Raw genomic sequence first — 57055 nt, 5'->3', positions numbered from 1 at the left:
TTCCCGTCGAGAACGGCGGCGCGGTGCCACGGTCGCCGCGGGGAGCCCGCCGCGGCCACGGCCGTGTTGTCAGTCCGTTCGCCTACCCTTCCAGCCACCGCACACCGACTGGAAGGATCAAGAGAGTTGAACGGCCTGTCCGCGTTCCCGCTGCCCTTCGAAGCATCCCGTTCCATAGCGTTGGCGAAGCCCCGGACGCTGCGGGAACTTGAGATGATGGAGTGCAGCGCCCATATCCGGGCGAAGCCGGGGTGGTTCGAGAAGATGAACGATGCCGACATCGTCGCCAGGTGGACGCAAGAAGCGATCGCCCAGGGCCTCACCGAGGCGCAGGTGAGTTACGTGCTCGCCGAACTCGCGCATTACGCCGCACTGCGGGACCCACGAACCGGTGTCGAGGTGTCCGCCGTCGACGGGGTGTGGCAGTCGGACACACTGATCGACGACACGCTCCGGTCCCGGCTGCGTGAGGCGGTCCGGGTTCTGGAAGAGGTTCCCGAGGACGAGCGGGACTGGCATCCCGGATCCGACGGCCAAGTGCTGGATCTGGTGCATCCCTCACTGTTCTGCCTGGTGAGGGAGGCGAGCGGGGCGCCCGAGCAGGCGTGGCGGAACCCGACGGACCACTCCTCACGGCATGAGTTCTCGGAGAAGTTCCAGTGGCTGCCCACGGATGTCGACGTCAGTGACGACGGTGATGTCACCTTCCGTTCGTACGTCAACAACGTCCACCCCGAGACCCACCGCGAACTGGCCTCCGTGCTGCCGGACTTGTTCGCGCGTCTGCGTCCGCTGCTGGAGAACGTGCTCACCGATCTGCGCCATCCTCGGCCGCCGCGGATCGAGGCCGATCCCTTCGGGTGGTACGACGACTCGGAGCCGGAGTATCCGGAGAAGTCCTCCTACAGCGATGACGAGGCCCACGCGGAAGCCGTCCGCGTATGGGACAAGGCCCAGGACGAATGGTGGGACAACCGCGTTCCGGACATCCCGGACGCCCCGGCCTTCGCCGCGCCCGAACTGCCCGACGAATCCGCCCGGGTCGACCTGCGAGGCCGCGGTCTTCAGGTCATCGTCAAGCTCGCCACCCTTCAACTCACCCCGGACAAGCCGGAGTACGCCGGTGGTTCCTGGCATGTCGAGGGGATGATGAACGAGCGGATCGTCTCGACCGGCATCTACTACTGGGACAGCGAGAACATCACCGAGAGCAGGCTGAGCTTCCGGGCGGCGGTCGACGACCCGTCCTACGAACAGAACGACGACGACGGTGTGCGTGACGTCTACGGCCTGGAGGACGAGGACGCGCTGAACCAGGTGCTGGGATCGGCATCGACCCCGGCGGGCCGCTGCCTGGCGTTCCCGAACATCCTGCAGCACCGCGTCGGTTCGTTCCGCCTCCAGGACCCGACCCGCCCTGGATACCGCAAGATCCTCGCGTTCTTCCTGGTCGACCCGGAACAGAAGATCTGCTCGACATCCGATGTGCCGCCGCAACAGCCCTGGGCCGACACCTCGACCATGACGCTCGAGCAGGCCAGGAACTACCGCGAACAGCTCATGCGGGAACGCAAGTTCTTCGTCGACGAACACAACGAGCAGCTCTACGAACGGGAATTCTCCCTCTGCGAGCACTGAACCCGCGGCGCCTTCGGCTCCAGCCCCCAGGCCGTGGCGCGGCTCGCGGCCGCCACGCGGTTGGGGGCGTCGAGCTTGGTGAGGATGTGCTCGACATGCGTGGCGACGGTGCGCGTGCTCACGAAGAGGCGTTCGGCGATCTCCCGGTTGGTGAGTCCGGTGGTCAGCTCGGCCAGGACGTCCAGTTCACGCGGCGAGAGACCGGCCGGGGGCACCACGCGGCGGCACTCGGCGAGTGTCGCCGCGCCCCGGCGGGCGAGCCGCAGTTCGAGCAGCCGTGGCCCGTGCGGCACGAGGATCGTGGCGGGCAGGGTCCGCCGCACGGACGCGCGCCGTACGACATCGCCCAGCGGCGCCACGTCACCGAGCCAGGCCGGGACCCGACCGCCGAGGGGCAGCGGGGCCGCCCGCGGCGGGTCCGGCACGGCCAGCGTCCACACTTCGGCCGGGGCGTCCGCCGCCGGGCCTATGGGGCCTGGCGGTACGAGGACATCCACGGCCGCCGCCAGGCAGTCGTCGAGCAGGGCCAGGACATGGTCGGTGGGCCGGAGCTGTCGCCGCCGCCCCTTCATGCTGAGGTTCAGCACCCCCACGTAGCGGCCGTCCGGGGAGAACAGGCACTGGGTCACACCGTCCTCGAACCCGGACGGTTCGATGACATCGCGGATGACGGTGGAGGCGCACCGCAGGCCCTCCGGCACGTCATGCAGCCACAGCAGCCCACCGGGGCGGCGCACCAGAGCGAACAGCGGATCCTCGTGCAGCCCGTTGCTCAGGTACTCCCGCGCCCGCTCCGGGTAGCTGTTCGCCAGGCTGACATGGCGGCGCCGTACGGGATCCCAGCGGGCCAGGCACGCGTGGTCGCAGTCGACCACCTCGGACAGCGCCGAGAGCACCGCGTGGGCGCTCCCGGCCTCGTACGTGCCCCGTACCGCGGCATCGCGCACCCGCAGCGCCGCCTCCAGGACCGTCTCCATCGAAGCCACTGCCTCCATCCGCGTAGCATCGACGGCCGCGCGACCTCCGTCAACGCCTGTTCAGCCGGTGCGGAGGTCGTGCACGATCTCACCGCCGAGCACCGTCAGCGTCACCGGCAGCTTCGGGATGTCATGCGGATCGGCGCTCAGCAGGTCGCCGCCCAGCACGCACAGGTCGGCGACCTTCCCGGCCTCCAGCGTGCCCTTCCAGCCGTCCGCGAAGTCCTGCCACGCGCCGCCCGCCGTGTAGGTGCGTACGGCCTCGGCGAGGGTGATGCGCTGATCGGGACCGCTGACCCGGCCCTTGGCCTTCGACTCGCGCAGCAGCATGGTGGCGATGCCCTGCCGCCAGTCGGGGAGCGTGACCGGTGCGTCGGAACTGCTCGCCACGGTGACCCCCGCGTCGATGGCGTCGCGGTAGGGCCACTCGTACGCGGCCCGCTCCGGGCCGACGAGTTCCTCCTCCAGGTCGGCGATCGTCCACTTGATGGTGGGGTTCATGTTGGCCCCGAACCCGTGCTCGGCCAACCGCTTCATGCTGCGGGCGGTGAGGAAGTCGCCGTGGATGACGTAGTGCCGGGCGTCGGGACGAGGATGCGCCTCGGCGGCGGCCTCGAAGGCGTCGACGACGGTGTCGATGCCCCGGTCCCCGGTCACATGGACACCGACCTGGTAACCGGCCGCGTGCGCGTGCCGCACCATCTCGCGGACCTCGGCGACCCGCTCGTCGTCGGTCTCACCGGCCACGCACAGCGCGCCGCAGCCGCCGCCGAGATACGCCTCGTGCATCCACGCCGTCTTGTTCGGCGGGATGCCGTCGGCGAAGATCTTCACGCCGATGACGTTGAGCCGACGCGGGTCCTCGCTCGCCGACACGTCCATCCCGTCCAGGGCGCGGGCGAAGTCCGCCCCGGTGCCGGACATGCCGACCGGCAGGAGCAACACACTGACACGGGCGGTGAGTTCGCCGTCGGCCAGCAGCCGCCGGTAGACATCGAGGGTCTCCCCGGCCAGTGCACCGCCCATGATCTGCTCACCGCCGGGGCCGAGGCCCGGCTCGGTGTAACTGGTGATGCCGAGCGCGCGCAGGTGCGCCAGCGTCGAGCGGATCGCCGTGGTCCGGCTCTCCCGGGTGAGCGGGGGCAGCACCCGCTGGACACTCACCTGGGCGCCTTCCCGCAGCAGCCCGGTGGGTTCTCCGGACGCGTCCGTGACGATGACCCCGCCAGGAGGCGCCGAGGTCGCCCGGTCCACCCCCGCGCGCCGGAGCGCGGCGGAGTTCACCCAGCAGGCGTGCCCGGAGAAGTCCTGCAACAGGACCGGGTGGTGCGGGCTGACCGCGTCGAGGTCGTGGCGGGTCGGCAGCCGCGAGGGGTCGGCCACACACTCGGCGAGATAGCCGGGGTCCCAGCCGATGCCCGTGATCCACTGACCGGGCGGGGTGCGCTCGGCGGCCCGCCGAACCGCTTCGGTGATGTCCGCGATCGACTCCACGGCGGGGTGGCCGAGGTCGAGCGAGAGCGGGGGCGAGGCGACACCGAAGGCACAGCCGTGGAGGTGGGAGTCGTTGATGCCGGGCAGCAGCGTGCCGCCCTTCAGGTCGACGACGCGGGTGTCCGGGCCCGTCAGGGCGTCGATCTCGTCGCGACTCCCGACAGCGGTGATGGTGTCCCCGGTGACGGCGAGGGCGGAGGCGATGGCGAAGTCGGCGTTCACGGTCAGCACGGAGCCGTTGACGAAGACCAGGTCGGCGAAGGCGGGCAAGGCAACTCCCGGGCAGGACGCGGGTGGACGGCGGGACACCCCGGGGCGCACTCGGGGTGGGAGCGACTCTGCGATGTCACCCCGGTGCCGCGCATCGGTCATTCGACCGATGTGCCGGTACGACGGACAGGGCTGATCCTGAAGCGCGCGGGGCTGGTCCTGACGCGCGCAGAACGCGGCTCGCCCCTGCCGGTGGGCATCCCGCACGTGCCGATCGCCGGGTGGTCCGTCAACGCGGACGGCCGCCGTACAGATGTGCCCGCGGGCAGCTCCGTACGGCGGCCGTCTCTACGGACTAGGCCTGCGGCTTGGGGAGTTGACATCCCTTGCGGTTCAGGTCGAGCTGGCTGCCGTCGACGACGCACGGCACGATCCCGTACGTCTCCTGCGCGTAGTGTGTGCCCTGGCGGACGGTGATACGTCCCTTGCGGTCGACCTCGCAGGGGTTGTTGAGCGTGCACTGCTCGCCGTCGTCGTTACCGGTGTTGTTGACGGCGATCACACGTCCGGTGTGGTCGTCGATCACCGGGGAGCCGGAGGTGCCGCCGATGGTGTGGCAGGAGGGTGTGTAGCGCACCGAGTCCTTCCAGGTCCACCAGTACTCCTTGAGCTGGTCCACGAACCCGTCGACGGAGCACTTGTACTGCTCCTTCCAGTACCCGGACACCACAGTGATCTTGGTGTTCTTGCGCGGGTGGCGCGGGTCGAGCAGCAGGGGCCGTACGTGGTACTTGCTCTCGATCTCGGCGTAGGTGGTGGTCGTCCGGTACAGCGAGACATCGGTGTCGGTCATCGTCGCGTACGAGATCTGGTCGGCCTGGAGCGTGCCGAGCACCCCGGCGTCCGCGTCGAGGAGCTTGAACGTACGCGTGGACGGCTGGTCCACGATGACCTCGCCGGCCTTCGGGAAGCCGCTCTCGATGCAGTGCCCGTTGGACATGACGAGCGCGGGGTCGTCGGGCCGCGACTGCGGGGTGCGCACGACAGAGCCGGAACAGTTGCTGAGCGCGACGGTACCGGCGAACGTGACGGGCGCGTCGTTCGGTCTCGCGCGGGTACCGGCGTCGCCGCCCGCGGTCTGCGCGACGGCGGGTGCCGCGCCCGCGCCCGCCAGGGCGAGCGCGAACACCGCGCCGGTGAGCGCCTTGCCGATCCTCGGAGAACGACGTGTCGTGCGTGTCATCGGTGCTGCGGGTGACATTGGGTGAAGCCCCCTTGCCGACGCCGGATGTGACGTCTGTAGCCGATGTTGCCGTGCGCATTCTTCGGTGCGGACGCGCGGCGGGACAAGGGGTTGGATCAAGTTCGTTTCCCAAGTCGACCCCGGCAAGGGGAGGTTGACACTGGTTCGGTCAGCAACTGATCGGCGAGGAGCCGACGGCCACGTCGTCGAACCACAGCGTGTCGTCACCGCCGCCGTAGCTCTCCCAGCCGAGGCGCAGGCCGGTGGGGCGCGGTGCGGTGGTGCGGGACAGCCACTGCTGGTCGATGTCCGGGGTGGGGACGCCGTCCGCGTGCAGGCCGGGCACCTGCTGGTCGCCCAGCCAGGTGTCGAGGTTGCCGTTCGATGTGTCGATCATGAATCGCAGGCACTGCCAACTGCCGGTCGGCAGCGGCTTGCTCTGCGCGACACCGGCCGGGCTCTGCGCGGGCAGGGTGGCGTCGTCGATCTCGCGGTTCCACTGCAGGGCGCTGTTCTGGCCGCCGATGCGCAGGGCCTTGCCGCCCTGGGAGCTGTCGGGCAGGGAGACGAAGGCGACATGCCCGGCGGGGAGCGCGGTGGTGTGCCGTACCCACAGACGGATGTACAGGGGACCCACCGACGACAGGTTCGCTGTCGCGGCGACGAAGGCGTGGTTGCAGTAACCCGCCTTGCCGTCCACCCGCATCGACTTGCCGCCGCTGTGCGCGACGGAGGTGTCGACCGTGACCGTGCCGGTGCCCTGGCAGTCAGGTGCCGCGAACTGCCAGGCGCCGGAGGGTGTGGAGCCGCTCTGGTCCTCGAACCCGGAGCAGAGCACGGCACCACCGCAGTCACCGCCGGGCGGCGGAGTCGTCGGCGGCGGGGTGGTCGGAGGTGTCGTGGGCGGGGTTCCCGGATCGGTCGGCGTCGTGGTGCCGTCGCAGGCCACGCCGTTGACCGCGAAGTCGGTGGGCGTGGGGTTGGCGGACTGATAGGTCCCCTGGACGCCGAAGTCGGCCGAACCGCCCGTCGCCAGGCCGCCGTTCCATCCGGCGTCCGTGACGGTGACGGCCTCGCCGCTCTGGGAGGCGGTGGCGTTCCAGGCCGAAGTCACCTGCTGGTCACCGCCGTACGTCCAGGTCAGACGCCAACTGGTGATCGCCGGGCCGAGGTTGGTGACCTTGATGGCGGCGGTGTAGCCGCCGGACCACTGGTTGACGGTGTAGTCGACCCGGCAGCCGGAGTCCGCGGCGCTGCTGGGGGGTGCCGCGATGACGGCGGACAGCAGCAGCCCGAGGGCCGAGAAGGCCGCAAGTGCCGCCCATGTCCAGGGCCGATGCCGTAATCGCGTGACGAGGGTGCGCGGGTGCATGGTTGCCTCCGGGACAGGGGTGGGTGGAGTACCGACCGCGAGTGTGGGAGCGCTCCCATATAGGAGAACTACTTTGACCGCGCACTGTCAATGCGGGGCGGGTGTCGGATCCGTACGGGTACGGGGCTTGGCCCGGACATGGACGCGTTCTCCCTGCGGCCCGAAGAGGTTGAGGATCTCCACGGGGGAGTCGCCCGCGGGGCCGAACCAGTGCGGGAGGCGGGTGTCGAACTCGGCGGCCTCGCCCGGTCCCATGATCAGGTCGTGGTCGGCCAGGATGAGCCGCAGACGTCCGGACAGGACGTACAGCCACTCGTATCCCTCGTGCGTGACCGGCTCGGGCCGGTTCTGGTCCGCGGGGATGATCGACTTCCAGGCTTGCAGGCCACCGGGCTGGGCCGACAGCGAGATCGTCGTGCGGCCCTTGTGGACGCGGGGTCTGAGGCGGATGCGCGGGTCGCCGACCTCGGGTGCCCCGACGAGTTCGTCCAGGGGGACCTGGTGGGCCTGCGCGATGGGCAGCAGCAGTTCCAGGCTCGGGCGGCGCTGGCCCGACTCCAGCCTCGACAGCGTGCTCTTGGAGATGCCCGTGGCCTCGGCCAACGCCGACAGGGTCACGCCGCGCTGGGCCCGGATGCGCCTGAGGCGGGGGCCGACCTGGGCCAGGGTCGCGGCGATCGGTGATTGCTCGTCCATACCCCTCATTTCACCTCGCGCGTCCCGGAAATGGCAACGGAAGTTGTCGATGTGTGGCCTGGCGCGGACTCTCGCGGCAGGAGGTTGTACCCATGATCAATACGACGAGTGGCCAGAACAGCGACAGCAGCGGTGCGGCCCAGCGCGACGACTTCGGTGAGGTCTTCGACGTGGTGGTGGTCGGTGCCGGAGCGGCGGGGCTGAGCGCCGCCCTGCTCCTGGGCCGTGCCCGCCGCAAGGTGGCGGTGATCGACGCGGGTGAGCCACGCAACGCGCCCGCCGCGCACATGCACGGCTTCCTGTCCCGCGAGGGCCTGCCCCCGGCCGCCCTGCTCGACCTCGGGCGCGCCGAGATCGCGCGCTACGGCGTCCAGTTCATCGAGGGCCGGGTGGACCAGATCGACCACGGCTACTACGTCCGCATGGCGGGCGGGGTGGTCCTCAAGGCCCGCCGCGTCCTGGTCGCGACCGGCCTGCGCGACACGCTGCCCGGTATCCCCGGCGTGCGCGAGCGGTGGGGCAAGGACCTGCTGCACTGCCCGTACTGCCACGCCTACGAGGTCCGTGACCAGCCCCTGGCCGTCCTCGGCACCCACCCGGGTGCCGTGCATCAGGCCCTGCTGCTGCGGCAGTGGAGCGATGACGTCGTCTTCTTCCCGCACACCCTGGGCCTGACCGAGCAGGACCGGGAGAAGCTGGAGGCGCGCGGTGTGCGCCTGGCTGAGGGCGAGATCAGGCAACTCGTCGTCGACGGTGACCAGTTGCGAGGCATCGAACTGTGCGACGGCCGCGTCGTCCCCCGTGCCGCCGCTTTCGTCTTCCCCACCCCCGTCCCCCACGACGACCTGCTGACCCACCTGGGCTGCGACAAGGACGACAGCGGCTGGGTCACCACCGACCGCACCGGCCGCACCAGTGTCAGCGGCGTCTGGGCCGTGGGCAACGTCGTCGACCCGCGCGCTCAGGTCATCACCGCCGCCGGTACGGGATCCAGTGCCGCCTTCGCCCTCAACGCCGACCTGCTGGACGAGGACACCGACCGCGCGGTCGAACAACACCGCGCTGTGGTAAAGCAGTTGGGGGCCGAGCGGGCCGGGAGCGGGAAGCGGTGAGTGCCGACACCGCACCGACCGGACGGGCCGGAGGGCGGGGGCAGGTCGCTCGCGGGAGGTTGCCGCTCGGCGTCCACCTCCTCGCCTTCTGCCTGTTCGCGATGGGCAGTGCGGAGTTCCTGCTCGCCGGGGTGCTGCCCGCGATCGCGGACGACCTGCACCTCACCCTGTCCTCGGCCGGTGCCCTGATCTCGGCGTTCGCCCTCGGCGTCGTCATCGGCGGACCGCCCTTGGCCGTCCTGACGTTGCACTGGCCGCGCCGGACCACGCTCGTCGTCACCCAGGCCGTCTTCGCCGCGTCCGTAGCGGTCGGTCTCCTGACCGACAGCTACACCGTGTTGCTGGCCACCCGCTTCCTCTGTGGCCTCGCCTATGCGGGGTTCTGGGCGGTCGCGGCGGTCACCGCGATCAGCCTCGTCACCCCCGACCGCACCGCCCGCGCCTCCGGCGTCGTCGTCAGCGGGATCGGTCTCGCGATGATCGCGGGCGGACCGGCCGGTGCGCTGCTCAGCCACTTCACCGGTTGGCGGGGCGGGTTCTGGGGAGTCGTCGCGTTCACGGTCCTCGGGGCGGTCACCGTGCTGTTCGCGTTGCCGGTGACGCGCACGGACGGGGAGGCGAGCGTGCGACGTGAGGTACGCGCGATGAGGCGACCGCAGTTGTGGGTGGTCTACGCCGTCACCCTGCTCAGCACCGCCGCCTACATGATCTCGTTCAACTACCTCGCGGCGTTCCTGACCGATGTCACCGGCATCCTCGATGTCTGGGTACCGGCGATCCTGGCGCTGTTCGGTGTCGGCGCGTTCGTGGGCCTGTCCATCGGGGGCAGGATCGCCGACCGGCGGCCCACGCACGCGCTCCTGACCGGGGCGGTCGGAATCCTGGTCTGCTCCGTCCTGTTGGCCGCTCTCGCCCGGCACGCACTGGCCGTCGTCCCTCTCGTCCTGCTCCTCGGGATCGCCGGATTCGTCCTCAACCCGGCTGTTTACGGGCGTGTGTTCACGGTCGCGTCGGACGCCCCGACGCTCGCGGGGGCCACCACCGTCTCCGCGTTCCAGCTCGGCATCAGCATCGTCCCGGTCCTCGCGGGGGCCGCCCTCGACGCCGGTGCGGGTGTCACCTCGGTCTCCTGGATCGGTGCGGGGCTGGCGCTGGTGACCGTGCCGATGGTGCTTCTCGACCGCGGGATCACGCGCCGCCGCGGGGCTCCGATGGCGGGATAGAGCCCGGCCGGTCGGCCCGGTCGGCGAACAGGGAGCGTTGTCCTCACCAGGAGAACGCTCCCTGCCGCGCGCGGCCCGACCGACGAGCGGGCTACTGCCGGTCGATCGTCACCACCTCGTCCCGCACCGGTACGTGCGTCGACCGCTTGTCCGGTCCGCGCCCGGCGAATCGCATGGCGACGCACGCCCCCAGGTACAACAGCGCGACCACCAGCAGAAGCGCCTGATACCCCGTCACGAGTGCGAGGTACTCGAGTACGCCGCCGGTCAGCGAGCCCAGCAGATTGGCGCCGAACGCGGAGGTGGGGTCGGGGGCGAGCGCGAGGCGGTCCGAGAAGATGAGGTTGGCGAAGAAGATGGGGGCGAAGGCGAGAGCGATGGCGGCGGCGAGCCGTCCGGCGAAGGGCAGCGCGAGCACGGCGTGCGCCGGGACGAGCCAGGCCACCGCGAGAGAGCCGAAGAGCAGGAGTTGCAGCAGTGGTTGGCTGACCCGCCGCAGTCGGCGTCGGACCTCGACCGCGCCGAGCACGGCGAGCAGGACACCGATGAAGACCAGGGCGTTGACCAGCCAGGTCGTACCGAAGTAGAGCGCGAAGCCGATCACGTTCTTCGTCTCGAGCAACATGAAGGCGGCGCCCATCAGGAACATGTCGGTGTAGCGGACCGTGCCCCGGATCCGTACCCCGGTCAGGCGCACCGACAGCAGGGTGACCAGCAGGATCCCGCCCAGCACGCCCAGGTAGAGCGTGGGGATGCTCCGGTGCAGCAGATACGGGAACGGGTGGTCGTCGGTCGCGGCTGCCGGGACAGCGCCGCTGGGCTGCCAGACCTGCTTGCACGACTGGTCGGCGGGCGTCATACCGGCCACCAGCACGGCCGCGTTCTTGGCGAACGTCGTCATGCAGGGCGCGTGGCCGTAGATGTCGTCGAGGGATCCGGCGAAGCGGTCGATCAGCCAGCTCGTCCGGTAGTAGTTGTACATGGCGAAGGCACCGTGCGGCGCCAGATGATCGCGTGCGGCCTCGAACGACTGCTGGGTGAACAGATAGCTCTCCAGGCGCAGGTTGCTCGCCCCGGACACCAGCGTGAGCGAGTCGGGCAGGGCCAGGACGATGAGGTCGTACTTGTCCTTCGTCCGCTCCAGGTAGGCCCGGCCGTCGTTGATGTGGACGTGCACCCTGGGGTCGTCGTACGGCTTCGCGGGGTGGCGCTCCGCACCGATCTGCTGCAACCGGGGGTCGATCTCGACCGCGTCCACGCGCTCCGCTCCGTGCGCGAGCGCGACGGCGACGTCATTGCCGTTTCCTGCCCCGATGACCAGCACGCGCTTGTGCGGGTTGGCCGGCGTCCGGTCGTACGCCTGCCGGTAGAGGGAGTCCTTCTGCATCAGCGTCGACAGCGGCACGATGGTCTGGTGCGGGACGCCGTTGGCGGAGATGCGATACCCCGGGCCCGACGCCTTGGGCGCTACTTCGATCTTGTAGTACGGCGACCAGGAGATACCGGCGGTGGTCGTCTCCAGGAACAGCGCGGCGACCATCGCCGTGAGGGGGACGGCGTAGCGCATGGTGTTGCGTCGGCCGCCGAGGGCCAGCAGGGCCACGGCGGCGATGACGCCCCAGACGACCGAGGGGGTGCCGAGCCGGGACAGCAGGGCGAAGAACACCGAGCCGGTGACGCTGCCGAGCAGGTCGAAGCGGTAGGCGTCGAGCGGGGGAAGCTGCCGGAAGAGATCGGCGGTGATCTTGCCGATCGCGAGCATGATCACCGTGGTGAGCAGGAAGATGACCGGCAGGGTCACCCACTCGGGGAAGCCGGTGGTCTTCACGGAGGTGAAGTAGATGATCTGCTCACTGCTCTGACGCACCTGCACCGGACACACGCGGACCAGGATGATGAGAAGCGCGAGCGGAACCGGTGCCCACTGTTTGATCCACTGCCCCCGCGAGGCCGGGATCAGGAACCCGAGGCCGATGCCGAGAAACGACCCCAGCAGGATGAAGTTGGAAAAGTAGCTGAGGTGGACGACGTTGGCGCCTGCCCATCTGATCAGCGCCAGCTCGACGAAGAGCATCGTGGCACTGGCCAGCAGCAGCCACCAGCGGACCGACCGGGCATTATGTCGTACTTCAGACAGGTTCATGCGGCCACGGTGCCGCCTTCGGGACGACTTCGCTCCGGGGGTGAGTCTGGTTCGGAAGCCGACCACTCGCGCGGGCCAGAGCGGATCGGCCGAGTGGGGGTACGGCTCGGCGGCGGGTCGGCCGGGCGGCTGGGCGCGCGCGTCTTCGGCCGTACGGACCGTCGTTCGCGAGGTCGTCTGCGAAGGCGTCTACGGCGTCTACGCGATCGTCTACGTACGTGGCTCGCCCGCTTTGGCAGGAGATGCAAGGATGTGTCGCGCGTCCAGCAGAAGGAGGGCCCGTGATCACACGTCGCCAGTTCTCGGTGCTCGGTGCCGCCGCGGCATCGGTGGCCGTCGGGCCCTTGGCACAGGCAGCGCAAGCAGCGCAGGCGGCGCCGCGGGGGCGTTCGCCGGTGCGGCATGTGACGCTCGTCCACGGTGCCTACGCGGACGGCTCCTCCTGGTCGAAGGTGATTCCGTTGCTCCAGGCGGCAGGCCTGGAGGTGATCGCCGTGCAGAACCCGCTCACCTCGCTGCGGGACGACGTCGCGGCGACCGAGCGGGCGCTGGCGCGGCAGGACGGTCCGACTCTTCTGGTCGGTCACTCCTACGGCGGAACGGTGATCTCCCAGGCGGGGCTCGCGCCGAACGTCGCCGGGCTGGTCTACGTCGCCGCGCGGGCCCCGGACGCCGGTGAGGACTACCCCGCCGTCGCGGCCCGGTTCCCGGCCCCGCCGGTCGCTCGCGGGGTCGTCAAGTCCGACGGCTTTCAGTGGCTGACCCGACAGGCGTTCCTGCACGACTTCGCCCATGACCTGCCCGAAGCGGAGGCGCTGCGGCTCTACGCGGTCCAGGGGCCACTCTCGACCGCTCCGTCGACGACGACCGTGGCGGCGTGGCGGCAGAAGCCCAGTTGGTACGCCGTGTCGAAGAACGACCGCATCATCGACCCCGGCCTCCAGCGCTTCCTGGCCGCCCGGATGCGCGCCCACACCGTCGAGGTGGACGCCGGACATCTGTCACTGGTCTCGCACCCGAAGGACATCGCGGGACTGATCCTGGAGGCCGCCCGGGGGTGATGACTCATCCAGCCCCTGCGTCGTATCACCTTCGGACGGCCGGCGCTCCCTCCGGCAGGCCCCTCGACGCCGCCTCGATGGTCTCGTCCAAGATGTCCCGGGACAGGGACAGTTCGGCGATCAATCGATCGATGCGGGTCCGCTCCGCGACCAGTTCGTCGACCAGTTGCGGGGTGGCGATCTCGCTCAGGCCGCCGTCCGTGTCCCGCATGCAGGGGAGCAACTGCGCGATCTTCTTGCTGTGCAGACCCGCCGCGTACAGTGCCTGGACGCGGATGACGCGGTCGACGGCCCATTCGCCGAGGGGGACGCGCCTGTTCGGCGCGTTCCGTGGTCCGCACTGGACCCTGCTGACAGTGAGCGCCGACGCGCCACATGACCGGTACGGCACAGGTGTGTTCCTGATCCGCCCGGACGGTTACGTGGGTTGGGCGGGGGAGACCGAGGACGGACTGGCGGAGTACGCGAAGCGAGTGGGTGCCCAAGGCCCGCACCGCGTCCCGCGCTGACCTCGGCGCGAGCCAGGAACCCCGGCCGCTCCGTCAGGCGGGGCGTCGCAGCCAGGCACCGTATCCGCATCGCACGGTTACCGCGTCGAGACACGGTCTCGTTAGCCTCGGCGGTTGAAGATCACGGGGCGTACGGGGACGGACGTATGGGGGCGACGGGCGGGGTGCATGTGACGGGCGAGGCAGGGGAGTCGGTGAAGCGCTCGGGGTGGCGCGGAGTCGGGAAGCGGAAGCTGCTGGCAGGCGGTGCGGCGCTCGTGCTGCTCGCCGCGCTCGCCGGTACCTGGGCCACCCGGACCTGGCCCTTCACCGCCGACGAGAGCTACTGCTGGGGCGCCTGGCGGGAGAACAGCGGCCCCGAATTCCTCGGCGGCGCGGCCCTGGACGACGGCAACGGCCGACGCACCGGAACCGAGGAGGCCCCGACCCGGCAGCACCCCACCGGCACCTGCGCGGTCGCCATCGACACCTGGCACTCCTTCGGTGACGATGACAAGATCACCACTCGCGTCAAGGTCAATGTCGACTACGGGCCCGTCCCCAAACCCCTTTCGGAGCGCGCGACTTGGGTGGCCGATCACCTCGGGGGCGACGCGCTGCCGCTTCCCGACGGGCTGCCCGGCGTCGTGCACAGCCTCGGCGGGGCCATCGTGCTGCCGAAGCGGTGCGACGCCCCCGACGGGCGGCCGACCGTCGTCACCCTCACCTCCCATGCGACGGACACCTGGAGCAAGGGCACTTCGGCCGGGCGGGTGGGGCTGGGCGGCACCCGATCGGTCGCGGCACTGCTTGTCGCCGCCGCCAACCACGGGATGGAGGCGGCCGGTTGTGAGGCGGGTCGGCCGTACAAGCTCGTCTCGCCGATGCTGCAACTGCCCGAGAAGGCGGAGAACTTCGTCACCGACGACGTCTGCCGTATCCCCGGTCTCACCGTCGACAAGGCGGTCGGGGACGAAGTGGAGTACCAGGTCGGTGCGGTCGACCGTGACTTGCAGTCCTGTTCGCTGCGGCTCGAGCGGGGCGAGGGACGGGTCTACGACGGCTTGATGGTGGCGCAGCCACGCCTGGCGGACCTGCTCGACGGAGTGACCGGCGACCGGCCGCCCGCGCCGGGCTGGCGTGGCACGGGTGTGTTCAAGGACGACTACGGCATCGTCCGCGCGGACTGCGCGGGCCGTCCGGCGACCTTCGTCATGCTCTTCATGTCGAGCGAGCGGCAGAAGGCGTTCACCGACGCGGTCACCCAGCGCCTCGGCTGCGCCCCGCTGGCACCCCGGTACACCCCATCGTCATGACCGCCATGAGCAGCAACGAAGTCGGGGGAGACAACCCTGTGTCCGAAGCAGACGACCACCGCCCCGCCGAAGTCCCCGGACCGCCGCCCGCCCCGCGTGCCTGGTGGCATCCGAGCCGACTGCTGCGCGGCCGGGTACGGCCCGCCCTCGCCACGGCCGTCGTCGGCGCGCTGCTCGGCGTCGCCGGGACGGCCTGGCAGACCGGCACCGGACCGTTCCGGGCCGACCACAAGTGCTGGGGCGCGCTCGACACCAGCGACCTGAAGCGCTACTTCCGCGAACCGGACAAGGTCGTCGCCGAGGAGACCGCCGTCCAGTTCCGCGACCTGACCGGCTACTCCGGCGTGTGCCGGCTGAGCACCGGGCGCGGCGCGGTCACCGTGAACGTGCACCAACTCGACGTGCACTACGACGGCCTCGGCCGCTGGGGCTCCGAGTTCCTGGCGGCCCGGCTGGTCCCGATGGGCGGCGGGCTGCTCGGCATGGCCTCCGACACGCGCGCCTGGCTGGCCCTTCCGGAGGGCTGTGTCGGCAGGCCTTCGGAGATCGACGGTCCCACCGTGGTCGACATCGACGCCGGATGGACCGTGCAGGACAGCGAGGTCGACAAGAAGGAGCGGGCCGGGCTGACCCACATGGTGGTGAAGCTGGTCAACCGGATCATCGACCAGGAGGGGTGCAGCGGCACCGTCGTGGATCCCTCGGACCGGCTCCCGGCCGCCGACGACATCCGGGCCGAGGAGCGCCCCGACGCCGTATGCGGCATCAAGGGCCTGGCCATCCCGGCACGGCCCGAGGACGACACCGACGGCAGCGGCGGCAAGAAGGACGGCAAGCAGCGTACGGACTGGTCGCTCGTCCAGGTCACCCCGGACGGCGGCCCGGTACGCGCCTGCGACCACCTCCGGGTGGGCACTGAGGGGCTGCGTCTGATGACGGTCTCGGATCCCCGGCTCGCCGCGCTCTTCGAGCGCTCCAGCAGCGAGTACGGCACCCCGTTGAAGGGCGCCCGCGGCAGCAGAGGGTCGCTCTCCGCACGGAACGGTGTCTTCTGGGCCCGTTGCCAGACCGGGGACGTAGCCTTCGTGGCCCGTAACACCGAGTGGGACTCCAGCTCACTGCTGCACACGCTCTTCCCTCGCTACATCGAGGCGGAGGCCGCTCGCGCCGGGTGCGGCACGCTGAAGGTCACGACCGGGACGTCCGAAGGGAGTTAGCCCGCGGAGGCAGGTCGCGTGGCTGCCGTGGACTTCGAGCTGACCGGCACCGAGAATGACCGTCCGGCGAGGCGATGTCGCCTTCTGGTTCGACAGCGCCGCGAGTGAGCACGCGAGGAGACCGGCATGTCGTACCCGAAGCAGCTCTTCCACGGGGACAAGGGAGAGGTCAACGCCCGGCTGTGGAAGGGCGACTCCGCACCCGACCTGGAGATCGGCACCCGCTCGCGGGTGCACTACCTCGCCACGGGCGCGTCCACCGGCGGGCAGTACGGGCTCTACCGATGGGACATGGGTGCGGAGCCCGGCAGCGGGCCGGGCGCGCACTTCCACCGGACGATGTCGGAGTCGTTCTTCGTCCTGTCCGGCACGGTCGGCCTGTTCGACGGCGACAGTTGGGTCAACGCCGCGCCCGGCGACTTCCTGTTCGTCCCGCCGGGCGGGGTCCACGCCTTCGACAACCCGGAGGGGCCCGCCTCGATGCTCGTCCTGTTCGCCCCCGGGGCCCCGCGCGAGGCCTACTTCGAGGAACTCGCGGAGATCGTGGCGAGCGGACGCCAGCTCAGCGAGGAGGAGTGGACCGACCTGTACCACCGCCACGACCAGTACATGGTCTAGGGCCCAGGACACCGGCCACGGATATCGGTTGTCGCCCCTGTCGGGGTCCACTAGCGTGACTCCCATGGGAACTCTGTGATCATCCCCCGCCCGACCGCGTAGAGCCTCGCTCCGCCGTCGTGGCGTCTCGGTGTACTCGATTCCGTTCCGATCGGCACGTCCGAGAACAGGGGTTGTCGCATGCCCGCGCCCTCTTCCACTACCTCCCAACTCTCGCTGCACGGCGTCACCAAGCGCTATGACGAGCGCACCGTGCTCGACCAGTGCGCCTTCTCTCTCGCCCCCGGCGAGAAGGCAGGCGTCATCGGCGACAACGGGTCAGGCAAGTCAACGCTGTTGCGCCTGCTCGCCGGTGAAGAGCAGCCCGACAGCGGCGAGGTGACCATCACCGCCCCCGGCGGTATCGGCTACCTCGCCCAGACCCTCGCGCTGCCCTCCGACGCCGTCGTCCAGGACGCCGTCGACCTCGCCCTCGCCGAACTGCGCGCCCTCGAAGCGGACTTGCGCCGCACCGAGGCCGCTCTCGGGCAGGCCACCTCCGGCGCCGACCTCACGGCCACCCTCGCGACATACGCGCGGCTGACCGAACAGTACGAGGCGCGCGACGGATACCGCGCCGACACCCGCGTCGACGCCGCCCTCCATGGGCTCGGCCTGCCCTCGCTCGACCGGCGGCGACGCCTCGGCACGCTGTCCGGTGGCGAACGCTCACGGCTCGCACTCGCCGCCACGCTCGCCTCCCAGCCCGAACTCCTCCTGCTCGACGAACCCACCAACGACCTCGACGACCAGGCCGTGGGCTGGCTCGAAGACCATCTGCGCGCCCACCGCGGCACCGTCGTCGCCGTCACCCACGACCGTGTCTTCCTTGAACGTCTCACCACGACCGTCCTCGAGATCGACGCCGGACGTGTCTCCCGGCACGGCGACGGATACGCGGGCTATCTCGCCGCCAAGGCGGCCGAACGCCGCCGTCGCCGACTCCAGTACGACACATGGCGCGAGGAACTCGCGCGCAGCCGCCGTCTGGCGCGCTCCCACGCCGAGCGGCTGGACGCCATTCCGCGCAAGATGGAGAAGGCCGTCTTCGGTTCCGGGGCCTTCCGCGCGCGCGGACGCGTGCACGGCGCCATGAGCCGGATCCGCAACGCCAAGGAACGCGTCGAACGCCTCACCGCCCACCCGGTCGCCCCGCCGCCGGACCCGCTGAAGTTCACCGCGCGGATCACCACCGCGGGGGACAGCACGATGACCGGTCCGGCCGTCACGCTCGACGGCGTGGTCGTCGACGGGCGCCTGCGGTTGTCCGAACTGCGTATCGCGCCCTCCGAACGGCTGCTCGTCACCGGCCCCAACGGGGCAGGCAAGTCAACCCTGTTGCGGGTACTCACCGGTGAACTCCCGCCGGACTCGGGCACGGTGTGCGTCCCCGGACGCGTCGGACATCTGCGGCAGGAGGAGACCCCCTGGCCGCCCGGCCGCACGGTGCTCCAGGCCTACGCCCAAGGACGCCCCGGCGACCGCGACGAACACGCCGACCGGCTGCTGTCCCTCGGCCTGTTCGAGCCCGACGCCCTGCGCCTGCGGATCGGTGAACTCTCGTACGGGCAACGGCGGCGCATCGAGCTGGCCCGGCTGGTCACCGAACCGGTGGATCTGCTCCTGCTCGACGAGCCGACCAACCACCTCTCGCCCGCCCTCGTGGAGGAACTGGAGGAGGCCCTGACCGGCTACGAGGGCGCGCTGGTGCTCGTGACGCACGACCGCCGTATGCGGTCCGGGTTCACGGGGTCCCGTCTGGAACTGTGCGAGGGGGCTGTCGCCATGGACCGGTGAGCGGCCACGCCCCGCGGATCGGTGGCGACCGCACCCGATTCCCCCGTTCCCGAGGTTCCCCACGTTTCCCACGTTTGGCCGGTTGTGTCCGAAGAGACCGGGGCCAAGACTTGCCTTGGCCGGTTTCGTTCGCACGCGCGAGCGCCCGATGGTCCTGGGACGGAGTGGGAGGCGAGGGGCTTGGGCAGCGATCGCGCGCAGGACGCGGCGGAGCGGCTGATGCGCGCGGCGCAGTGCTTCTTCCCCGGCGAGCAGTCGCCCGACCGGCGGTCGCTGTACCGCGAGGGCGGGCGCGCGGCGGAGGAGTTCTACCGGGAGCGATGGCGGCACGACCGGGAGGTGCGCTCCACGCACGGGGTGAACTGCACCGGCTCGTGCTCCTGGCGGGTGTTCGTCAAGGACGGCCTGATCACCTGGGAGACCCAGGCCACCGACTACCCCTCGGTGGGGCCCGACTCCCCGGAGTACGAGCCGCGCGGCTGCCCGCGCGGCGCCTCGTTCTCCTGGTACACCTACTCGCCCACCCGCATCCGCTACCCGTACGTCCGCGGCCCGCTGCTGGAGTTGTGGCGGCGGGCCAAGGCCCGCACCACCGATCCCGTCGAGGCATGGGAGTGGCTCGTCGCCGACCCGGAGCGCACCGCCGCCTACAAGCGGGCCCGCGGCAAGGGCGGGTTCGTCCGCTGCGACTGGCGCGAGGCGGCCGAACTGGTCGCGGCGGCGCAGGTGCACACGGTCAAGCGGTACGGCCCGGACCGGATCGTGGGGTTCTCCCCGATCCCGGCTATGTCCATGACGTCGTACGCGGCCGGGACACGGTATCTGTCGATGATCGGCGGCACGATCTCCTCCTTCTACGACTGGTACGCCGACCTGCCCATGGCCGCGCCGCAGGTGTTCGGCGACCAGACGGACGTGCCGGAGTCCGGTGACTGGTGGAACGCGGGCTATCTGATCGTGTGGGGCACCAACCTGCCGGTCACCCGCACCCCGGACGCGCACTTCATGACCGAGGCCCGCTACCGCGGACAGAAGGTCGTGGTGGTGTCCCCGGACTACGGCGACCACACCAGGTTCGCCGACGACTGGCTGGCGGCGGCCCCCGGCACCGACGGGGCGCTGGCCATGGCGATGGGGCATGTGATCCTGACCGAGTTCTACCGCGACCGGCAGGTGCCGTACTTCACCGAGTACGCCAGGACGTACACCGATCTGCCGTTCCTGGTACGGCTGCGGACGCGCGCGGACGCGTACGTGCCCGACAAGTTCCTCACCGCCGCCGAGCTGCCCGAACCGCCCACGGAGGCAGCCGAGTTCAAGACGGTGCTGCTGGACGGGCGCACCGGGCGGCCGGTCGTGCCGAACGGTTCGCTGGGCTTTCGCTGGACCGACTCCGGGCAAGGCCGCTGGAACCTCCGGCTGGAGGGGGCCGACCCGCTGCTGACCCTGCACGGGCGGCCGGACGCCGAGGCGGTGGCCGTCGATCTGCCGCGGTTCGACACGGGAGCGGGGGAGTCCGGCGCCGTCCTGCGCCGCGGCGTCCCGGCGGTGCGCGTCGGCGGGCATCTGGTGACCACCGTGTTCGACCTCGTGCTCGCCCAGTACGGGGTGGCCCGCGAGGGCCTGCCCGGCCGGTGGCCGACCGGGTACGACGACCCCTCCGCCCCGTGCACCCCTGCCTGGCAGGAGGCGATCACCTCGGTGCCCGCCGGGGCAGCCGCGCGGGTGGCCCGGGAGTTCGCGCGCAACGCCGAACGCACCCAGGGCCGTTCGATGATCGCCATGGGCGCGGGCACCAACCACTGGTTCCACTCCGACCAGATCTACCGCTCGTTCCTCTCCCTGGTGATGCTCACCGGCAGCCAGGGGGTGAACGGCGGCGGCTGGGCGCACTACGTCGGGCAGGAGAAGATCCGGCCCCTGACCGGCTGGTTCCATCTCGCGTTCGGCCTGGACTGGCAGCGTCCCACCCGGCACATGGTGGGCACCCCGCTGTTCTGGCTGGCCACCGGCCAATGGCGCTACGAGGCGTTCGGCGCCGACACCCTGGCCAGTCCGCTCGGCGAGGGGCGACTGGCGGGGCGCACCCTCCCGGACTGCAACGCCCTTGCGGCCAGGCTGGGTTGGATGCCCTCGCACCCGGCATTCGATCGCAACCCGCTGCGGATCTGCGACGAGGCCGAGCAGGCGGGCAAGGAGGTGGGGGAGTACGTCGTCGAGGAACTGAAGGCGGGGCGGCTGCGGTTCGCCGCCGAGGACCCCGACGATCCGGCCAACTTCCCCCGGGTGCTGCTCATCTGGCGGGCGAACCTGTTCGCCTCGTCCATGAAGGGCCACGAGTACATGCTGCGGCATCTGCTGGGCACCGACGACGCGGTGACCGCGACCGAGACCCCGCCCCGGCTGCGCCCCACCGACGTGGTCTGGCGCGAGCCGGCCCCGGTGGGGAAGCTGGATCTGTCGGTGACGCTCGACTTCCGGATGACCAGCACCTGCCTGTTCTCCGACGTGGTGCTGCCCGCGGCGACCTGGTACGAGAAGTACGACCTGTCCTCCACCGACATGCATCCGTTCGTGCATGCCTTCAGCCCGGCCATCGCACCTCCGTGGCAGACCCGTACCGACTTCGACGCCTTCCACACCCTCGCCGCCGAGTTCTCCCGGCTGGCCGCCACCCATCTGGGGGTGCGGCGGGACGTGATCGCCGCGCCGCTCGCCCATGACACGGCGGACGAACTGGCCCAGCCCCAGGGGCGCGTACGGGACTGGAAGGCGGGGCAGTGCGAGCCGGTGCCCGGGAAGACCATGCCGAAGCTGATCGTGGTGGAGCGCGACTACACCGCGGTGGCCGCGAAGATGGCCGCCGTCGGCCCCCTGCTGGAGCGACTCGGCACCTCCACCAAGGGTCTGACCTGGACGCCGGACCAGGAGATCGACTACCTGCGCCGCCGCAACGGCACCGTGCGGGGCGGCATCGCCGACGGACGTCCCTCGATCGCCCGCGACGACCAGTTCTGCGAGGCGATCCTGGCCCTGTCCGGGACGACCAACGGCCGCCTGGCGGCCCTGTCGTTGGGCAGGCTCCAGGAGCGCGCCGGTGTCCATCTGGACGATCTCGCGCAGGCCCACCGCGACGACCGGATCACCTTCGAGGACACCCGCACCCAGCCCCGCGCGGTGTACACCTCGGCGGAGTGGTCCGGCACCGAGTCCGGTGGCCGCCGCTACTCGCCCTTCACGCTGAACGTCGAACGCCGCACGCCCTGGCACACCCTCACCGGCCGCCAGCACTTCTTCCTCGACCATGACTGGATGGCCGAGTTCGGTGAGCAACTCCCCGTCTACCGGCCGCCGTTGACCATGACCGCCCACTTCGGCGACCCCGGTCGCGCCCCGGACGGCCGCCCCGAACTCGTGGTGCGCTACCTGACCCCGCACTCGAAGTGGTCGATCCACTCCGAGTACCAGGAGAACCTGCACATGCTCACCCTCTTCCGCGGCGGTCCCGTGATCTGGATGAGCCCCCTGGACGCGGAGCGGATCGGCGTGACCGACAACGACTGGATCGAGGCGTACAACCGCAACGGCGTGGTCGCCTGTCGCGCCGTGGTCACCCATCGCATGCCGCGGGGCACGGTGTTCATGTACCACACCATGGACCGGCATCTGAACGTGCCGAAGACAGAGACCTCGGGCCTGCACGGCGGCGGCGACAACTCCCTCACCCGCCTGTTGATCAAGCCCACCCATCTCATCGGCGGATACGCCCAGTTCTCCTACGGCTTCAACTACATCGGCCCCACCGGCAACCAGCGTGACGAGATCACCGTCATCCGCCGCCGGTCCCAGGAGGTGCGGTTCTGATGCGCGTGATGGCACAGGTCGCCATGGTGATGAACCTCGACAAGTGCATTGGCTGCCACACCTGTTCGGTCACGTGCAAGCAGACCTGGACCAACCGGCCGGGCGCCGAGTACATGTGGTTCAACAACGTCGAGACCAGGCCCGGCACCGGCTACCCCCGCCGCTACGAGGACCAGGAGCGGTGGAAGGGCGGCTGGACCCTGAACCGCCGCGGCAGGCTGACGCTGCGGGCGGGCGGACGGCTGCGCAGACTGGCGACCCTCTTCTACAACCCCGAACTGCCCTCCCTCGACGACTTCTACGAGCCCTGGACCTACGACTACCGGCGGCTGACCACCGCCCCGCTCTCCGAGGACTTCCCGAGCGCCCGCCCCAAGTCCCAGTTGACCGGCCGGGACATGACCCCGGCGCACGGCCCCAGCTGGGACGACAGCCTGGCCGGAACCGCCGCCCACGCCTCTGCCGACCCGAACCTGGCGGGCCTCGTGGAACGGGTGCGGCTGGAGTTCGAGCACACCTTCATGTTCTATCTGCCGCGGATCTGCGAGCACTGCCTCAACCCGTCCTGCGTCGCCTCGTGCCCGTCGGGCGCGATGTACAAGCGGGAGGAGGACGGCATCGTGCTGGTGGACCAGGACCGCTGCCGCGGCTGGCGGTTCTGCGTCTCCGGCTGCCCGTACAAGAAGGTGTACTTCAACCACCGCACCGGCAAGGCCGAGAAGTGCACCTTCTGCTACCCGCGCATCGAGGCCGGGCAGCCCACCGTCTGCTCGGAGACCTGCGTGGGCCGGCTGCGCCACCTCGGCGTGCTGCTCTACGACGCCGACGCGGTCCGGGCCGCGGCGTCGGTGAAGGACGAACGCGACCTGTACGAAGCGCAGTTGTCGGTCTTCCTCGACCCCGAGGACCCGCGGGTGCGCGCGGCGGCCGAGCGGGACGGCGTCGCCCACGACTGGATCGAGGCCGCCCGGCGCTCCCCGGTGTACGCGCTCGTCAAGAAGCACAAGGTCGCGCTGCCGCTCCATCCGGAGTACCGCACCCTGCCGATGGTCTGGTACGTGCCCCCGCTGTCCCCGGTCACCGACGCGGTGCACGCCACCGGCTACCACGACGACGACCCCGACCACGTCTTCGCCGCCATCGACGCCCTGCGCATCCCCATGGAGTATCTCGCCCGGCTCCTCACCGCCGGAGACACGGCCGTCATCGAGCGGGTGCTGCGCAAGCTGACCGCGCTGCGCGTCCACATGCGGGCCCGGCAGCTCGGCGACCCGGTGGACCAGGCACTGCTCGACTCGGTCGGCGCCGACGCGGCGGACCTCGAGGACCTGTACCGGCTGCTGGCCATCGCCAAGTACGACGACCGCTACGTCGTCCCCAAGGCGCACGCCGAGGACTCCGGCGCCCTGATGGCCCAGCACTGCTCGCTGGACCACCCCGACGAGGAGGAGCGGGACGCCGTACCGCCGCCGCTGCCCGGAGCGGTCGTACCGGACGGTGGTGGCAGCCGGTTCCGCGACAGCGACGGGACGGTGCGCTTCAACCTCCTCGGCTGGAACGGCACCGGCCCCGCCCCCGGGCTCTTCGGCGACGGGAGCGAGAGATGATCCGCCGCCGCGCCCGGCACATGGCCGCCGACACGCCCCTGGTGCACCGCATGGCCTCGATCCTGCTGCGCTACCCGGACGAGACGGTGCTCGCCCGCCTCGACGACATCGCCGCCGCGCTCCCGGCGATCGGCGCCCCGGCCGACCGCGCCCGGCTCGGCGCGGCCTGCGACCATCTGCGGCGCCGCACGCCCACCGAGGCCGCCGTGCGCTACGTGGACACCTTCGACCACACCCGCCGCCGCAGTCTGCACCTGACCTACTACCGGCACGGCGACAGCCGCGCCCGCGGCATGGCTCTGCTCGCCCTCAAACACGCCTACCGGCAGGCCGGTCACGAGCCGCCCGAGAGTGAACTCCCCGACTTCCTCCCGCTGATCCTGGAGTTCGCCGCCCTCGCCCCGCGGCCCGGCCACCGCGTCCTGTTGCAGTGCCGGGCCGGGCTCGAACTGCTGCGGCGGGCGCTCCACGAACACGACGAGCCGTACGGCGGCGTCCTCGACACCCTCTGCGGCCGACTGCCCGAGCCGGGCCGCCACGAGCGCGCCACATGGCACCGGCTCGCGACCGAGGGGCCACCGGGCGAGCGGGTCGGCCTGGAGCCCTTCGGCCCACCGGAACAGACCGGACTGGCAGTCGACTTGAGCACTTCGCGCGCAGAGGAGGGCCGGTGAGTTCCTGGGACCTGTGGTGGTGGGTCATCCTGCCCTACCTCGCCCTCGCCACCTTCGTCGTCGGCCACATCTGGCGCTGGCGCTACGACCAGTTCGGCTGGACCAGCCGCTCCACCCAACTCCAGGAGGGCAGGCTGCTGAAGTGGGGCGGGCCGCTCTTCCACTACGGCGCCCTCGCCGCCATCGCCGGTCATGTGCTCGGCATCCTCGTCCCCGCGTCGCTGACCCGCCGACTGGGGATCCCCGAGCAGACCTACCGCTGGTTCTCCTCCGTCGGCGGCACGCTCGCCGCGCTCGCCGTCCTCGCGGGGGTCGCGATCCTCGCCTTCCGCCGCACCACCGTGCCGCGCGTACGGGCCACCACCAGCCCCGTCGACTGGCTCGCCCTGATCCTGCTGGCCGTCGTGATCGTGCTCGGCACCATCCCCACCCTGGGCGTCAACCTCCTCGGCGGCGGCTACGACTACCGGGGCAGCGTCGCCCTGTGGTTCCGCGGCCTGTTCGCCGGTGCCCCCGACGTCGACGCCATCTCCCACGCCCCGCTCATCTACCAGGTCCACGCCACCGCCGCCTGGGCCATCCTCGCCGTGTGGCCCTTCACCAGGCTGGTGCACGCCTGGAGCGTCCCGCTCTGGTATCTGTGGCGTCCGTTCGTCCTCTACCGCTCCCGCACCGCGACCCACCCCGCCGAACCCGGCACCAGCGGACGCCGCTGGCGTCGTATCGGCACCCGCTACTGACACAGAAGGCACACGACCGCCATGCAGAAGTTCTCCCTCGATGCCCGCGTCCGCGAACACCTGGAGCGGGCCGCCGCGTCCCCGACCGGCCGGAGCGCCGAAACCCTCTACGGCGGTCACGAGCACACCCTGCGCCAGACCCTCATCGCCCTGCGCGCCGACACCGCTCTGGCCGAACACGAGAACCCCGGCGAGGCGACGCTTCTGGTGCTGCGTGGCCGGGTACGGCTGCGCAGCGGCGACGACGCGTGGGAGGGCATGGCCGGCGACCTGCTCCTCGTGCCGCCCGCCCGCCACAGCCTGGAGGCCCTCGAAGACGCCGCCGCCCTGCTGACGGTCGCCAAGACCGCCTGACCCACACCGCGTTCGCCGTCGGCTCGCCGCCCACGCCACCGGGCCGACGGCTAGGATCCCGTCCTGAACCGGCCCCCCTGAGGGGTACGCAACGGACGGATCACCCGCGATGACTGACCCTCACACCACCGCCCCCGACCCCGGCAGCCCGGCCCCCGTACCGCGCCTGCTGTGCGACACCCGGGCCCTCGCCGAACTCCCCGACGCCCCGGCCGGGGCCCTGTGGAAGCTGGCCGAGTCCGGGCGCCAGCTCGACGCCAACGTCGTGCGTCTGCCGCCAGGGCACCAGGTGGACACCCACACCGAGCCGGACCTCGACGTCCTCCTCCTCGTCCTGTCCGGCGGCGGCACGCTGACCGCGCAGGACGATCCCCAGCAGCTGACCGAGGGCGCCCTGCTCTGGCTGCCGCACGGTTCCACCCGGAGCCTGGCCGCGGGGGAACACGGCCTGTCGTACCTCACCGTCCACCGACGCCGCCCCGGCATGCAGATCCGCTCCCGCCGGGCCGCGACCGGCTGAGCCGGCACGGCCAGGGGTCGAAGGCGATGGGCCCGGCGCGTGTCGGTGCCGCCGTCGATAGGGTGGTCCCCATGGAACCGGTGGTGGTCAGTGCGTGTCTGACGGGTGTGCCCTGTCGGTACAACGGGCGCGTGGTGGAGTCGGAGCGGGGAAGGGCGCTGGCCGCCGAGGGAAGCGCGGTCGTGTTCTGCCCCGAGGTGGCGGGCGGTCTGTCCACCCCGCGTGAACCGGCCGAGATCGTCGGCGGGGACGGCGAGGACGTGCTGGAGGGCCGCGCCAGGGTGGTCGACATCACGGGTGTGGACCGCACCGAGCAGTTCCTGGACGGCGCGCGTCAGGTGCTGGCCGCCGCCCGTGCCGCCGGGGCCCGCAAGGCGCTCCTGATGGCCCGCAGCCCGTCGTGCGGGTGCGGACAGATCTATGACGGTACGTTCAGCGGCACCCTGCGCCCCGGGGACGGTGTGGCGGCGGCGCTGCTGCGGCGTCACGGCATCGAGGTGGATCCGGTCTGACGGGGCGTCAACTTCCGCAGAGGTAGCGGGGGTTGGCCCGGCGCCGCTCTCCGTCGAGCGGGGCGCCGGGCCGGACGTATCCGTCAGGACAGGCAGCCGACATGGGCGAGGGCCTGCTTGAGCAGGACGCCCTGGCCGCCCGGCATCTCGTTCTGCACCACGACCGAGGACGCCTCCTGCGGGCTGAACCACTCCAGGTCGAGCGCGTCCTGGCGCGGTCGGCAGTCGCCGGACACGGGAACGATGTAGGCGAGCGACACCGCGTGCTGGCGGGGATCGTGGAACGGGGTGATCCCCTGCATCGGGAAGTACTCGGCCACGGTGAAGGGCTGCAAGGACGGCGGCACGCGGGGGAGCGCCACCGGCCCGAGGTCCTTCTCCAGATGACGCAGGAGGGCGTCCCGGACCCGCTCGTGGTGCAGGACCCGCCCGGAGACGAGCGCGCGGCTGACGGTCCCGTCGGGGCCGATCCTCAACAGCAGGCCGATGCTGGTGACTTCGCCGCTCTCGTCGACGCGCACGGGCACCGCTTCCACGTACAGGATCGGCATGCGGGCACGCGCCAGCTCGAGGTCGTCGGGGGCCAGCCAGCCGGGCGTGGTTTCGGTCGTGTCAGGCATTGCCCGATCGTACGGCGACAGGCCCGCGCCGTGTGCGTGGTGCTCCAGGTCAGACGGATCTCACACCGGACCGGGTGACCGGCGGGTCCCGGTACCCGCCTGTTCCGCGCGTCCGGTGGCGCGGGATGCTGGAGGTATGGAGATCGAGGTGCTGGTCGTGCCGGACTGCCCGAACGAGAAGGTCGCCGCCGAACGGCTGCGGCAGGCCCTGGACGACGTGGGGCTGAGCGAGGTCGGCTTCACCACACGGGTGATCACCGAGGAGGCCGAGGCCGAGCGGAGCGGCTTCACGGGCTCCCCGACCGTCCTGATCGACGGCCGCGACCCGTTCGCCGAGCCCGGCCGCACGCCAGGGCTGGCCTGCCGGGTGTACCGCACGCCCGAGGGCCTGTCCGGCGCTCCCAGCACCGAGCAGCTACGTCAGGTGCTCACCCCCTGACGACAGCCGAGCCCGACAACAGACCGCCCCGGCCGGATGCGATCCGGCCGGGGCGGTCCGTGTGCTCAGGCGGCGGTGGTCACGCCAGCGTCGCCAGGGCGTCGTTCCACGTCGCCGACGGGCGCATCGTCGCCGCGGCCTTCGCCGGGTCGGGCTGGTAGTAGCCGCCGATGTCGGCCGGCTTGCCCTGGACGGCGATCAGCTCGTCGACGATCTTCTGCTCGTTCGCGGCGAGCGTCTCGGCGAGCGGCGCGAACGCCTTCGCCAGCTCCGCGTCGTCGGTCTGCCGGGCCAGCTCCTGCGCCCAGTACAGGGACAGGTAGAAGTGGCTGCCGCGGTTGTCGATGCCGCCGACGCGACGGGTCGGGGACTTGTCCTCGTTGAGGAACGTCGCCGTGGCGCGGTCGAGGGTGTCGGCGAGGACCTGGGCGCGGGCGTTGCCGGTGGTCTTCGCGTACTGCTCGAGGGACGGCACCAGGGCGAAGAACTCGCCGAGCGAGTCCCAGCGCAGGTAGTTCTCCTTGACGAGCTGCTGGACGTGCTTCGGCGCGGAACCGCCGGCGCCCGTCTCGAACAGGCCGCCGCCCGCCATCAGCGGGACGACCGACAGCATCTTGGCGCTGGTGCCCAGCTCCAGGATCGGGAACAGGTCCGTGAGGTAGTCACGGAGGACGTTGCCGGTGACGGAGATGGTGTTCTCGCCGCGGCGGATGCGCTCCACCGACAGCTTGGTGGCCTCGATCGGGGACAGGATGCGGATGTCCAGGCCCTCGGTGTCGTGCTCCGGCAGGTACTGCTCGACCTTGGCGATGAGGTTGGCGTCGTGGGCGCGGTTCGCGTCCAGCCAGAACACCGCGGGGTCACCGGTGGCGCGGGCGCGCGTGACGGCGAGCTTCACCCAGTCCTTGATCGGGGCGTCCTTGGCCTGGCAGGCGCGGAAGATGTCGCCGGCCGAGACGGTCTGCTCCAGGACGACGGTGCCGTTCTGGTCGACCAGGCGGACCGTGCCCGTGGTCGCGATCTCGAAGGTCTTGTCGTGGCTGCCGTACTCCTCGGCCTTCTGCGCCATGAGGCCGACGTTGGCGACGGAGCCCATGGTGGACGGGTCGTACGCGCCGTGGGCGCGGCAGTCCTCGATCACGGCCTGGTACACGCCCGAGTAGCTGCTGTCCGGCAGCACCGCGAGGGTGTCGTGCTCCTGGCCGTCCGGGCCCCACATGTGGCCGGAGGTGCGGATCATGGCCGGCATGGAGGCGTCCACGATCACGTCGGAGGGCACGTGGAGGTTGGTGATGCCCTTGTCGGAGTCGACCATGGCCAGCTCCGGGCCCTCGGCCAGCTCGGCGTCGAAGGAGGCCTTGATCTCGGCGCCCTCCGGCAGGGCCTCGAGGCCCTTGAAGATGCCGCCCAGACCGTCGTTCGGGGTCAGACCGGCCGCGGCGAACGTCTCGCCGTACTTCGCGAACGTCTTCGGGAAGAAGGCGCGCACGACGTGACCGAAGATGATCGGGTCGGAGACCTTCATCATCGTGGCCTTCAGGTGCACGGAGAAGAGGACGCCCTCCTCCTTGGCGCGGGCGACCTGCGCGGTCAGGAACTCGCGCAGCGCGGCGACGCGCATCACGGAGGCGTCGACGACCTCGCCCTCGAGGACCGGCACCGACTCGCGCAGCACGGTGGTGGAGCCGTCGTCGCCCTTCAGCTCGATGCGCAGCGCACCGGCCTCGGAGATCACCACGGACTTCTCGGTGGAGCAGAAGTCGTCCGCGGCCATGGTCGCCACGTTGGTCTTGGACTCGGGGGTCCAGGCGCCCATGCGGTGCGGGTGGCTCTTGGCGTAGTTCTTGACCGAGGCGGGGGCGCGGCGGTCGGAGTTGCCCTCACGCAGGACCGGGTTCACGGCGGAACCCTTGATCTTGTCGTAGCGGGCGCGGATCTCGCGCTCCTCGTCGGTCTTCGGGTCGTCCGGGTAGTCCGGCAGCGCGTAGCCCTGGCCCTGCAGCTCCGCGATCGCGGTCCTGAGCTGCGGGATGGACGCCGAGACGTTCGGCAGCTTGATGATGTTGGCCGCGGGGTTCTTGGCCAGCTCGCCCAGCTCGGCGAGGGCGTCCGGGATGCGCTGGTCCTCCTGGAGGTACTCCGGGAACACGGCGATGATGCGCCCGGCCAACGAGATGTCACGCGTCTCCACCGTGACACCCGCCTGCGAGGCGTACGCCTGGACCACCGGCAGGAAGGAATACGTCGCCAGGGCCGGGGCCTCGTCAGTGTGTGTGTAAATGATGGTCGAGTCAGTCACCGGGTGCTCCGCTCCACGTCTGCAACATTGCTCGACATCAAGATATCTCGTGATCGCCCCTGACTCGACAGCGGTTCCGCTCGGTACCGGTCGCCTGCCCGCCCGGCGCGCGGTCAGTGCTCGTCGAACGACCCGTGCCGCCCGGCCCCCGCCGTGAAGCGGGCCGCGCCCGGCAGGCCCTTGGCCAGCACCTTCATGCCGTGACGCAGCTCGCCCCGCAGCGCCTCGGCCTCCGTCAGCCCCTCCTGGTCGAGGACCGAGGCGCGGTCGCCGCGCAGGCAGTCCTGCGGGAAGCGGGCGAGGGCGGCGGCCAGCTCCTCGGCCTCCGCGCGGGCGCGCCCCGTCGGCACGACGCGATTGGCGAGCCCCATCTCGTACGCCTCACGGGCCGGTACGGGACGGCCGGTGAGGATCATGTCCAGCGCGCGACCGGTGCCGATCAGCCGCGGCAGCCGTACCGTCCCGCCGTCGATGAGCGGCACGCCCCAGCGGCGGCAGAAGACCCCGAACACCGCGTCCTCCTCGGCGACGCGCAGATCGCACCACAGCGCCAGTTCGAGCCCGCCCGCCACCGCGTGCCCCGCGACCGCCGCGATCACCGGCTTGGACAGCCGCATACGGGTCGGCCCCATCGGGCCGTCGCCGTCCTCGGCCACGCGGTTGCCGCGCTCGGTGCCCACCGCCTTCAGATCGGCGCCCGCGCAGAACGTCCCGCCCTCGCCCCACACCACGGCCACCCGCGCCGACGCGTCCGCCTCGACCTCCCGGAAGGCGTCGGCGAGCGCGGCGGCGGTCGGCCCGTCCACCGCGTTGCGGGCCTCGGGCCTGGAGAGGACGACGGTGGCGACATGCCCCTGGCGCTCGATCCGGACCGGCATCAGGCCGCCCCTTTCACTCGGTTCCTTGACCTCGACATTGCTTGGGGTTCTAGCGTTTGTCCCATGAGTATGGAAGCCACCGCCTGGCAGCAACTGCACAGCGTCATGACCGCACGGCAGGAGCGCAGACCCTTCGCCCGCGCCACCCTGCGCCGCATCGGCGCCTTCGCGCGCCCGCACCGCCGCCGTATCGCGCGGTTCGTCGTGCTCAGTGTGGTGACCGCGCTGCTCGCCGTCGCGACCCCCGTCCTGGCCGGCCGCGTCGTGGACGTGATCGTCTCGCACGGCGACCGGGGCACGGTCGTACGGCTGTCCCTGCTCATCGCCGTCATCGCGCTCGCCGAGGCGGCACTCGGCCTCCTCGGCCGCAGGCTGTCGGCCACGCTCGGCGAAGGCCTCATCCTCGACCTGCGCACCGCCGTGTTCGACCATGTGCAGCGCATGCCGGTCGCGTTCTTCACCCGGACCCGTACGGGAGCGCTGGTCAGCCGTCTCAACAACGACGTCATCGGCGCCCAGCGCGCCTTCAGCAACACCCTGTCCGGCGTCGTCGGCAACATCGTCACGCTGCTGCTCACGCTCGTCGTGATGCTCACCCTGTCCTGGCAGATCACCCTGCTCGCCCTGGTCCTGCTGCCGGTCTTCGTCCTGCCCGCGCGGCGCATGGGCGGGCGGATGGCGCGCCTGCAACGCGAGGCCGCCGACCTCAACGCCGCCATGGGCAACCGGATGACCGAGCGCTTCTCCGCGCCCGGCGCCACCCTCGTCAAGCTCTTCGGGCGGCCGGAGGACGAGTCCGCCGAGTTCGCCGCGCGCGCCCGGCGGGTGCGCGACATCGGGGTACGGACGGCGATGGCGCAGTCCGCGTTCATCACCGCGCTCACCCTGGTCTCCGCCCTCGCGCTCGCCCTGGTCTACGGCCTCGGCGGCTGGTTCGCCCTCGGCGGCACCCTGGAGCCGGGCGCGGTCGTCTCGCTGGCCCTGCTGCTCACCCGCCTCTACGCGCCGCTCACCTCCCTCGCGGGCGCACGCGTCGAGGTGATGAGCGCCCTCGTCAGCTTCGAGCGGGTCTTCGAAGTCCTCGACCTCGAACCGCTGGTCCGGGAGAAGGCGGAGCCGCGGCGGGTCCCCGACGGCCCGGTGGCGGTGGAGTTCGACCGGGTCCGCTTCGGCTACCCGTCCGCCGACAAGGTCTCCCTGGCCTCGCTGGAAGAGGTGGCCGCCCTGGACACGCGCGGCGGCACCGAGATCCTGCGCGGCATCTCCTTCCGCGCCGAACCCGGGCAGACCGTCGCGCTCGTGGGCTCCTCCGGCGCCGGGAAGTCCACCATCGCCGGACTGCTGCCCCGGCTCTACGACGTGGACGAGGGCGCCGTCCGCGTCGGCGGCGTCGACGTACGTGACCTGAGCGCCACCTCGCTGCGCGAGACCCTCGGCATGGTCACGCAGGACGGCCATCTGTTCCACGACACCGTACGGGCCAACCTGCTGCTGGCCCGCCCGGACGCCGCCGAGGACGACCTGTGGGACGCGCTGGGCCGCTCCCGGCTCGACGATCTCGTACGGTCCCTGCCCGACGGACTCGACACCGTCGTCGGCGAGCGCGGCTACCGGCTGTCCGGCGGCGAACGCCAGCGCATGACCATCGCCCGGCTGCTGCTGGCCCGTCAGCGCGTCGTCATCCTGGACGAGGCCACCGCCCATCTGGACAACACCTCGGAGGCGGCGGTCCAAGAGGCCCTCACGGAGGCGCTCTCGGGCCGTACCGCCGTCGTCATCGCCCACCGGCTGTCCACCGTGCGCGCCGCCGACGTGATCCTCGTGGTCGAGTCGGGCCGGATCGTGGAGCGGGGCACGCACCATGAACTCCTCGCGGCGGGCGGGCGATACGCGCAGTTGTACCGCACCCAGTTCGAGAAGGCGGGCGTACCGCCGGAGGCCGAACCGGAGACCGTCGGGTAAGGACAGCAGGTCCCGGGGTCCCAGGGCCGTTCGGCCCCTGTTGCCCGTCACACCCACTGACTTCACTGGTCCCGCGGTCCCGTCGTCCCGCTTGCCCGCGGTGCGGCGGGACTTGTGGTGCGCGGGCGGACTGGACGGCGTCGTACGAGGGAGCCTGCACGGAGCCGGACGCGGCGACCGCCGACCGCACGGGCACACCCACCCATCGACCCGCGCGGGCCACCGGCCCGCACCGAGCACGAGCGAGGCGGACCGACCCCGATGACCAGCAGCACTGCCACCGTGCACCAGCTCACCACCACGGCCCCGGACGACGGAGGGCGAGGGGAGATCACGCAGGAGGGCACGACCGGGGCGTCCCGTGCCTTCGCCTGGATGCTGATCATCACCGGGGCGCTCGGGGTTCTCTCCTCGTTCGTGATCACCATCGACAAGATCGAACTGCTGCGGAACCCGAACTTCGTCCCGGCCTGCAACCTGAGCCCGGTGGTGTCCTGTTCGAACGTGATGACCAGTGACCAGGCGTCCGTGTTCGGCTTCCCCAACCCGCTGATCGGGCTCGGTGCCTACGCGGTCGTGGTCGCGGCCGGCGCGGCGCTGCTGGCCGGGGCCCGCTACCGGGGCTGGTTCTGGCTCGGGCTCAACGCGGGCGGGCTGCTCGGGGTGGGCTTCTGCATGTGGCTGATGAGCCAGGCGCTGTACGAGATCGGCTCGTTGTGCCTGTGGTGCTGCCTGGCGTGGGTCGCCACCATCGTCTTCTTCTGGTACACCACCGTGCACAACCTCCGGCACGGCATCATCCGGGCCCCGAGGGCGCTGGTCGCCGGGGTGCAGGAGTTCCACTGGGTGGTGCCGGTCACCTGGTGTCTGACCATCGTGATGCTGATCGCCACGCGCTTCTGGTCCTACTGGCAGACGCTGCTCTGACCTCCCGCTTCACCGCCGCTACCACCCCTTCCGCCATCTGCCGGTCCCGGTGTCGAGGTCCATGTATGTCCGTCTTGCTCCGATCCGGGGGCGGGCTCGGGACGTTGGGCCCTTCGACCGGGACCTTGCGGGGGCCCTTCGGCCCTATCCGGACCAGGTACCCAGGCGCCGATCATGATGCGCGGCCGGGAAGGGTCGTGGCCGTGGTCGTCTCTCGCACCCAGGTCGCTTCCCGGCCCGTCACGCACACGCCCAGGGAGGATGCCGTCCGGTGGACGAGGCACAGATAGAACAAGTGGGGACCGCGCCGACGCGCACCGAGGTCTCCGTGACGGACGGATCGTCCGGACAGGTGGAGGATGTTTCGCGGCGGCCGGCGTGGGTGGAGTGGCTGACGACCACTGACCACAAGAAGATCGGCACGATGTATCTGGTCAGCGCGCTGATCTTCTTCATCGTCGGTGGCCTGCTCGCCTTGCTGATGCGTGCCGAACTGGCCCGGCCGGGCATGCAGCTCATGTCGACCGAGCAGTTCAACCAGGCCTTCACGATGCATGGTTCGATCATGCTGCTGCTGTTCGCGATGCCGCTGTTCACCGGCTTCGCGAACTGGATCATGCCGCTGCAGATCGGCGCCCCCGACGTCGCCTTCCCGCGACTGAACATGCTGGCCTACTGGTTCTTCCTGTTCGGTTCGACGATCGCGGCCCTCGGCTTCCTGACCCCGGACGGGGCCGCCGACTTCGGCTGGTTCCTCTACGCCCCGCTGTCCGACAGCGTCCACTCGCCCGGCCTCGGCGCCGACCTGTGGATCATGGGTGTGGCGCTCTCCGGCTTCGGCTCGATCTTCGGTGCGGTCAACTTCATCACCACGATCGTCTGCATGCGCGCCCCCGGCATGACCATGTTCCGCATGCCGATCTTCGTGTGGAACGTGCTGCTGACCTCCCTGCTCGTCCTCATGACGTTCCCGGTCCTCGCCGCGGCGCTCTTCGCGCTCGAGTGCGACCGCAAGTTCGGCGGCCACATCTTCGACGCGGCCAACGGCGGAGCGCTGCTGTGGCAGCACCTCTTCTGGTTCTTCGGCCATCCAGAGGTCTACATCCTGGCGCTGCCGTTCTTCGGCATCGTCTCCGAAGTCATCCCGGTCTTCAGCCGTAAGCCGATGTTCGGCTACATGGGCCTGGTCGGGGCGACCATCGCCATCGCCGGTCTGTCGGTGACCGTGTGGGCGCACCACATGTACGTCACGGGCGGTGTGCTGCTGCCGTTCTTCTCCTTCATGACCTTCCTGATCGCGGTACCGACAGGTGTGAAGTTCTTCAACTGGATCGGCACCATGTGGAAGGGCAGTCTGTCCTTCGAGACACCGATGCTCTGGACGATGGGCTTCCTCGTCACCTTCGTCTTCGGTGGTCTGACCGGTGTCATGCTGGCCTCGCCGCCGCTGGACTTCCACGTCTCCGACACGTACTTCGTCGTCGCGCACTTCCACTACACGCTCTTCGGTACGGTCGTGTACGCGATGTTCGCCGGATTCCACTTCTGGTGGCCGAAGTTCACCGGCAAGATGCTCGACGAGCGGCTCGGGAAGATCACCTTCTGGACGCTGACGGCCGGCTTCCACCTCACGTTCCTGGTGCAGCACTGGCTGGGCGTGGAGGGCATGCCGCGCCGGTACGCGGACTACCTGGCCGCGGACGGCTTCACCACCCTCAACACCCTGTCCACCATCGGCTCGTTCCTGCTCGGTCTGTCGGTGCTGCCCTTCTTCTACAACGTGTGGAAGACGGCCAAGTACGGCAAGAAGGTCGAGGTCGACGACCCGTGGGGCTACGGCCGTTCGCTGGAGTGGGCCACCTCCTGCCCGCCGCCGCGGCACAACTTCGCCTCGCTGCCGCAGATCCGGTCCGAGTCCCCGGCGTTCGACCTGCACCACCCCGAGATCGCCGCACTCGAGAAGGCGAGCTGACCCGTGTCCCGGACCGTGCTCGCCCTCGGGGCCGCGCTGGTGACCGCCGCCGGCTGTGTCTGGTACCTGCCGGCGCTGGCCGACCTGCGTGCCGGTGCCGACCGCACCGTCTCCCGCCGCACCGCCGCGGCGGCCACCGTGAGCGGCTGGACCACGCTCGCCGTCGTCGCCGCACTGCTGCTCGTGACCCGAGCCTGGTGGCTCCCCTGCGCCGCCGCCCTCCTGGGCGCTGCCGTCACCGGCGGCGTCCGGGCGCGGGCGATCGTGCAGCGCCGACGTGAGACGCGCGAAACCGCCCGTCAGTGGGCGGAGTTGCGCGCCGGCACGGTCCGGGACCGGGTGGACCACTCTCGGGGCATCTTCGTCGTCGTGGTCGCCTGCGGGCTGGCCATGGCCGCGCTCACCGCGGTCATGACCCTGGCCGCGGGTCCCGAGGACAGCCTGCACTGGGTGCTGGCCGTCGCCGCTCCGGCCGTGGTGGTGGGGCTGTTCCTCACGGCCGCGATCACCTGCACCCATGTGTCGCGCCGTACGGCGACCAGCCACGCGCGCGCTTCGCGCTAGCGCTGGTCGCACCACGGCGCCGGGCCCCGGCTCACCCCGGAACGGGTGAGCCGGGGCCCTTTGCCGTCGGCGGGTGCCGTCAGGCCAGGGTGACCTCGACCGGCAGCTTCTTGATGCCGTTGACGAAGTTGGAGCGGACGCGGGGGATGTCACCGGCCAGCCGGATGTCCGCGATGCGCGGGATCAGCTCCTCGAACATGATGCGGATCTCGGTACGGGCCAGCAGATTGCCCAGACACAGATGCGGGCTGCCCTTGCCGAAGGTGACATGGTCGTTGTTCTGCCGGGTGACATCGAAGTCGTACGGGTTGCCGAAGACCTTCTCGTCGCGGTTGCCGGAGGCGAACCACATCACGACCTTGTCGCCTTCCTTGATCCGCTTGCCGCCCAGCTCCACCTCGCGGGTCGCGGTGCGCCGGAAGTGGTAGAGGGGCGAGGCCCAGCGCAGGAACTCCTCCACCGCGCCCGGGATGAGCGAGGGGTCGTCCTTGAGGCGGGCCAACTGCTCCGGGTGCTGGAGCAGCGCCAGCAGGGAGTGCGAGATGGTGTGGCGGGTGGTCTCGTTGCCCGCGACCACCAGCAGCAGGAAGTAGTTGTCGAAGTCCTGCGCGGACAGCGGGACTCCGTCGCGGGGCGTCGCGTTGACGAGCTGCGAGACGAGGTCGGTGCCGTCACCGCCGCGGCGCTCCCGGGCGAGTGCGCGGCCGTACTCGAAGACCTCGATCGAGGCGGGGGAGCGGAAGGGCAGATCGCGGTACTTCTCGCTCTCCTCGGTGTTCAGCAGGACGTCCGCGTAGTCCGGGTCGGTGTTGCCGATGATCCGGTTGCCCCAGTCGATGAGCTGCTGGTTGTCCTCCGGCGGTACGTCGAGGAGGCGGGCGAGGACGTTGATGGGGAAGTCGGCGGACACCTCCTTGACGAAGTCGAAGGTGCCCTTGGCCAGGGCCGCGTCGAGCGTCCGTGCGGTCAGGCCGCGCAGGAAGTCGCCGTAGCTGCTGATGACGTTGGCGCCGAACTGCCGCTGGATCACGCTGCGCAGGGCGCGGTGGCGGACACCGTCCATCTCCAGGATGGAGGCGCGCTTCTTGATCTGGTCGTCGTCGACCTCTTCGAGGTTGACGAACTTCGTGGAGGTGAACGTCTCCGCGTCGCGGTCGACCCGGGCGATGTCGGCGTGGTGAGTGATCGACCAGAAGCCGGAGTTGGGCGCCTCCTCGGGCTGCCAGTGCACCGGCTCCTCGTGGCGCAGGGTGTGGAACATCCGCCACGGGGTGACCCCGTCGGCGAAGTTGTCGAGGTTCGCGAGGTCGACCTGGTCGAGCGGGAGCGGCTCGGCGAGGGCGGCGCGCAGTTCGGCGCCGGTGGTGGGGTGGGCGGGGACCGTGGGACTCGTCATGGTGGTGCGCCTCCTGGGCGACGGGACGACGGGGCGGGCGGGAGGAAGAGGTGGGACGGTGGCGGCGGGGCCGTCACAGGTGCTGGGCGTACTCCGTGAACTCCCAGTCGGTGATGTGCCGTTCGAAGCGCTCGACCTCGTTGCGCTTGTAGGCGAGGAAGGAGGCGGTGAACTCCTTGCCGAGCACCTCGGACAGGGCCGTGTCCGCCTCCAGCGCGTCGAGCGCGGCGGGCAGATCCTTCGGCAGCAGGGCCGCGCGGGCGGTGTCGTAGCCGTAGCCCTCCAGCGGGGCCGGGGGCTCCTCGCCCGCCCGGACGCCGAGCAGTGCGGCGGCGAGGGTGCCCGCGATGAGCAGATACGGGTTGGCGCCCGCGTCGCCGAGGCGCAGTTCGAGACGGGCGCCCGAGCCGCGCTCCGGAGGGATGCGGACCATGGCGCTGCGGTTGTCCAGCCCCCAGTCGATCAGCCAGGGCGCGAGGGTGTCGGGCCCGAACCGCTTGTAGGAGTTGACCGTCGGATTGGCCAGCGCCGCGAGCGCGGGGGCGTGGGCGAGGATGCCCGCCACGGCGTGGCGCGCGGTGGCGGACAGGCCGTACGCCCCGGCGGGGTCGTCGAAGGCGTTGCGGCTCTCCGTCGCGTCGGTGGTCTCGCAGGACAGATGGAGATGGAAGCCGGAACCGCCCGAGTCCCCGAAGGGCTTGGCCATGAAGGTCGCCACGTTCCCTTCCTTGCGGGCCAGTTCCTTGACGGCGGCCTTGAAGCGGAAGGCGCGGTCGGCGGCGTCGAGGGCCGCGGAGTGGGTCAGGTTGATCTCGTACTGGCCGCCGTCGAACTCGTGGTTCCCGGTGACGACTCCGAGGTCGGCGTCGCGCAACTGCCGCAGCGTGCGCAGCAGATGGTTGCCGGGGTCGGCGCGCAGCCCGGCGGTGTAGACGGTGCCGGTGGCCTCCGGGGAGCGGCGCCAGCCGGTGGCCGTGCCGGGGGCGGGCTCCAGCAGGAAGTACTCCAGCTCGGGGCCGACCACCGGGCGCAGCCCCTGCTCGGTACATCGGGCCAGTACGCCGCGCAGCAGGTCGCGGGGTGATTCGGCGGCTGCCCGGCCGGTCCCCGCGTCGGTGACGTTGCCCAGGCACCAGGCGACGCCCGGCTCCCAGGGCAGGGTCACGAGGGTGTCGAGGTCCGGGTGGACGGTGACGTCGGGCAGTCCGGCGTCGAGCCCTCCGGCGACCGGGACCACGTCGCCCTGGGGGCTGGTGTGGTACACGGCCTTGCAGAAGGCCAGCCCGTGGGCGCACGCCGAGGGCAGATGGTCCAGTAGGACGTCGCGGGCACGGTCGGTGCCGATGAGGTCGGGGAAGACCACCCGGACCACGTCGATGCCCTCGGCGGAGAGCCGCTCCATGTGCCGGCGGATGTCTGGGGTGTCCTGGGCGCTCACCGATGTCTCCTTGGGCGGGATGGTGGGGCGCCCTCGGGCCCTGGGGCTCCGAGGGCGGAAGGACGCGAGCCGGGGATGAGGGGGGAGGGGATCCCGGGCTGCTCATTTGAGCCCGAACGATAGGAACTGGATTCACGACGCCGCAAGGGGGTGGTCGAAGAAATTTATCCATCTGGACAGCTCTTGACCACCGCCCCTCCCGTTCCTATGTTGTTTGACGCCAAACGAGTTGAGGGTGCGGTTCCCCGCACCCCTTTGGCGACGGGGCCCGGTCCGCCAGTGATCGGGCCCCCTCTCACCCCACCGCCTCGTTCCGACGCCCCCAGGAGGACCGGCCATGAAGGTCGTCGTCGACATGAACAAGTGCCAGGACCACGGCCAGTGCGTCTTCGCGGCCCCCGATGTCTTCCGGATGGACGACGACGGTCGCCTCGCCTACGTCCCCGACCCGGACGACGCGCTGCGCGACGAGGTCGAGGAAGCCGCCGACGTGTGTCCGCTCCAGGCCATCCGGATCGAGGGCTGACATGGGCGCCCGCATCGTCGTCGCCGGCGCCTCCCTGGGCGGCCTGCGGGCCGCCGAGCAACTGCGCGCGGCGGGCTGGACCGGAGCCGTCACCGTCATCGGGGACGAGCCCCATATGCCGTACAACAGGCCCCCGTTGTCCAAGGAGGTCCTCGCGGGCAAGGCGCCCTTCTCGTCCCTGGCCTTCACCCCGAAGGCAGCCGCCGCCGACGTCGAATGGCGGCTGGGCACGGCCGTCACCGCCGCCCGCCTCACGGACCGCGTCGTCGTCCTGGACGACGGCACCGAGCTGCCGTTCGACGGTCTCGTCGCCGCCACCGGCATGCGGCCCCGCCGACTGCGCTGCCCCGGCCCGCTCACCGGGCGGCACACCGTCCGCACCATCGCCGACGCGCAGGGCCTGCGGGACGAACTGACCCGGCCGGGCGCCCGCGTGGTCGTGGTGGGCGCCGGGTTCATCGGCTGCGAGGTCGCCGCCACCGCGGTCGCGCTCGGCGCCGCCGAGGTCACCGTGGTCGACCCCCAGCCCCTGCCCATGGTGGGACCGCTCGGCGACCTGCTCGCCACCGCGCTGCTCCGGCGACACGAGGAACGCGGCGTGCGCTTCGCGCTCGGCGCGGGCGTCGCCGGCTTCGAGGGCGAGGACCGTGTCACCAAGGTCGTCCTGGACGACGGCAGGGTCCTCGCGGCCGACGTGGTCGTGGAGTCGGTGGGCTCGCTCGCCAACACCGAGTGGCTGGACGGCAACGGCCTCGACCTGTCCGACGGAGTCCTGACCGACGGACACCTGCGCATCGGCGGCCTCCCCTGCGCGGTGGCGGTCGGTGACCTCGCCCGCTTCCCCAACGCCCGCTACGACGGCGTGCCGCGCAGGGTCGAACACTGGTCGATCCCCACCGACACGGCCCGCCACGCCGCCAAGTCCCTCGTCGCCCATCTCCACGGTACGGACGCCGAATTGGCGCCCTTCGCCCCGCTGCCCACCTTCTGGAGCGACCAGCACGAGTTCCGGTTGCAGTCCTTCGGAGCCCCGGCGCTCGGCAAGGACGACGTACGGGTCCTCGACGGCGACCCGGACACGGACGTCGTCGTCGGATACCACCGCGACGGCCGCCTGATCGGTGTCGTCGCCCTCGGCGGCCCGGCCGCGGCGGGCGCCGCCGCCCGCTACCGCCCCCAGCTCCTTAAGCAGATCGCTCCCACGGCCCAAGGAATCCCGACATGACCAGCGTCCGCGGCTACTTCCCTCCCAAGACGGCGACCGGCTCCTCCTCGCTGATCCCCTCGCCCCCCTGGCGCTACTCCGGCGACCTGCTGACCGTCGAGTACCGCACCGACCCCGCCCGTGTCCGCGAACTGCTGCCCGCACCACTGGAGTTGGCGGACGAGGACCCCGGTGCCGTCGCCCTCGTCTGGGCCGACTGGCAGTCCTGCTCCGCCTCCGGGGAGGAACTGCTCGACCCCGTACGCGCCCAGTACAAGGAGGCCTTCGCCGTCGTGCGCTGCTCCTACCGGGGGCAGACGTACTCGCGCTGCGTCTACATCTGGGTCGACAAGGACTTCGCGATCGCCCGCGGTCTGCACCAGGGCTACCCGAAGAAGCTCGGCTCGATCCACCAGACGCGCCCGCACCCCTACGGCCCCGCGCCGCGCATCGAGGCGGGCGCCCGCTTCGGCGCCACCCTCGCCGCCGCGGACCGGCGCCTGGCCCAGGCCGTGGTCACTCTGCGCGAGCCGTCCGAGACGAACGGGTTCGTCAACGGCCACCCCATGGCGCACCACCGCTGGCTGCCCTCCATCGAGAAGGGCAAGGGACTCGCCCTCGACGAGCTGGTCGAGTCCGGCGCCGCCTCCTTCGAGGCCGGACCGGCCTGGCGCGGCGAGGCCGAACTGGAGCTGTTCGAGGCGCCCACCGAGGAACTGGCCCGCCTGGAGATCCACGAGCCGATCGCCGCCTACTACCGCCAGGTCGGCGTCGTATGGGACGGCGGCCGACTGCTGGAGTCCGGCACGTCCGGTGCCGAGTGACACGCCTGCCGCGACAAGGACCTGGAGACCGGACATGACCGACCACACCCTCACCGTCGCCGGTGTCGCCGTCGACACCCGGCACTGGATCGGCGGCGAACGCGTCGCCTCCACCGGGACGTTCACCGACCTCTCGCCGATCGACGGAAGCACCCTCGGTGAGATCTCCCGAGGCACCGCCATGGAGGCCGCGGCGGCCGTCGCCGCCGCGAAGGCCGCCTTCCCCGGCTGGGCCGCCACTCCCGCCGCCGAACGCGCCCGCATCCTGCACGCCGTCGCCGACGGCGTCGAGAAGCGCCTCGAAGACCTCGCGATCGTCGAGACCACCGACAACGGCGCCCTGCTGCGCTCCCACCGCCGGGGCGTGATGCCCCGCGTCGCCCACAACTTCCGCTTCTTCGCGGACTGGTTGCTGCGCCTCGGCCACGACGACTTCGACACCCGCGGTCACACCAACCACGTGAGCTGGGACCCGGCCGGACCCTGTGTGCTCATCACCCCGTGGAACGCGCCGCTGATGCTGGCCACTTGGAAGGTGGCCCCGGCGCTGGCCGCCGGGAACACGGTGGTCCTCAAGCCCGCCGAGTGGTCCCCGCTGACCGCCTCGCTGCTCGCCGACATCGCCGCCGAGGCCGGGCTTCCCGCCGGTGTCCTCAACGTCGTCCAGGGCTACGGCGCCGAGGTGGGCAGCGCCCTCGTCTCCCACCCGGACGTACGGCGGATCAGCTTCACCGGCTCCGTGCCCACGGCCCGGCACATCGCGGCGTCCGCCGCGGCGAACCTCACCCCGGTCAGCCTCGAACTCGGCGGCAAGTCCCCGCTGTTGGTGTTCGCGGACGCCGACCTCGACCTCGCCGTCGACCTCGCGGTGGAGCAGTACGACAACGCGGGGCAGGTCTGTCTCGCCGCCACCCGCATCCTCGTGGAGGAGTCGGTCGCCGAGGAGTTCACCCGCCGCTTCACCGAGAAGGCCGCGCTGCTGCGCCAGGGGGACCCGCGCGACGAGTCCACCGACATCGGACCCAACATCCACGCGAGGCAACTGGAGAAGATCGACGGCTTCGTGCAGCGGGCGGTCGCGGCCGGGGCCCGCGCGGTCATCGGCGGTCACCGCGAGGAGGGCCTCTACTACCCGCCGACCCTGCTCACCGAGGTCGCCCAGGACTCCGAGATCGTCCAGGAGGAGGTCTTCGGCCCGGTCCTGACCCTCCAGACCTTCACCAGTGAGGAGGAGGCCGTCCGTCTCGCCAACGACACCCGCTTCGGCCTCGCCGCGACCCTCGCCACCGGCGACCAGGAGCGCGCCGCACGCGTCACCGCACAGCTCGTCGCGGGCACGGTGTGGGTCAACTGCTTCTTCGTACGCGACCTCCAGGCCCCCTTCGGCGGCTCGCGCCACTCCGGTGTCGGCCGCGAAGGCGGCACCTGGAGCTTCGACTTCTACTGCGACCTCAAGAACACCGTGACCGCCCCGAAGGGATGGAAGGACCATGGGTGAGATCGTCGGGGCGGGTCTGCTCGCCCACGTCCCCACCGTCGTGCTGCCCGAGGCCGACCGGCTGGAGCTGAACGAGGGCAAGGAGATCACCCTCGTCCCCGGCCTGGAGCGGCTCCGCGAGGACGTCTTCGAGCGCGACGACTACGACACCGTCGTCGTGCTGGACTCGCACTGGGCGACCACCGTCGAGTTCGTCGTCACCGCGCAGGAGCGGCGGGCGGGCCTGTTCACCTCCGAGGAACTGCCGCGCGGCATGTGCCGGATGCCGTTCGACTACCCCGGTGACCCCGAACTCGCCCACAACATCGCCTCGTTCGCCGACCGGCACGGCACCTGGATCACCGCGATCGACGACGCGTACCTGCCGGTCTACTACGCCACGATCAACCTCTGGAAGTTCCTCGGCGAGGGCCTGCCGGACAAGCGATGGGTGACCATCGGTGTCTGTCAGACCGGCGACATGGAGGACCATCTGCGCCTCGGCCGGGCCCTCGCGGACGGGATCGCCGCCACCCCCGGCCGCCGGGTGCTGCTGATCGCCTCCGGTGCCCTCTCGCACACCTTCTGGCCGCTGCGCGAGCTGCGCGACCACGAGGCCAGCGACCCGGTGCACATCTTCACGCCCGAGGCGCGCGAGGCGGACCACGAGCGCATCGCCTGGTTCAAGGAGGGCCGCCACGACAAGGTCATCGACACGATGGACGAGTTCTGGCAGTACAAGCCCGAGGCGCGGTTCTTCCACTACCTGATGATGGCCGGGGCCCTCGGCGAGCAGGCGTGCGTCGCCAAGGCCCGCCAGTACGGGGAGTACGAGAACTCCATCGGCACCGGCCAGGTGCACCTCTGGTTCGACCGCCCGGCCGACGGCTGGACCGGCACCGCCCCCACCACCCCGCACAGCCTCTGAGGAGCCACCGACATGCCCGAGTACCGCCGCATCCTCCTGGACGGCGCCACCGTCCAGGTCACCGTCGAGGGCGAGGAACTGGTCGCCGCGGACGGCCGCCGCGTCAAGGTCGCCGACGCCCACCATCTGCCGCCGGTCGTCCCGTCCAAGGTGATCGCCGTCCACCTCAACCACCGCAGCCGGGTCGACGAGTTCGGGATCGAACTCCCCGACACCCCCACCTACTTCCACAAGCCGACCTCCGCGCTGAACTCCCACAAGGGCGCGATCGTCCGCCCCGAGGGCTGCAAGTGGCTCAACTACGAGGGCGAGGTCGCCATCGTCATCGGGAGGACCGCGCGGAACATCTCCCCGGCCGAGGCGGGGGAGTACATCGCGGGCTACACCGTCGCCAACGACTACGGCCTGCACGACTTCCGTGACACCGACGCCGGGTCCATGCTGCGCGTCAAGGGCTCGGACACCCTCTGCCCGCTCGGCCCCGGCCTCGTCACCGACTGGGACTTCCGCGGCAAGCGGCTGCGGACGTACGTCAACGGCGAGGTGGTGCAGGACGGTTCGACCGACGAGATGAAGTGGGACATGCACTACCTCGTCGCCGACATCGCCCGCACCATCACCCTGTACCCCGGCGACGTCCTGCTGTCCGGCACGCCCGCCAACTCCCGTCCCGTACAGCCGGGTGACGTGGTCGAGGTGGAGGTGGAGGGCCTCGGTCGGCTCACCAACCACATCGTCACCGGCCCGGTCCCCGTCCGCGGTGACGTGGGCGCGCAGCCCACGGAGTCCGAGGAGGTCCTGTCCACGGCCCTCGGCGGAGACTGGGAGTTCCGGGGCATCCGGCCGCCCCGGCGGTGAGCCGCCGCGCCGCGACGGGCCGATAGGGTCGACAACATGACCGATTCCGCGGGCACTTCCGGGAGCCGACGGCCGCGCAAGCGCCTGCACTACGGGGAGGGCCGCGAGGCCCTGCTGAACGCCGCCGTGCGCGTGGTGGCCCGGGGCGGTCTGCGCAAGCTCACCTATCGGGCCGTCGCGGAGGAGGCCGGGGTCACCCACGGCCTCGTCGTCCACCACTTCGGCTCGCGTGACGCGCTGATAGAGGAGGCCTTCGGCCACACGATCCGCACCTCGCTCCACGCCAGCGCGCTCGAACCCGGCACCGGCGAGATCGCGGACTTCTCGACCGGGCTGTCCGACATGGTCACCGCGGATCCGGGCACGCAGGCGTACCAGTACGAGATGCTGCTCGAAGCCCGCCGCAGGCCCGAACTGCTCACGCAGGTACGGGCGTTGTACGACGAGTACTTCGACGCCACCCGGCGCGAGCTGTCCCGGATCCTGCCGTCCGGCGCCGACCAGGCGCTGACCCGGCTGGTCTTCGCGGCGCTCGACGGGCTCGTCCTGCATCAGCTCGTCCTGGGCGAACCCGAGGTCACCGACACCGCCCTGGAGGAGCTGCGCGCCCTGCTCAGGCTCCGGCACACGGACGGCGGCGGCGGTGACGCCGGCGGGGCGTGACGGCCCGCTGAGCGGCGTATCGGGAGGCCGGTAGGGCGGTCGGCCTTGCGGCGGATCGAGCGCGTATGCACAAGGCCCTGGGCTCCAGGGCCTTGTGCGTACGCGCCCCCGGTCGGGGTGGGGAATCTCGGTTCGACCCCTTGCCAAGCGGATAGTTCCGGCCCACCATGGGGCAACTCGTTTGGCCTGAAACGACTTCTTGCTCTCCCGCTCCCGGTAGGTGAATCGAGTGGACACTCAGACGGCGGACGCACCGCCCCTCGCACAGGACTCCGCCACGGCAGGCCGGCTCAAGCCCAACTCCCTGGGCGTCCTGGGCATTCTCTTCTTCGTTCTTTCCGCACAGGCGCCGCTGACCGGCATCGCCGGGGCCGTGCCTCTCGCCGTCGCGATCGGCAACGGCGCCGGTGCGCCCGCCGCGTATCTCGCCTCCGGCCTCATCGTGCTGCTGTTCTCCGTCGGCTTCGTCGCCATGGGCCGCCATGTCGTGGACGCCGGCGCCTTCTACACGTACATCGGCAAGGGGCTGGGCCGCCTGGCGGGCTCCGGCAGCGCCGCGGTCGCGCTCTTCGCCTACTGCTCGATCCAGGCGGCCATGTACGGGCTGTACGGCGCGACGGTGACCGCCCTGGTCGAGCACTACGCCGGGGTGCATGTGGCGTGGTGGATCTGGGTCCTGGTCACCATGGCCGTGGTCCAACTGCTCGGCGCCGCCGGGATCGAGATGGGCGCCAAGGTGCTGACCGTCTTCGTCGTGGCGGAGTTCAGCATCCTGCTCGTCTTCGCCCTCGTGACCTTCGTCCGGGGCGGCGGACCCGAGGGGCTCGGATTCACCGACAGCTTCTCCCCGTCCGCCGTGCTCCAGGGCGCGCCGGGCGTGGCGCTGATGTTCGCCGTGGCGTCGATGTTCGGCTTCGAGGCCACCGCGATCTACGGCGAGGAGGCCCGCGAACCCCGGAAGACCGTCCCGCGGGCCACGTATCTCTCGGTTGTCGTGATCACCGGCTTCTTCGCCTTCACCTCCTGGATGCTGGTCTCCGCGCACGGAGCGTCCAAGGTGATGGCCGACGCGGGCGCGGCGCTGGGCTCCGGTGACGCCACGACCTTCGTCTTCGCGCCCGTCACCGACCAGTTCGGCGCCTGGGTCGGCGATGTGCTGCCCGTACTGCTGGCCACCTCGCTCTTCGCGGGCGTCCTCGCGTTCCACAACTCCGCGAACCGCTATCTGTTCTCCCTCGGCCGCGAGGGCCTGCTGCCGCACCGGCTCACGGCCCTCAACCGGCGTCACTCGCCCTGGGTGGCGGGCACCGTGCAGACCGCGATCGCGCTGCTCGTGATCCTGCCCTTCGCGCTGCTCGGCAAGGACCCGGTGCTGACGCTGTTCTCCTGGCTGAGCGGGGTCGCGGTCCTCGCGATGATGCTCCTGTACTTCCTGACCTCGGTCTCGGTGGTCGTCTTCTTCCGCCGCTCGCGCGCCGACACCCGGCCCTGGAACACCCTGGTCGCCCCCACCCTGGGCGCCCTCGGTATCGCCGGTGCCATCTGGCTGATCGTCCAGAACTTCACCACGCTCATCGGCGGTGACAAGGCCACCGCGCTGTGGCTCCAGCTCACGGTGCCGGTGGTCCTGGCCCTCGGGGTCGCCGCCGCCCGCCTCAGACAGCGGCGGGCGGCTCCGAGCAGCTCGTAGGGCGCGGTCAGCGCGAGGCGTTCGCCACCCGGTCGAGGAAGCCGTCGACCAGGCGGCGGGCGTTCTCGCGCGCCACCGGTTCCATGGCGCGGCTCTTCGCGAGCAGCCCGTCCGGATCCACCCCCCGGCCCAGGCACTGCTCCCTGCCGCCGAGTTCGAGCCAGCCCTGGACCATCGCCGTGGTGATCTCCGGATGGAACTGCACCCCGAGGGAGCGCCCCACCTGGAACGCCTGCGGGCACACGGCGTTGCGGGCCGCCTCCCGCGCGCCCGGCGGCAGGACGCAGCGGTCGTAGTGCCACTGGAACCACGGTCCCGGCGGCACCAGCGCGGGGTCGTCGGTCTCGATCTCCGTCCAGCCGATCTCGGGACGCGGAGCGGGGACGACCGATCCGCCGAGCGCGGTGGCCAGCGCCTGGGCGCCGAAGCAGACGCCCAGCACCGGCACGCCGAGCCGGTGGGCCTCGCGCAGCAGGGCGAGTTCGGCGCCGATCCAGCCGCCGATGGCCTCCTCGTCGTACACCGACCAGGGGGCGCCCAGCGACACGATCAGATCCCAGCCGTCGGCGCCCGGGAAGTCGTAGGAGAGGTTCGGTGTGTGATGCCGCTCCCGCGGCACCACCGTCACGGTGGTGAGGTCGTATCCGCGCTCCACGAGCCGGGCGCCGACCAGTCCCGGTTCCGTCACGTGCTCGTGCCGGATGACGAGTGCACGCACGTCAGCCGCTCCTTTCCCCGGTCCGGCGGGCGCCGGACCGATCCTGTCGAACCCTTGTTCAGTCTGTCGCACGATCATATCGTTTGGTATCAAATGTTTCTTCTGGAGGCCCCGCATGCTCGACGTGTCCCATGAGGAGTGGCTGCGCCGCGCCAAGTCCCTGACCCTGCCCGGCGGTCACCACATCGACGGCGCCGACCGGCCCGGCGGGGGAGCGGACTTCGCGGTCGTCTCACCCCGCGACGGCCAGGTGCTGGCACGCGTCGCCGACGCCGGTCCCGCCGAGGTGGACGCGGCGGTCGCCGCCGCCCGGCGGGCCTTCGACGCCGGACCCTGGCCGCGCCTCGCGCCCGCCGAGCGCGGCCGGGTGCTGCTGCGCATCGCCGACCTGCTCGAAGAGCGGCGCGAGGAACTGGCGTTGACCGTCAGCCTGGAGATGGGCAAGCCCATCAGCGACGCGTACGGGATCGAACTGCGCGCCGCCATCGGCACGTTCCGCTGGTACGGGCAACTGGCGGACAAGCTCACCGACGACTCCCCGCACACCGCGCCGGACGCGCTGGCGCTGGTCACCCGCGAGCCCGCCGGAGTCGTCGGCGCGGTCGTCCCCTGGAACTTTCCGCTGACCCTGGCGAGTTGGAAGATCGCCCCGGCCCTGGCCACCGGCTGCACCGTGGTGCTCAAGCCCTCCGAGAACTCCCCGCTGTCCGCACTGCTGCTGGCCCGCGTCGCCACCGAGGCCGGACTGCCGCCGGGCGTCCTCAACGTCGTGTGCGGCGACGGACCGGTGGCCGGGCGCGCCCTCGGCCTCCATCCGGACGTCGACGTCCTGGCCTTCACCGGCTCCACGGCCGTCGGCCGCCACTTCCTGCGCTACGCCGCCGACTCCAACCTCAAGCGGGTCTGGCTCGAACTCGGCGGCAAGTCACCGAACATCGTCCTGCCCGACGCCCCCGACCTGGAGCGCGCCGCGGCCACCGCCGCCTGGGGGATCTTCTTCAACCAGGGCGAGATGTGCACCGCCCCCTCCCGGCTCCTGGTGCACTCCTCGATCGCCGAACAGGTCACCGAGGCCGTCGTGGCGCGGGCGCGCGCCCTGCGCGTCGGCGACCCGCTCGACCCGGCCACCGAGATGGGCGCCCTGGTCGGCGAGGCCCACCTCGGCCGGGTGCTGGACCACATCGGCACGGGTCTGGACGAGGGCGCCCGGCTGCGCGCCGGAGGCGAGCGCACCCTCGCCGACGGTGGCGGCAGCTTCCTGCGGCCCACCGTCTTCGACCGGGTGGACCCCGGCATGCGGCTGGCCCGCGAGGAGATCTTCGGCCCGGTCCTGTCCGTCCTCACCTTCGACGACCTGGACGAGGCCGTCGCGCTCGCCAACGCCACCGAGTACGGGCTCGCCGCCGCGCTGTGGACCTCCGACCTGACGACCGCCCACCGGGTGTCCCGCGCCCTGAAGGCAGGCACTGTCTGGGTGAACTGCTACGAGGAGGGCGATCTGACCGTGCCCTTCGGCGGTATGAAGCAGTCCGGCAACGGCCGCGACAAGTCCGTCCACGCCATCGAGAAGTACACCGAACTCAAGACCACCTGGATCCAGTTGTGAGACCTCTCATCGCCGTCCCCGCCCGCTTCGCCGCCTCCACCTCTGCCCTGCGGCACGCCGCCGAGGTCAACGCCCGCGCGCTGATCGACGCCGTGTGGCGGGCCGGCGGCGAACCCGCCGCCCTCCATCCCGCCGACCCCACCGCCGACGACGTCACCGCCCGCCTCGCCCGGTTCGACGGCGTCCTGCTCCCCGGCGGCGGCGACATCGCCCCGTACCGCTACGGCGTCGCCGACACCCACGACAGCGTCTACGACGTGGACGACCTCCAGGACGCCTTCGACCTCGAGACCGCCCGCGCGGCGATCGGCTCCGGCCTCCCGCTGCTCGCCGTCTGCCGCGGCCTTCAGGTCGTCAACGTCGCCCTGGGCGGCACCCTGGAACAGGACATGGGCGGCCCCGAGCGCGACCACCGCCATGTCGTGCACCCGGTCGAGATCCGGCGCGGCACCCTGCTCGAACAGGCCATCGGCACCGAGAAGGCGGAGGCGTCCTGCTACCACCACCAGCGCGTCGACCGCGTCGCGGACGGGCTCACGGTCAGCGCGCGCGCCGCGGACGGCACCGTGGAGGGCCTCGAACTCCCGGACGCAGCAGGGTGGTTCACCGCCGTCCAGTGGCACCCCGAGGACACCGCCCACGAGGACCCCGTCCAGCAGGCCGTGTTCGACGCCTTCGTCCGGGCCGCCCGCGACCGGGGGTGACCCGGCCGTGAGTCGTTCCCTCCCCCGGCCGCGTCACCCCGAAGGGGCCAGCCCGTTGGTGACGATGGGCCGGAAGCGGCGGAGCTGGGGGAGGGTGGTCACCATGTGGGCCACCACCCGGTCGCTGAGGCAGACATGGTGGTGGGGAACATCGCCGGGGAAGCGCACGAAGTCACCGGCCGACAGGTCCACCGGCTCGTTGAGCGGGCCGGTGCGCAGCTTGCCCGTGATCACGTAGAGATGGTGCAGGGTGCCCGCCGCGTGCGGAGCGATCGTCTCCGGGGCGTTGGCGCCGCGCTCCAGGCGGAGCACCAGGGTCCGGACGTAGCCGGAGCCGTACGTCTCGTCCAGCGGACGCTCGCTCCAGTGCGCCCCGTCGGACCACTCGCCCTCGTCGTGCCGCTGGACGTAGACCGGGGTGCCCCACTCGGTCAGCAGCCGCCGGGCGGGTACGTCGAGCGCCGATCCGAGCAGCGCCAGGGTCTCCACGGTGGGATTGCCCGCCCCCTGTTCGATCTTGGACAGGGTCTGCTTCGACAGCCCTGACCGGCGGGCCAGTTCCCCCAGGGACATGCCCCGCTCCAGCCGGAAACGCCGCACGTTGCGCGCCACGAGATCGTTCTCCCGGGGCAAGGTGTCACTTTTAATGTGCATCCCGTCATTGTTGACGAACGGGCGTGCTGTTCGCATCCTTGTCACGTAAAGGTTTCCGCGGCGTCAATTGAAAGTGACGCCGCCCCTTGAGGGTGAGGTGAACCACCATGACCGCGACCCTCGACGGCCCCGTGCGCGACGACCGGGCCGCTGTCGACAAGGCCATCAGCCTCCTCGTCGTCCTGGGAGACAGGGCACATGGGGAGACGGGTGTCAGCGAGCTCGCACGGCGGGCACGGATGAGCAAGTCGACCGCGTACCGGGTGCTCGGCATGTTGGAGCGCAACGGCGTCGTGGAACGCGTCGGCACCGGCTACCGGCTCGGCGAGCGGCTGCACCATCTGGGCCGCGCCGTCTACGCCCCGGGCGCCGAGGGCGTCCGTGACCTGCTGCTGCCCTATCTGGCCGATCTGTACGAGACGACCCGGGAGACCGTGCACCTGGCCGTGCTGCACGGCACGCACGTCGTCTATCTCGCCAAGCTCTACGGCCACCGCCCCACGCCCGTGCCGTCCCGGATCGGCGGCCGGCTGCCCGCCCATACGACGGCGGTCGGCAAGGTGCTGCTCGCCTACGACTCCGACGCCGCGGAGCGGGTGCTGTCCGAGCCGCTGGAGCGCTTCACCGACCGCACCCGCACCGACCCCGACGAGCTGGCCGCCGAACTGGACGCCATCCGCCGCAGCGGCGTCGCCTTCGACGACGAGGAGTACCAGCCGGGACTGGCCTGCGTGGCCGCGCCCGTGCTCAGTAGGGGCGGCCGGGCCGTCGCGGCGCTCTCGGTCGCCGGGCGGCACGGCCGGATCGACACCCGGGCGGTGAGCGGCCAGGCGCGCCGCGTCTGCGCCTCGGCGTCCCGGGCGTGGGCGGCGCGGGCCGCGCGGACGTACGCCGCGTAGGTTCCGGGGCCCGCGGCCCCGGTGCGCGTGACGACCAAGGGTGGGTACCGACCACGGCATGTCCTCGGTACCCGCCCCTTTGGCTGCCGAGGGGGCGGGTGGCCGCCGGGGTGTCAGGCCGCCGGGGCCGACCTCAGCAGGTCCAGCGCGATGTCGACGATCATGTCCTCCTGGCCGCCGACCAGCCCGCGGCGGCCCACCTCCAGCAGGATGTCGCGCACATCGATGCCGTACTGCCCGGAGGCGGCCTCCGCGTGCCGCAGGAAGCTGGAGTAGACACCCGCGAAGCCGAGGGTGAGCGTCTCGCGGTCGACCTGGACCGGACGGTCCTGCAAGGGGCGTACGAGATCGTCCGCGGCGTCCTGGAGGGCGAACAGGTCGCAGCCGTGCTGCCAGCCCTGCAACTCGGCCACCGCCACGAACGGTTCGATCGGGCAGTTGCCCGCGCCCGCGCCGTGCCCGGCGAGCGACGCGTCGACCCGGGTGACGCCCTCCTCGACGGCGACGACGGAGTTCGCCACCGCCAGGGACAGGTTCTGGTGGGCGTGGATGCCGATCTGCGTCCCGGGGTCCAGCACATCGCGGTAGGCGCGCACGCGCTCGCGGACACCGTCCATGGTGAGCCGCCCGCCGGAGTCGGTGACGTACACGCACTGGGCGCCGTACGACTCCATCAACTTGGCCTGCTCGGCGAGCTTCTCGGCGGGTGCCATATGGCTGAGCATCAGGAACCCGGAGACGTCCATGCCGAGTTCGCGGGCGGTGGCGATGTGCTGCGCGGCGACATCGGCCTCGGTGCAGTGGGTGGCGATCCGCACCGACCGCACACCGAGCGAGTGCGCGTGCCGCAGTTCGGCGATGGTGCCGATGCCGGGCAGCAACAGCGTGGTGAGCGTGGCCCGTTCGAGGGCGGAGGCGGCGGCCTCGATCCACTCCCAGTCCGTGTTGCTGCCGGGCCCGTAGTTCAGCGAGCCGCCCGCCAGGCCGTCGCCGTGGGCGACCTCGATCGCGTCGACCCCGGCCGCGTCCAGGGCGGCGACGATTCGGGTCACGTCGGCGGGGGTGATGCGGTGCCGTACGGCGTGCATGCCGTCCCGCAGCGTGACGTCCTGGACATACAGGTTCGTGGTCATACGGATGCCCCCTGGTGTGCGTGCTGGGCGATGCGCTCGGCGGTGCGCAGGGCGGCCGAGGTCATGATGTCGAGATTGCCGGCGTAGGCGGGCAGATAGTGGGCGGCGCCCTCCACCTCGAGGAACACCGATACCCGGGTGGTCACCTCGGGGGCGCCGTCGGGCAGCAGGGTGTGCACGGGCTCCTCCGCCGGGAGCCGGGTGAACTGGACGTCCTGCTTGAGCCGGTAGCCGGGCACGTACTGGGCGACCTCCGCCACCATCTCCGCGACCGAGGCGCGGATCGCGTCGTGATCGGCGTCGCCGATGAGGCAGAAGACGGTGTCCCGCATGATGAGCGGCGGCTCCGCCGGGTTGAGGACGATGATCGCCTTGCCGCGCGCCGCGCCGCCCACCTTCTCGATGGCCGCCGAGGTGGTCTCGGTGAACTCGTCGATGTTGGCGCGGGTGCCGGGGCCCGCCGACTTCGAGGCGATGGAGGCGACGATCTCCGCGTAGGGGACCGGAGTCGTCCGGGCGATGGCGTGGACGACCGGGATGGTCGCCTGGCCGCCGCACGTGACCATGTTGACGTCGCCCGCGTCCAGATGGGCGTCGAGGTTGACCGCCGGGACGACGAACGGGCCGATCGCCGCGGGGGTGAGGTCGATCAGCGTCTTGCCGAACGGCCGGAGCTTCTCGGCGTTGACGAGATGGGCCTTGGCGGAGGTGGCGTCGAAGACGATGTCGATGTCCTCGAAGCCGTCCATCGCGATCAGCCCGTCCACGCCCTCGTGGGTGGTGGGCACCTTCAGCCGCCGGGCGCGGGCGAGGCCGTCCGAGTCCGGGTCGATGCCGACCATGGCCGCCATCTCCAAGGTCCCGGAGAGCCGGAGGACCTTGATCATCAGGTCGGTCCCGATATTGCCGGAGCCGATCACGGCCACTTTCGTCTTCGTCATGAAGGGTCCTTAGGGTCCTTGTCGCTGAACGTGGCGGTCACCTGGCCGAGGCCGGAGATCTCCGCGCGGACGGTGACGCCGGGTGTGACGACGGCCATCGGGCCGAGGGCACCGGAGAGCACGACCTGACCGGCGCGCAGGGGGTCCCCGAGCGCGCGGGCCGTACGGGCCAGCCACAGCAGGGCGTTGAGAGGATCACCGAGACAGGCCGCGCCGTCGCCCTCGGAGACGAGCTCCCCGTCGACGTACATCCGCATGACCGTCTCGCGCGGCTCGAACTCGCCGAGCGGGAGCCGGTGTTCACCGAGCACGTACAGCCCGCTGGAGGCGTTGTCGGCGACGGTGTCGGCGAGGGTGATGTCCCAGTCGGCGACGCGGCTGTCCACGATCTCCAGGGCGGGTGCCGCACAGGCCACCGCCGCGCGGACCGCGGCGAGATCGAGGTCCTCCTCGTCCAGGTCCGCGGCGAGGACGAAGGCGATCTCCGCCTCGGCCTTCGGCTGGAGCAGCCGGGCCATCGGCACCGCCGCCTCGCCGGAGACGTCCATGTCGGCGAACAGGACCCCGAAGTCCGGCTGGTCCACGCCGAGTTGGCGCTGCACCGCGGGCGAGGTGAGACCGATCTTGCGCCCGGTGACGACCGCTCCGGCCGCCAGTCGGCGCTCGGTGAGACGGCGCTGCACCGCGTACGCCGTCACGACGTCGGCCGTGCCCACGAGGTCGCGGACCGGGGCGCACGGGCGCCGCTCGGCGGCGGCGGTCTCCAGCCGCTCCACGGCCGCGGCGACGGCCTCGTCAGATGTGCTCATCGGCCCGACTCCCCTTCGGGAAACGGCTGTTCGGCCGTCGACGGCTCCGCGGTCGCCACGGCGAAGCCCGCGACCCACTCGGGGACCGGCGCGTAGAAGCGGGACGTCATGCGGTACGGGCCGGTCGCGGCCAGCGAGGCGAACGCGGCGACCCACGTGCGCACTTCATGGGCCGAGCCACCGCCCTCGGCGCCCATCCACTCCACGCTCCAGCCGTCCACGTCGGCCAGTCGGCCCTGCTCGAAGGTGTCGAGGACGAGGTTGTCCCAGGCCGGGTTGAGCGGAATCATCGTGGTGGAGCCCGCCGCGTAGTCGCGACCGGCCTGGATGACACGCTGCTCGCCCCTGGCCCGCTGCTCCGGCGTGGGCGGAAGGCCCTCGATGAGCGCGTCGGCCACCCGCGGCGGGGCGCCGTCGAGCACCGGCACCGGCGGGTCGTGCGAGAGCCCGCCGGACCCGAGGAAGAGCACCCGCCGGTCGAGTTCGGCCGCGGCCTCCCCCAGCGCGGTCCCGAGGGCCCGGATCCTGCTGACCGGCCCGAGCGGCGTGGCGACACCGTTCACGAACACCGGCACCACCGGCACCTGGTCGATGCCGCCGAACAGGACCTCCAGCGGCTGTACGAAGCCGTGGTCCACGGTCATCCGGGCCGAGACGCTCAGATCGATCCCCCGGTCGAGGACCCCGCGGGCCAGCGCGCGCGCCGCCTCGGTGTCGACCGAGAGAGGACCGGCCGACGAACCGAAGTCACCGACCGCGGTCGCCTCGGTGGCCAGGCAGAACGGGGGCATCTCCTTGTAGAAGAAGCCGTTGTAGTGGTCCGGGGCGTACAGGACGACCAGGTCCGGATCGAAGGCGCGGACGAAGGCGCGCGCGGTGTCCACGGCGCTGTCGACAGCGGCCACGACCTCCGGGGCGGGATCGTTCTTGCCGATGAGGGGGGAGTGGGACAGGCCGACGGCGGCGGCGGTCATCGCGGTGCTCCTGACGGTTGCGAGCCGGACGGATGGATGACGAGCTTGCCCGTGAGCCGCCCGTCGAGCATGAGCTGGAAGCCCTGGTGGATCTCCGTGAGCGGCAGCGTGCGGTCGATCACCGGACGCAGCCCGGTGGCGTCCATGAGCTTCAGCAGCGCCACCAGTTCACTGCGGGTGCACCCGGTCGAACCGAGGACACGCTGCTGGAGGTAGAAGATCCGCCCGAGGTCGGCGGGCGGATTGGTGCCGCTGGTCGCCCCCGCGATCACGACCGTGCCGCCGGGCCGCAGCGACTTCAGCGAATGTGCCCAGGTGGCCTCGCCGACCGTCTCGATCACGACGTCGACCCGCTCGGGCAGCCGCTCACCGGTCGGCACCGCCGCCCGCACACCCCAGGCAAGGGCCTCGGCCCGCTTCTCCTCGCTGCGGCTGGTCGCGTACACGACGGCGCCCGCGGCCAGGGCCAGCTTGATCGCGGCCGAGGCGACACCCCCGCCCACGCCCTGCACGAGCACCCGGTCGCCCGCGGTGATCCGCGCCTGGGTGAACAGCATCCGGTACGCGGTCCCCCAGGCGACGGGCAGGCAGGCGGCCTCGTCGAAGGAGAGCCACGACGGCTTGGGGATCAGATTGCGGGTGGGCACGGACAGCAGCTCGGCGAAGGCGCCGTCGTGCCGCTCGGACAGCAGCGCGCGCCCCGGGTCGAGCGTCTCGTCACCCATACCGGCGTCCGCGTCGGCGATGACGGGATGCACCAGGACCTCGTTGCCGTCCTCGTCGTACCCGGCGGCGTCGCAGCCGAGGACGACGGGCAGCCGCTCGGGCGGGTGGCCGACACCGCGCAGGGTCCACAGGTCGTGCATGTTGAGCGACGACGAGACCACGCGGACGGTCGACCAGCCGGGCCGGCGCTCGGGCGGGGGAACATCGCCCAGGACGAGCCCGGCGAGCGGGTCGGTCGCGCTCTGGGAGACAGCGGTTGCAGCAAGCATGGGCTCACGCTCCCCCGCGGCCCTCGCCCGCCGACAGCCCGT

Annotated in this window: 50 protein-coding genes and 1 pseudogene; 32 read left to right on the top strand and 19 right to left on the bottom strand. The window is 71.2% G+C overall.

Annotated features, from left to right (window positions below):
* Positions 1–126 precede the first annotated feature (126 nt).
* Entirely contained in the window at positions 127–1638 is a 1512-nt protein-coding gene (locus tag ACZ60T_RS05075; RefSeq protein ID WP_469664493.1) for a DUF4246 domain-containing protein, read from the top strand.
* Here ACZ60T_RS05075 and ACZ60T_RS05070 read toward each other — a convergent pair.
* From ACZ60T_RS05070 to ACZ60T_RS05050, 5 genes are all read right to left on the bottom strand, one after another.
* Complete coding sequence (locus ACZ60T_RS05070; RefSeq protein WP_469664491.1) at positions 1605–2633, bottom strand: helix-turn-helix transcriptional regulator; 1029 nt, start codon at positions 2631–2633, stop codon at positions 1605–1607. The genes ACZ60T_RS05075 and ACZ60T_RS05070 overlap by 34 nt on opposite strands.
* A gap of 42 nt (positions 2634–2675) precedes the next feature.
* Positions 2676–4379, bottom strand: a complete 1704-nt coding sequence (locus ACZ60T_RS05065) for an amidohydrolase (protein ID WP_469664489.1) — start codon at positions 4377–4379, stop codon at positions 2676–2678.
* Between the two features lie 295 nt (positions 4380–4674).
* Complete coding sequence (locus ACZ60T_RS05060) at positions 4675–5532, bottom strand: S1 family peptidase (protein WP_365629974.1); 858 nt, start codon at positions 5530–5532, stop codon at positions 4675–4677.
* A gap of 199 nt (positions 5533–5731) precedes the next feature.
* Entirely contained in the window at positions 5732–6934 is a 1203-nt protein-coding gene (locus ACZ60T_RS05055; RefSeq protein ID WP_469664487.1) for a cellulose-binding domain-containing protein, read from the bottom strand.
* Positions 6935–7021: 87 nt separating this feature from the next.
* The gene (locus ACZ60T_RS05050; protein ID WP_469664485.1) at positions 7022–7630 is read right to left on the bottom strand and encodes a helix-turn-helix domain-containing protein; all 609 of its coding nucleotides are present in this window, start codon (positions 7628–7630) and stop codon (positions 7022–7024) included.
* 92 nt (positions 7631–7722) lie between these two features.
* On the opposite strand from ACZ60T_RS05050, the gene ACZ60T_RS05045 reads away from it, so the two are divergent.
* Complete coding sequence (locus tag ACZ60T_RS05045) at positions 7723–8742, top strand: NAD(P)/FAD-dependent oxidoreductase (RefSeq protein WP_469664483.1); 1020 nt, start codon at positions 7723–7725, stop codon at positions 8740–8742.
* Complete coding sequence (locus tag ACZ60T_RS05040; protein WP_469664481.1) at positions 8739–9965, top strand: Cmx/CmrA family chloramphenicol efflux MFS transporter; 1227 nt, start codon at positions 8739–8741, stop codon at positions 9963–9965. The genes ACZ60T_RS05045 and ACZ60T_RS05040 overlap by 4 nt, the downstream gene beginning before the upstream one ends.
* 91 nt (positions 9966–10056) lie before the next feature.
* Here the strand turns inward: ACZ60T_RS05040 and ACZ60T_RS05035 are convergent, their stop codons facing one another.
* Complete coding sequence (locus ACZ60T_RS05035; protein ID WP_469664479.1) at positions 10057–12108, bottom strand: spermine/spermidine synthase domain-containing protein; 2052 nt, start codon at positions 12106–12108, stop codon at positions 10057–10059.
* Between the two features lie 281 nt (positions 12109–12389).
* Here ACZ60T_RS05035 and ACZ60T_RS05030 point away from each other — a divergent pair, with 281 nt between their 5' ends.
* Positions 12390–13169, top strand: coding sequence for an alpha/beta hydrolase (locus ACZ60T_RS05030; RefSeq protein ID WP_365629481.1), 780 nt, complete (start codon positions 12390–12392; stop codon positions 13167–13169).
* 25 nt (positions 13170–13194) lie between these two features.
* Here the strand turns inward: ACZ60T_RS05030 and ACZ60T_RS05025 are convergent, their stop codons facing one another.
* Entirely contained in the window at positions 13195–13560 is a 366-nt protein-coding gene (locus tag ACZ60T_RS05025; protein ID WP_469664476.1) for a MerR family transcriptional regulator, read from the bottom strand.
* Here ACZ60T_RS05025 and ACZ60T_RS05020 point away from each other — a divergent pair.
* The 12 genes and pseudogenes from ACZ60T_RS05020 to ACZ60T_RS04965 all read left to right on the top strand — a co-directional run.
* A pseudogene (locus tag ACZ60T_RS05020) lies at positions 13475–13678 on the top strand (aromatic-ring hydroxylase C-terminal domain-containing protein); the annotation flags it as partial. The gene ACZ60T_RS05025 and the pseudogene ACZ60T_RS05020 sit on opposite strands and share 86 nt — an antisense overlap.
* A 146-nt stretch (positions 13679–13824) precedes the next feature.
* On the top strand, positions 13825–14973 hold the full coding sequence (locus ACZ60T_RS05015; protein ID WP_469664475.1) for a hypothetical protein: 1149 nt from the start codon (positions 13825–13827) through the stop codon (positions 14971–14973).
* 38 nt (positions 14974–15011) lie between these two features.
* Positions 15012–16190 carry a hypothetical protein gene (locus ACZ60T_RS05010; protein WP_469664474.1) on the top strand — a complete coding sequence of 393 codons (1179 nt, stop codon included), beginning with the start codon at positions 15012–15014 and terminating at the stop codon, positions 16188–16190.
* Between the two features lie 126 nt (positions 16191–16316).
* Positions 16317–16808 (top strand): cupin domain-containing protein, encoded by a 492-nt coding sequence (locus ACZ60T_RS05005; protein ID WP_365629472.1) that lies wholly within the window; start codon positions 16317–16319, stop codon positions 16806–16808.
* Between the two features lie 180 nt (positions 16809–16988).
* Complete coding sequence (locus ACZ60T_RS05000) at positions 16989–18644, top strand: TlrC/CarA/OleB/SrmB family ABC-F type ribosomal protection protein (protein ID WP_469664471.1); 1656 nt, start codon at positions 16989–16991, stop codon at positions 18642–18644.
* 219 nt (positions 18645–18863) lie between these two features.
* On the top strand, positions 18864–22508 hold the full coding sequence (locus ACZ60T_RS04995; protein ID WP_469664769.1) for a nitrate reductase subunit alpha: 3645 nt from the start codon (positions 18864–18866) through the stop codon (positions 22506–22508).
* Positions 22508–24115, top strand: a complete 1608-nt coding sequence (narH, locus tag ACZ60T_RS04990) for a nitrate reductase subunit beta (protein ID WP_469664469.1) — start codon at positions 22508–22510, stop codon at positions 24113–24115. The genes ACZ60T_RS04995 and narH overlap by 1 nt, the downstream gene beginning before the upstream one ends.
* The gene (narJ, locus tag ACZ60T_RS04985) at positions 24112–24789 is read left to right on the top strand and encodes a nitrate reductase molybdenum cofactor assembly chaperone (protein WP_469664467.1); all 678 of its coding nucleotides are present in this window, start codon (positions 24112–24114) and stop codon (positions 24787–24789) included. The genes narH and narJ overlap by 4 nt, the downstream gene beginning before the upstream one ends.
* Positions 24786–25529, top strand: coding sequence for a respiratory nitrate reductase subunit gamma (gene narI, locus ACZ60T_RS04980; protein WP_469664465.1), 744 nt, complete (start codon positions 24786–24788; stop codon positions 25527–25529). Before narJ ends, narI begins: the two co-directional genes overlap by 4 nt.
* 21 nt (positions 25530–25550) lie before the next feature.
* A complete protein-coding gene (locus ACZ60T_RS04975; protein WP_365629457.1) occupies positions 25551–25883 on the top strand; it encodes a cupin domain-containing protein in 333 nt (110 codons plus the stop codon).
* A gap of 109 nt (positions 25884–25992) precedes the next feature.
* Positions 25993–26403, top strand: coding sequence for a hypothetical protein (locus tag ACZ60T_RS04970; protein ID WP_469664463.1), 411 nt, complete (start codon positions 25993–25995; stop codon positions 26401–26403).
* Positions 26404–26474: 71 nt separating this feature from the next.
* On the top strand, positions 26475–26915 hold the full coding sequence (locus ACZ60T_RS04965) for a 2-thiouracil desulfurase family protein (RefSeq protein ID WP_469664461.1): 441 nt from the start codon (positions 26475–26477) through the stop codon (positions 26913–26915).
* An 83-nt stretch (positions 26916–26998) separates the two neighbouring features.
* On the opposite strand, the gene ACZ60T_RS04960 is transcribed toward ACZ60T_RS04965, so the two are convergent.
* Entirely contained in the window at positions 26999–27535 is a 537-nt protein-coding gene (locus tag ACZ60T_RS04960; protein ID WP_365629448.1) for an NUDIX hydrolase family protein, read from the bottom strand.
* Between the two features lie 136 nt (positions 27536–27671).
* On the opposite strand from ACZ60T_RS04960, the gene ACZ60T_RS04955 reads away from it, so the two are divergent.
* Entirely contained in the window at positions 27672–27974 is a 303-nt protein-coding gene (locus ACZ60T_RS04955; RefSeq protein ID WP_469664459.1) for a hypothetical protein, read from the top strand.
* A gap of 79 nt (positions 27975–28053) precedes the next feature.
* Here the strand turns inward: ACZ60T_RS04955 and ACZ60T_RS04950 are convergent, their stop codons facing one another.
* On the bottom strand, positions 28054–30273 hold the full coding sequence (locus ACZ60T_RS04950) for an NADP-dependent isocitrate dehydrogenase (protein WP_469664457.1): 2220 nt from the start codon (positions 30271–30273) through the stop codon (positions 28054–28056).
* 113 nt (positions 30274–30386) lie between these two features.
* The gene (locus tag ACZ60T_RS04945; protein WP_469664455.1) at positions 30387–31151 is read right to left on the bottom strand and encodes a crotonase/enoyl-CoA hydratase family protein; all 765 of its coding nucleotides are present in this window, start codon (positions 31149–31151) and stop codon (positions 30387–30389) included.
* Between the two features lie 69 nt (positions 31152–31220).
* Here ACZ60T_RS04945 and ACZ60T_RS04940 point away from each other — a divergent pair, with 69 nt between their 5' ends.
* From ACZ60T_RS04940 to ACZ60T_RS04925, 4 genes are all read left to right on the top strand, one after another.
* Entirely contained in the window at positions 31221–33113 is a 1893-nt protein-coding gene (locus ACZ60T_RS04940; protein ID WP_469664767.1) for an ABC transporter ATP-binding protein, read from the top strand.
* A 261-nt stretch (positions 33114–33374) separates the two neighbouring features.
* Positions 33375–34040, top strand: coding sequence for a vitamin K epoxide reductase family protein (locus ACZ60T_RS04935; RefSeq protein WP_365629436.1), 666 nt, complete (start codon positions 33375–33377; stop codon positions 34038–34040).
* A 328-nt stretch (positions 34041–34368) separates the two neighbouring features.
* Positions 34369–36012, top strand: a complete 1644-nt coding sequence (gene ctaD / locus ACZ60T_RS04930; RefSeq protein WP_469664765.1) for an aa3-type cytochrome oxidase subunit I — start codon at positions 34369–34371, stop codon at positions 36010–36012.
* Positions 36013–36015: 3 nt separating this feature from the next.
* Entirely contained in the window at positions 36016–36576 is a 561-nt protein-coding gene (locus ACZ60T_RS04925; RefSeq protein WP_469664453.1) for a hypothetical protein, read from the top strand.
* Positions 36577–36655: 79 nt separating this feature from the next.
* Here the strand turns inward: ACZ60T_RS04925 and ACZ60T_RS04920 are convergent, their stop codons facing one another.
* Complete coding sequence (locus ACZ60T_RS04920; protein ID WP_365629430.1) at positions 36656–37972, bottom strand: cytochrome P450; 1317 nt, start codon at positions 37970–37972, stop codon at positions 36656–36658.
* Between the two features lie 73 nt (positions 37973–38045).
* Entirely contained in the window at positions 38046–39410 is a 1365-nt protein-coding gene (locus ACZ60T_RS04915; protein ID WP_469664451.1) for a glutamine synthetase family protein, read from the bottom strand.
* Between the two features lie 337 nt (positions 39411–39747).
* On the opposite strand from ACZ60T_RS04915, the gene ACZ60T_RS04910 reads away from it, so the two are divergent.
* From ACZ60T_RS04910 to ACZ60T_RS04875, 8 genes are all read left to right on the top strand, one after another.
* Entirely contained in the window at positions 39748–39936 is a 189-nt protein-coding gene (locus ACZ60T_RS04910; RefSeq protein ID WP_365629425.1) for a ferredoxin, read from the top strand.
* A gap of 1 nt (position 39937) precedes the next feature.
* Positions 39938–41161: an NAD(P)/FAD-dependent oxidoreductase gene (locus ACZ60T_RS04905; protein WP_469664448.1), complete on the top strand. Its 1224-nt coding sequence runs from the start codon at positions 39938–39940 to the stop codon at positions 41159–41161.
* Positions 41158–41964 carry an acetoacetate decarboxylase family protein gene (locus ACZ60T_RS04900; RefSeq protein WP_469664446.1) on the top strand — a complete coding sequence of 269 codons (807 nt, stop codon included), beginning with the start codon at positions 41158–41160 and terminating at the stop codon, positions 41962–41964. The genes ACZ60T_RS04905 and ACZ60T_RS04900 overlap by 4 nt, the downstream gene beginning before the upstream one ends.
* A gap of 34 nt (positions 41965–41998) precedes the next feature.
* Positions 41999–43462 (top strand): aldehyde dehydrogenase, encoded by a 1464-nt coding sequence (locus ACZ60T_RS04895; protein ID WP_469664444.1) that lies wholly within the window; start codon positions 41999–42001, stop codon positions 43460–43462.
* Entirely contained in the window at positions 43455–44369 is a 915-nt protein-coding gene (locus ACZ60T_RS04890) for a 3,4-dihydroxyphenylacetate 2,3-dioxygenase (protein ID WP_365629413.1), read from the top strand. The genes ACZ60T_RS04895 and ACZ60T_RS04890 overlap by 8 nt, the downstream gene beginning before the upstream one ends.
* 12 nt (positions 44370–44381) lie before the next feature.
* Positions 44382–45227: a fumarylacetoacetate hydrolase family protein gene (locus ACZ60T_RS04885; RefSeq protein WP_469664442.1), complete on the top strand. Its 846-nt coding sequence runs from the start codon at positions 44382–44384 to the stop codon at positions 45225–45227.
* Between the two features lie 36 nt (positions 45228–45263).
* Positions 45264–45890 carry a TetR/AcrR family transcriptional regulator gene (locus tag ACZ60T_RS04880; RefSeq protein ID WP_469664440.1) on the top strand — a complete coding sequence of 209 codons (627 nt, stop codon included), beginning with the start codon at positions 45264–45266 and terminating at the stop codon, positions 45888–45890.
* A gap of 229 nt (positions 45891–46119) precedes the next feature.
* Positions 46120–47580: an APC family permease gene (locus ACZ60T_RS04875; protein ID WP_469664438.1), complete on the top strand. Its 1461-nt coding sequence runs from the start codon at positions 46120–46122 to the stop codon at positions 47578–47580.
* A gap of 7 nt (positions 47581–47587) precedes the next feature.
* Here the strand turns inward: ACZ60T_RS04875 and ACZ60T_RS04870 are convergent, their stop codons facing one another.
* On the bottom strand, positions 47588–48298 hold the full coding sequence (locus tag ACZ60T_RS04870) for a type 1 glutamine amidotransferase (protein ID WP_469664436.1): 711 nt from the start codon (positions 48296–48298) through the stop codon (positions 47588–47590).
* A 115-nt stretch (positions 48299–48413) separates the two neighbouring features.
* Between ACZ60T_RS04870 and ACZ60T_RS04865 the strand changes: the two genes are divergently transcribed.
* Together ACZ60T_RS04865 and ACZ60T_RS04860 are read left to right on the top strand one after the other, a co-directional pair.
* Positions 48414–49904, top strand: coding sequence for an aldehyde dehydrogenase (locus ACZ60T_RS04865; protein ID WP_469664434.1), 1491 nt, complete (start codon positions 48414–48416; stop codon positions 49902–49904).
* Positions 49901–50608: a gamma-glutamyl-gamma-aminobutyrate hydrolase family protein gene (locus tag ACZ60T_RS04860; protein WP_469664432.1), complete on the top strand. Its 708-nt coding sequence runs from the start codon at positions 49901–49903 to the stop codon at positions 50606–50608. The genes ACZ60T_RS04865 and ACZ60T_RS04860 overlap by 4 nt, the downstream gene beginning before the upstream one ends.
* 33 nt (positions 50609–50641) lie before the next feature.
* On the opposite strand, the gene ACZ60T_RS04855 is transcribed toward ACZ60T_RS04860, so the two are convergent.
* On the bottom strand, positions 50642–51298 hold the full coding sequence (locus tag ACZ60T_RS04855) for a helix-turn-helix domain-containing protein (protein WP_469664430.1): 657 nt from the start codon (positions 51296–51298) through the stop codon (positions 50642–50644).
* A 71-nt stretch (positions 51299–51369) separates the two neighbouring features.
* Between ACZ60T_RS04855 and ACZ60T_RS04850 the strand changes: the two genes are divergently transcribed.
* Entirely contained in the window at positions 51370–52161 is a 792-nt protein-coding gene (locus tag ACZ60T_RS04850) for an IclR family transcriptional regulator (protein WP_365629389.1), read from the top strand.
* 113 nt (positions 52162–52274) lie between these two features.
* On the opposite strand, the gene dmpG is transcribed toward ACZ60T_RS04850, so the two are convergent.
* From dmpG to ACZ60T_RS04825, 5 genes are read right to left on the bottom strand one after another with little or no spacing between them, the layout of a single operon-like run.
* Positions 52275–53294 (bottom strand): 4-hydroxy-2-oxovalerate aldolase, encoded by a 1020-nt coding sequence (gene dmpG, locus ACZ60T_RS04845; RefSeq protein ID WP_365629386.1) that lies wholly within the window; start codon positions 53292–53294, stop codon positions 52275–52277.
* A complete protein-coding gene (locus ACZ60T_RS04840; RefSeq protein WP_469664428.1) occupies positions 53291–54235 on the bottom strand; it encodes an acetaldehyde dehydrogenase (acetylating) in 945 nt (314 codons plus the stop codon). Before ACZ60T_RS04840 ends, dmpG begins: the two co-directional genes overlap by 4 nt.
* Complete coding sequence (locus tag ACZ60T_RS04835) at positions 54232–55044, bottom strand: 2-keto-4-pentenoate hydratase (RefSeq protein ID WP_469664426.1); 813 nt, start codon at positions 55042–55044, stop codon at positions 54232–54234. Before ACZ60T_RS04835 ends, ACZ60T_RS04840 begins: the two co-directional genes overlap by 4 nt.
* On the bottom strand, positions 55041–56018 hold the full coding sequence (locus ACZ60T_RS04830) for a 3-carboxyethylcatechol 2,3-dioxygenase (RefSeq protein WP_469664424.1): 978 nt from the start codon (positions 56016–56018) through the stop codon (positions 55041–55043). The genes ACZ60T_RS04835 and ACZ60T_RS04830 overlap by 4 nt, the downstream gene beginning before the upstream one ends.
* The gene (locus ACZ60T_RS04825) at positions 56015–57013 is read right to left on the bottom strand and encodes a zinc-binding dehydrogenase (RefSeq protein ID WP_469664422.1); all 999 of its coding nucleotides are present in this window, start codon (positions 57011–57013) and stop codon (positions 56015–56017) included. The genes ACZ60T_RS04830 and ACZ60T_RS04825 overlap by 4 nt, the downstream gene beginning before the upstream one ends.
* Positions 57014–57055: the final 42 nt, after the last annotated feature.

The sequence above is a fragment of the Streptomyces sp. NPDC104371 genome (assembly GCF_055583785.1).
This window is presented reverse-complemented; position numbering and strand designations above follow the sequence as displayed.

What these genes read in the sequence shown, in the direction of transcription:
- narH (WP_469664469.1), top strand. Translation starts at nt 22,508, where the DNA reads ATGCGCGTGATGGCACAGGTCGCCATGGTGATGAACCTCGACAAGTGC.
- ACZ60T_RS05000 (WP_469664471.1), top strand. Translation starts at nt 16,989, where the DNA reads ATGCCCGCGCCCTCTTCCACTACCTCCCAACTCTCGCTGCACGGCGTC.
- ACZ60T_RS04855 (WP_469664430.1), bottom strand. Translation starts at nt 51,298, where the DNA reads ATGCGAACAGCACGCCCGTTCGTCAACAATGACGGGATGCACATTAAA.
- ACZ60T_RS04995 (WP_469664769.1), top strand. Translation starts at nt 18,864, where the DNA reads ATGCGCGCGGCGCAGTGCTTCTTCCCCGGCGAGCAGTCGCCCGACCGG.
- ACZ60T_RS04865 (WP_469664434.1), top strand. Translation starts at nt 48,414, where the DNA reads ATGCTCGACGTGTCCCATGAGGAGTGGCTGCGCCGCGCCAAGTCCCTG.
- dmpG (WP_365629386.1), bottom strand. Translation starts at nt 53,294, where the DNA reads ATGACCACGAACCTGTATGTCCAGGACGTCACGCTGCGGGACGGCATG.
- ACZ60T_RS04835 (WP_469664426.1), bottom strand. Translation starts at nt 55,044, where the DNA reads ATGAGCACATCTGACGAGGCCGTCGCCGCGGCCGTGGAGCGGCTGGAG.
- ACZ60T_RS05055 (WP_469664487.1), bottom strand. Translation starts at nt 6,934, where the DNA reads ATGCACCCGCGCACCCTCGTCACGCGATTACGGCATCGGCCCTGGACA.
- ACZ60T_RS04945 (WP_469664455.1), bottom strand. Translation starts at nt 31,151, where the DNA reads ATGCCGGTCCGGATCGAGCGCCAGGGGCATGTCGCCACCGTCGTCCTC.
- ACZ60T_RS05015 (WP_469664475.1), top strand. Translation starts at nt 13,825, where the DNA reads ATGGGGGCGACGGGCGGGGTGCATGTGACGGGCGAGGCAGGGGAGTCG.
- ACZ60T_RS04975 (WP_365629457.1), top strand. Translation starts at nt 25,551, where the DNA reads ATGCAGAAGTTCTCCCTCGATGCCCGCGTCCGCGAACACCTGGAGCGG.
- ACZ60T_RS04850 (WP_365629389.1), top strand. Translation starts at nt 51,370, where the DNA reads ATGACCGCGACCCTCGACGGCCCCGTGCGCGACGACCGGGCCGCTGTC.
- ACZ60T_RS05035 (WP_469664479.1), bottom strand. Translation starts at nt 12,108, where the DNA reads ATGAACCTGTCTGAAGTACGACATAATGCCCGGTCGGTCCGCTGGTGG.
- ACZ60T_RS05050 (WP_469664485.1), bottom strand. Translation starts at nt 7,630, where the DNA reads ATGGACGAGCAATCACCGATCGCCGCGACCCTGGCCCAGGTCGGCCCC.
- ACZ60T_RS05070 (WP_469664491.1), bottom strand. Translation starts at nt 2,633, where the DNA reads ATGGAGGCAGTGGCTTCGATGGAGACGGTCCTGGAGGCGGCGCTGCGG.
- ACZ60T_RS04890 (WP_365629413.1), top strand. Translation starts at nt 43,455, where the DNA reads ATGGGTGAGATCGTCGGGGCGGGTCTGCTCGCCCACGTCCCCACCGTC.
- narJ (WP_469664467.1), top strand. Translation starts at nt 24,112, where the DNA reads ATGATCCGCCGCCGCGCCCGGCACATGGCCGCCGACACGCCCCTGGTG.
- ACZ60T_RS04905 (WP_469664448.1), top strand. Translation starts at nt 39,938, where the DNA reads ATGGGCGCCCGCATCGTCGTCGCCGGCGCCTCCCTGGGCGGCCTGCGG.
- ACZ60T_RS04840 (WP_469664428.1), bottom strand. Translation starts at nt 54,235, where the DNA reads ATGACGAAGACGAAAGTGGCCGTGATCGGCTCCGGCAATATCGGGACC.
- ACZ60T_RS04955 (WP_469664459.1), top strand. Translation starts at nt 27,672, where the DNA reads ATGGAGATCGAGGTGCTGGTCGTGCCGGACTGCCCGAACGAGAAGGTC.
- ACZ60T_RS04965 (WP_469664461.1), top strand. Translation starts at nt 26,475, where the DNA reads ATGGAACCGGTGGTGGTCAGTGCGTGTCTGACGGGTGTGCCCTGTCGG.
- ACZ60T_RS04970 (WP_469664463.1), top strand. Translation starts at nt 25,993, where the DNA reads ATGACTGACCCTCACACCACCGCCCCCGACCCCGGCAGCCCGGCCCCC.
- ACZ60T_RS05045 (WP_469664483.1), top strand. Translation starts at nt 7,723, where the DNA reads ATGATCAATACGACGAGTGGCCAGAACAGCGACAGCAGCGGTGCGGCC.
- ACZ60T_RS04940 (WP_469664767.1), top strand. Translation starts at nt 31,221, where the DNA reads ATGGAAGCCACCGCCTGGCAGCAACTGCACAGCGTCATGACCGCACGG.
- ACZ60T_RS04895 (WP_469664444.1), top strand. Translation starts at nt 41,999, where the DNA reads ATGACCGACCACACCCTCACCGTCGCCGGTGTCGCCGTCGACACCCGG.
- ACZ60T_RS05005 (WP_365629472.1), top strand. Translation starts at nt 16,317, where the DNA reads ATGTCGTACCCGAAGCAGCTCTTCCACGGGGACAAGGGAGAGGTCAAC.
- ACZ60T_RS04825 (WP_469664422.1), bottom strand. Translation starts at nt 57,013, where the DNA reads ATGCTTGCTGCAACCGCTGTCTCCCAGAGCGCGACCGACCCGCTCGCC.
- ACZ60T_RS04935 (WP_365629436.1), top strand. Translation starts at nt 33,375, where the DNA reads ATGACCAGCAGCACTGCCACCGTGCACCAGCTCACCACCACGGCCCCG.
- ACZ60T_RS04960 (WP_365629448.1), bottom strand. Translation starts at nt 27,535, where the DNA reads ATGCCTGACACGACCGAAACCACGCCCGGCTGGCTGGCCCCCGACGAC.
- ACZ60T_RS04880 (WP_469664440.1), top strand. Translation starts at nt 45,264, where the DNA reads ATGACCGATTCCGCGGGCACTTCCGGGAGCCGACGGCCGCGCAAGCGC.
- ACZ60T_RS04920 (WP_365629430.1), bottom strand. Translation starts at nt 37,972, where the DNA reads ATGACGAGTCCCACGGTCCCCGCCCACCCCACCACCGGCGCCGAACTG.
- ACZ60T_RS04910 (WP_365629425.1), top strand. Translation starts at nt 39,748, where the DNA reads ATGAAGGTCGTCGTCGACATGAACAAGTGCCAGGACCACGGCCAGTGC.
- ACZ60T_RS04885 (WP_469664442.1), top strand. Translation starts at nt 44,382, where the DNA reads ATGCCCGAGTACCGCCGCATCCTCCTGGACGGCGCCACCGTCCAGGTC.
- ACZ60T_RS04900 (WP_469664446.1), top strand. Translation starts at nt 41,158, where the DNA reads ATGACCAGCGTCCGCGGCTACTTCCCTCCCAAGACGGCGACCGGCTCC.
- ACZ60T_RS04830 (WP_469664424.1), bottom strand. Translation starts at nt 56,018, where the DNA reads ATGACCGCCGCCGCCGTCGGCCTGTCCCACTCCCCCCTCATCGGCAAG.